Consider the following 56,688-nt stretch of genomic DNA (forward strand, 5'->3'; position numbering starts at 1 on the left):
CTAATGGTGAAAAAAGAAGTTTACAGAGCTCCGGCTGCAGCGGCGTAAGCCGACTGACAGCCGCGAGGACGTCGGAGCGGAGGAGGGCAAGGAGTTGTATGGCGCAACGGTCGTGAGACGGGATTGGGAAAACCAGTGTGCAACAGAGTGCCTTTTGAGCACGCGGCTTTGATCTGGACCTGATCTTCGAACACCATACGGGCCCGCGACATTTGTGACGTCGCATCATGAGGCCGGACATATGTCAGCACCCGACGACGCGCCAAAATCAGCTCTGAAGATATCTCTTGCGTTTGGGGCGGTTACATATGTTGCGTAATTCAGCTGACGAACGGATATCCCCTTTCCCCAGACGGATTTATCCCACGGCTTTCGTGACAGGGATGCCGAGGGCGGTGTAACCGTTCAGGATCGCAACGCGCACCTGAACCTCAGCGACCTGGCGGTCAAAGTCGCGCGCCATCAGCCGCTGGCCCAGCAGTTTCATGCAATGCATCTTCGTCTCGACGCGGCTCCGGCGGTGGTATCCGCTCCAGTTTCGCCAGAGTGCCCGGCCCAGATATCTTGACGCGCGCAGAGCGTCATTCCTGGCGATGGCACCGGCGGTGGTTGGCTTCCATAGCTGTGCATTTCTGCGTGGCGGTATCACCGCAGCCGCACCGCGCTCGGCGATGGCGTTATGACATCGGCGCGTGTCGTATGCACCGTCCGCGGTCACGCTGCCAATCTCCTGATCGTGCGGGATCTGGTTGAGCAGATGAGGTAGCATCGGTGCATCCCCGGTGTTGCTGCCCGTGATCTCGACTGCTCTGATTTCCAGCGTTTGTTCGTCAATGCCGATGTGGATCTTGCGCCAGACGCGCCGTTTGGGGCCGCCGTGCTTGCGCGCGTTCCATTCGCCTTCACCCTCGACCTTGATGCCGGTGCTGTCGATAAGCAGGTGCAGCGGGCCCTTCGCGCCTCGATATGGAATGTTGACCGCAAGTGTCTTTTGGCGTCGGCAGATGGTGCTGAAGTCAGGCACATCCCAATCGAGTCCCGTCAGCCGAAGCAGGCTTTCTACAAAGCCCGTCGTCTGACGTAGGGCCATCCCGAACAACACCTTCATTGTCAGACAGGTCTGGATGGCAGCGTCACTGAATGTCCGCGACCTGCCCCTCTTGCCGGAGGGTTCGGCATCCCATTTCATCTCGGGATCGAACCAGATCGTCAGTGATCCGCGGCGCTTCAGCGCCGCATTGTAATCAGCCCAGTTCGTCGTCTTATAGGTAGGTGATGTCGGTTTGCTCATGCAGGCCAGCTACCACACTGGATTCACGACATGAATCCCCGCTGAATTTGTGCAACATAGCCCTGTTGGCTCATAAACGCAAGAAGCTGAACACGTGTCAGTTTCTTGCGAAAAATAACTGCTCCGTTTGCGCAAGCCCCGTGAAGTTGAAATACGCGCTTTGCAAGGTCTATGCCGATTATGCTAACTTCTGACATGGATGCTCTCCCTTTGAGTGATGCTTTCTGAAACATCAAAGTGGCACATTACGATGCCGGTAGGTGGGGGCATCCACGCCATCAACAAAGCCGCAGGGCATGAGCGAGCAGACTCAATCTAACTCCGGCAATACCGACTGGCTCGACAAGCATTGCTTGATCGACAGGTATCGCCTGTTCGTCTTGGCCTACATCGAGACGCACAACGGCACCGAAGCGGCCAGACGCGCAGGGTACAAGCAGCCAGAGGTCCAAGCGGCCCGAATGTTAAAGAATGATAAGGTTCGTGCAGCCATCGAAGAAGGGCGCGCACAGGTCGGGGAAAAGGCCATGCTCGCCGATCAGGACGTGGCAAAGCACTGGCTGCCAATGGCGCTGGCTGCCCCCCGCGAGCAATGAAGCTGAAAGCCCAAAAAGCCGTTAACGCCAAACTGAATAAGTTATTGGCCGAGCAGATGATGGATGTGTCCACGCTCAGAAAGATGTTGGGAAAAAACTTGTGATGACCGGAGCGCGACGTAAAGCTGCGAGCTGGGCCATGATTGAGAAGCGATACGATCTAAAACGGGCCTGCGCCCTGCCGCGTTTATCGACGTGCGTCGATGCGGCCTGCGGACACCGAGCTGCGAGGGAGACTGAAGGAATTGTCGTCTGAACGAGCAGGTTTGGTTATCGTCGATTGCACATCTTGCGTAAACGCGAGGGTTGGGATGTGAACTGGAAGAAGCTGTATCCGATCTATCGCGAAGAATTCAGAGATGCATTCCACCTCAGCCACCGTAAACCCAAATTGTTATCTTATTAATTGCTTTGTTTGAGGAAACTGAGACTAGACGAATGCAGCCTAGCGCGGCCAGCTTGGGGGGCTGCGTTTGCGGCCCCTTTTTATTTTCCCTATCTTTCAATACCTTAACGGTCAAAGTTGGTACGGGTGAGAGGACTTGAACCTCCACGCCTTGCGGCGCCAGAACCTAAATCTGGTGCGTCTACCATTCCGCCACACCCGCACGTTCGCGTTGATTAGCAAAGCTTGCAGCAATAGGCGAGAGCAAAAAACTACAGACATTAACACTATGTTGCCATATGCTGGGTTTAACCTGAGGCAGGTTTATAAAAGAGAGACGCCCATGAAACCGAATACGGTCGGGCGCGTTGGCGGGCAGGATCCGCAGGCGGGCCAGTTTTCACCCTATGCCGTTCTGGATACAGGACTAGTGCATGGCGCAATTCTACTTACCCTGGACGGCGAAATTCCTGTCGAATTTCTGAGTGTTGGCGACAAGCTGATCACCAGGGACTGTGGTATTTCCAAAGTAAAACACATCCAGAGATCGCAACGCTCGGTGCATATGATCGCGCTGGCAGCGGGCTCTTTGGGCCATACAAGGCCTGAGCGTGACGCTCTGCTGGCAGGGGATCAGATGGTGCTGATCCGCGACTGGCGTGCACGCGCTTTATTCAGTTCCGAACGTGCATTGGTGGCGGCACGCACGCTGGTGGACGGTGAATTTATCACCGACCGTGGCATGGTGGACACAACGCTTTACCAGATTTTCTGCGACGGGCCGCATATTCTCTATGCGGACGGGCTTGAACTGGGCACTGCTGATGCCGCCCGTGCCCGCGGCGCGGTTCTGCACGCCGCCTGAAGGTTTAAACGCCGAGTTGCCGAAAGATTTTTGGCAACTCGTCTGGCATATCTTCCGCGATTAACCCTGCGCCAAAACTGCGGGCGCATTCCACATGCAGCCATGTGGCAGTTTTTGCGGCCACAATGGCAGGCATGCGGCGCGCCATCAGCCCTGCGATGAAACCTGCCAGCACATCGCCTGCTCCGGCAGTTGCCAACCATGGCACAGCGCGATCACCTGTGGCCGTGTGGAGATAGAGACCGCCGGACGGGTCGCCAATCACCGTGTCCGGCCCTTTGAAAACCACGACACATCCGGCCCTTTGCGCCGCTTCTCGTGTGGCATCGGCTTTGGAATACGCAGGGCCTTTGAGCGGCATCTTGTCCATTTTGGCTGTAAGATCGGGGAACAACCGCCGAAACTCGCCGCCATGCGGGGTCAGCACACAGTTGGAATGTAGGCGCGAAAACAGTGCTTTATCCTGCGCAAGGGCTGTCAGCGCATCCGCGTCCAGAACAGTACCCCGTTTTGAGTAGTCCGCCAGCAGCACAGCCAGCAACGTGGCGGCCCGTTCTACCCCTGCCCCTGGCCCCAGACATATCACATTGCGGCGCTGATCTTTGAGGGAATCGGTCAGTGCCTGCGCATCGTCGATTACTGTGAGCATTACCGCATTCAGCTGCGCCGCGTTTTCGGTCAAAGCCTCGGCTGGGCATCCGAGGGTCACCGCCCCCGCACCGATCCGCAGGGCCGCGCGGGCAGCCAAACGCGCCGCACCGCCCGCGCCACTGCCACCCGAGAGGGTCAGTACGTGCCCATGATCATACTTGTGACCTTGCGATTTCGACAGAGAGCGTGGCGCGGGCATTTCCACAAGTCGTGCGGCGGAGGCTGGCGGGTCCGTCGGTGCCAGCCCCAGATCGGCCAGCACAATCTGGCCGCAATTTTCCGGCCCTTCCCCCAAATAGCAGCCGATCTTCCTGCGATGAAAGCACACCGTCAGGTCCGCCGGCAGTAAGGCCGCCTTGCCCTCAACCTCCCAAATATGGCCGCTATCCGTACATAACCCGCTGGGCACATCTACCGCGACCCGCAACACCGCAGCGCCGCCCAAGCGCCACACCTGCGCGAGGGGTACCAACTCCGGCGCCAATCGCGACAGGCCAGTCCCGAAAAGCGCGTCTATTACAACGTCCGGCAGCCCTGCGTCGCTCTCAAATTCTGACCGCAGCAATGCAAGCCCTGCATCGGAGATATTAGGGAAACCCATGGCCTGTATCCGCGCCGTGCCGAAGCGATCGAAATTAGCGCGCGCATCAGTTGGCAGTTGATCCGCATCGCCGTAAAAATACGCCTGCACCCTCCACCCCTGCGCCTCCAACAAGCGTGCAATAACGAACCCGTCACCACCGTTATTGCCGGGCCCGCAAAGCACGACTGCGCGGCACCTGCCCGCTGCCAGTTCAGGTCGCGCAGTTAAAATGGCGTCGATCATCCCCTCGCCTGCGCGCTCCATCAACGCCAAACCTGTTGTCTCTCCAGCAGCAATTGCGCGGCCTTCAATGCTGCGCATCTGTCCAGCGGTCAGCAGTTCGCACATCATGGGCCTCCAAAGTTTTCAAAATGCATAATTTATAAGCGACGCGCACAGATAACGAGCGATTGCCTTGTTTCTCATCACATCTGCACTCCAGATTAACCGGCACCCGTGGACCCTGCACGGGCAAAATGAAATGACCCTGTGCAAGCGAAACGCGATCAGGAGGGCCCCCGATGAAAAAGATCGAAGCGATCATCAAACCGTTCAAGCTGGACGAGGTAAAAGAAGCTCTTCAGGAAGTCGGCGTTCAAGGTTTGAGCGTCATCGAAGTTAAGGGCTTTGGCCGTCAGAAAGGCCACACAGAGCTTTACCGTGGCGCCGAATATGTCGTTGATTTCCTGCCCAAAGTCAAAGTTGAAGTTGTGCTGGACGACGATCAGGTCGATGCCGCCATCGAGGCGATAATCGGGGCCGCGAAGACCGAAAAAATCGGGGACGGCAAGATTTTTGTCAGCCCCGTCGAACAGACAATCCGCATCCGCACCGGCGAATCCGGCTCGGACGCGCTTTGATCCCTAAATCCTGAACAACTCTCTATTCCGACGAAAAAAGGACCGAAGCATGACTGCTCACAAGGACTTTCTAAAGAAAATCAAAGACGAAGACATCGAATATGTCGACGTTCGTTTCACCGATACACGCGGCACGTTGCAGCACGTCACCGTAATCAGCGATCTGGTCGATGAAGACTTCCTCGAAGAGGGCTTCATGTTTGACGGCTCCTCCATCGCAGGCTGGAAATCCATCGAAGCCTCCGACATGAAGCTGATGCTTGATGTGGACAGTGCGTATATCGACCCCTTCTACGCCGAAAAAACCATCTGCGTGCATTGCTCCATCGTCGAGCCTGACACCGGCGAAAGCTATGACCGTGACCCCCGCGGCACGGCAGAAAAGGCCGAGGCCTATCTGAAAGCCTCCGGTATCGGCGATGTCGCCTACATGGGCCCCGAGGCCGAATTCTTCCTGTTCGACAACGTCAAGTTTTCCAACACAATCAACAAAGTATCCTACGAAGTTGATGCGTCTGACGCCTCCTGGAATTCAGATACTGATTATGAAATGGGCAACATGGGCCACCGCCCCGGTCTCAAGGGCGGCTACTTCCCTGTGAACCCGATCGACGAAGCCCAAGACCTGCGCGCCGAGATGCTTTCCACCATGAAGCGTCTGGGAATGAAGGTCGACAAGCACCACCACGAAGTGGCGTCCTGCCAGCACGAACTTGGCCTGATCTTCGGCACGCTGACCAAGCAGGCCGACGAGATGCAAAAGTACAAATATGTGATCCACAACGTGGCCCACGCGTACGGCAAATCCGCGACCTTCATGCCCAAGCCGATCTACGGCGACAACGGCTCCGGCATGCACGTGAACATGTCGATCTGGAAAGACGGAAAGCCCCTGTTCGCTGGCGACAAATACGCCGATCTCAGCCAGGAAGCGTTGTGGTTCATCGGTGGTATTCTGGTCCACGCAAAATCGCTCAACGCCTTCACCAACCCGACCACAAACAGCTACAAGCGATTGATCCCGGGTTTCGAAGCGCCGGTTCTGCGCGCCTATTCGGCCCGCAACCGTTCGGGCTGCGTTCGTATCCCATGGACAGAAAGCCCAAAGGCAAAGCGCGTCGAGGCCCGTTTCCCCGACCCTGCGGCAAACCCCTACCTGTGCTTCTCGGCGTTGCTGATGGCCGGCCTTGACGGCATCAAAAACAAGATTGATCCGGGCGAAGCCATGGACAAGAACCTCTATGACCTTCCTGCAGAAGAGCTGGCCGGTATCCCAACCGTCTGTGGCTCGCTGCGCGAAGCGATGGAGGAGCTGCAAGCCGATATGGATTATCTGCTGGCCGGTGACGTCTTCACCCGCGACCAGATCGAAGGCTACATCGAACTGAAAATGTCCGAAGTGCACAAGTATGAGCACACGCCGCATCCGGTCGAATTCGGCATGTACTACAGCTGCTGATTACGACAGCGAGAAACCAACCAGAAGGCGTCCTCATGGGGGCGCCTTTTTTCATGGGAGCGTCCAACAAAGGCGGGAGATAACGAAATGATCTCAATCCTGCCGCAATTCGACCCGATTTCGACGCGACAAAGTGTGAGGCGCTGCCGCCACCGGAGTTGTAACGATGTCAAACGAACAAATTTTCGCTGAACGCCTCACCCGCATCAATCACACCGCCAAAAAGGTGGCCCGCGCGCAGAAGCCCGTTCGCACCCGCAGCTTTGCCAGCGTGCTGGTAATCCCGATGATGCTGACGTGTTTCATGGCGGGTGGCATTGTTTTCGCATGGGAGTTGCTGGAGCGCCCGACCGGGAATCCGATCGAGTTTGCCAATAATCTGACCGCAAAAGTGATGTCGAACTAAGCGCCAGACTGCCGAGCGCAAAAAATTACGGCCGTCCCTACCCTTTCCTTGCCCCCTCCCCAGCACTATCCTTCTGACAAAGTAATATGTCAGAGGTATATCATGCATCCACTTAAATCCGCCCTCGCGACCCTCGTCGCCGCTGCTGCATTCGCAGCCCCCGTTGCCGCCGCTACCTGCGGCAATAGCGCTGGTGGCTTCGAAGGCTGGAAGAAAGCTTTCGCCGCCGAGGCACAGGCAGCAGGCGTCGGCCAACGCGGATTGCAGGCGCTTGCCAATGCGCAATATGCATCCGGCACCATATCTGCCGACCGCAATCAGAAATCATTCAAATACTCGTTGGATAAGTTCATGCAGGTCCGCGGCGCCGATACAATCGTCGCCCAAGGCCGCAAGCGCAAAGCCCGCGACGCCGGGTTCTACCAATCTCTCGAATCGCGCTACGGCGTACCGGCAGGCGTACTTCTGGCAATCCACGGCATGGAAACCGGCTTTGGCGGGTTTATGGGTGACAGCCGCGTGGTCTCGGCGATCACAACACTCGCCTATGATTGCCGCCGCTCCGACTTTTTCGTCCCGCACGCAGTCGGCGCTTTGGTGCTTGTGGACCGTGGTGCCATCACGGCCGATACCAGAGGCGCAAAACACGGCGAGCTCGGCCACACCCAGTTTCTGCCCGGTAACGCGCTGCAATACGGTGTAGACGGCTCGGGTGACGGACGGGTTGATTTCTACAACCAATCCGACGCTCTGGCGTCTACCGCCAACTTCCTGCGCCAGAAAGGCTGGCAGCCCGGCGGCGGCTATCAGGAAGGCCAAGCCAACTTCAACGTGATCCGCCAATGGAATGCCGCTGGCGTTTACCAGAAAGCAATTGCAATCATGGCCTCGCGCATCGACGGCTAACCAACTCAGCGCGCCGTCCTGAGCGGCGCGCGGCACTATCCGCGCCCACGAACGCGCCAGTTTGCTGCCAAGAGGCAGCCTCGGCTTCATTTGGCCAAGTAAACACAAATACATCACCATCCCCAGCCACCATTGTCTCGCCCCTTGCACGGCCCACCCGCACCCCCTATTTGCTTTGCACAAGGGTCAGGCCCCTGCCGTCCGCAATTGGTGAAGCCCTGATATCGAAGGCATCCCCGTCTCACGCGGAGATTTGGGCAATGCGGACCCCCTGATGCTTACCCGCGGTTGCAGGAGTGTTTGATATGACCCCCAATTCCCTACCGTTTCCGTCCCGTGACGTGCTGAAATCCCAAGCCAAACGGCTGCGCAGTGATCTCGCCGCGCGCGGGCAAATACTCAGCCATGCCCAAGCGCTTGAAACCATCGCCCATCAATGGGGCGCACGCGACTGGAACACTTTGTCAGCCCAAGCCGGCCAATCGGCCTCCGGCTGGCATCCCGGACAGCGTGTCACAGGCCGCTATCTCGGCCATAGCTTTGCAGGTGCAGTCAAAGCGGCGCGTCAAGCGTCCAGCGGTTTCTGGACGCTTACCGTGCGTTTTGACGAGCCTGTCGATGTGGTCACCTCACCGCTGTTCAGTTCTTTGCGCAGGCAGGTGGATACCACGATCAACGCCGAGGGCGTCTCGCCCAATAAAACCTCTGACGGTCAGCCCCATATGGTGTTGAAACCCGCCTGAGGACATAAGCCAACCCAAGCCGCCGCGCTTTGCCCTCTGACGAGGCCCAAGCGCGGCGCAACGGATTAACTGCGCACCACCCAAGTGTGAATGCTAAACACCACCGCGTCGCTCTGTGGCATCCGCACAATGCATTGCCGTTCCGAGCGCACATATTCCGGCAATCCGGTCGCGGCAATCCGCACCGGCTGGTGCAGTTCAGCATTGCCATAGGCAAGCTTGTTGAACCGCCACAGCGGTCGACCCACCTGCACCCCGTCAAATAACCGTTGCACCCGCCGCGCCAGATCCCCGTCATACTCCGCCACCGGCACATGGATATCTGTCAGCGGCCTGCCGACCTTATCCGACAATTTCCAACTGGCCGGAAAGCATAGCACCGCAGCGGTCAGTACATGTTGGTCGCCCTGTTTTTGCAAAATGCAAATGTCTTCCTGCACCAGATGACCCAGTGTCCAAAGCGGGCGGTCATAGTCAATCGTCACCTCTCGCCCGTCCGGGCACACAATCTGCCCAGCGCCCAGCTTAAACCCCAATTCCGGCAGAAACGCCAAAGTAGCGCCCAGCACTTCGCGCGCGGCACCAAGCGCCGCGGGCGCACACCAGAGCACATCGGGCTCGTGGCTTTCCAGCAACGCAATACGCCGCGCCATTTGGCCCGCATAGGCCTCATCGACGCGCAGCCAATCCTCAGCCTCGCACGGGGCAACCCCCGGCAACGCCGGTGCGCCGCCCATTTCAGCGGGCAAACTATTCTGCAAAATCTCGGTCATCTTTCGTCTGATACGACAGAGTTTTCGGTCTGTCCTGCAAAAAACGACGCTTTTACGTCGGTTACAGCGCGGTGCGCGGCGCAGCTTCTTCCGATGCTGAAGCCAGCCGCAACCCAAAGGTGCCCCATGAACCAGCACTACCGCGATGCCCGCAAGATCGATCCCAGCGCCGGACCCACGCTGCCCGACGGCTCCCCCAACAACAATGATCGGGTCGAGATTGGCCCCACCGCCCTTGCTTACGGTGAATGGCAGGCCGCTGGCCTCACCCCGCCCGATTTGCCCAGCATGCGGCGCTTCCGCTGGGAGCGGCTGACCCAAGCGCTGGTTACGCGCGACTACGGTGGCATCCTGCTCTTCGACCCGCTCAACATCCGTTACGCCACTGACAGTACCAACATGCAACTCTGGAACACCCACAACCCGTTCCGCGCCGTGTTGCTCTGTGCCGATGGCTATATGGTGATCTGGGACTATAAAAACGCCATGTTCCTTAGCAGCTTTAACCCATTGGTGCGCGAGCAACGCACCGGTGCCGATCTGTTCTACTTCGGGCGCGGCGACAAGATCGACGCCCCGGCCGATACCTTTGCCAGTGAGGTCCGCGCCGTGCTGGCCGAACACGCTGGCACAAACACGCGGCTGGCGGTCGACAAGATCATGCTGCACGGTCTGCGCGCTCTCGAAGCACAGGGGCTACAGATCATGGACGGCGAGGAGGTCACCGAGAAGACCCGCGCAATTAAAGGCCCCGACGAAATCCTCGCGATGCGCTGCGCTTCCCATGCCTGTGAGACCGCCGTACAGGCAATGGAGAATTTCGCCCGTCGCGAGGTGCCGCAGGGCACCACCAGCGAAGATGACATCTGGGCCGTGATGCATGCCGAAAACATCCGTCGCGGTGGTGAGTGGATCGAGACGCGCCTGCTGTCTTCAGGTCCGCGCACCAACCCGTGGTTTCAAGAATGCGGTCCGCGCATCATGCAAAATAACGAAATCCTCGCCTTTGATACCGACCTGATCGGCAGCTACGGCATCTGCATCGACATCAGCCGGACATGGTGGATCGGCGATGAGAAACCCCGCGCTGATATGATCTATGCCATGCAGCACGGGGTCGAGCATATCATGACCAACAAGCAGCTGCTGCGCCCCGGCGTCACCATCCCTGAATTGAGCGCCGGCACCCATGTGCTCGACGCGCAGTTCCAGAAGCAGAAATATGGCTGCCTGATGCACGGCGTGGGTCTGTGCGACGAATGGCCGATGGTCGCCTACCCTGACCGTGCCGTTGCGGGGGCGTATGACTATCCGCTTGAACCCGGGATGGTGCTCTGCGTCGAGGCGCTGGTCTCCCCCGAAGGAGGCGATTTTTCGATCAAGCTCGAAGATCAGGTCCTCATCACCGAAGACGGTTTTGAAGACCTGACGAGCTATCCGTTTGATCCAGCTTTGATGGGCGCCTGACCCTATTGGCCCAGCGCCTGCGCGAGATCATCGCGCAGGTCGCCCGCGTCTTCGATCCCGACCGATACACGCAACAAACCTTCGGGGATGCCGGTATGCGGCTCGATGGTGTGGCGATGTTCGACAAGGCTCTCTACCCCGCCCAGCGATGTGGCGCGGTGGAACAGTTGTAACCGCCCCGCAACCCGCAGCGCCTCGGCCCCGCCGCCCCGCACCACGAAGGACAACAGGCTGCCATAGCCACCGCTCATCTGTCGCGCGGCTACCGCATGGCCGGGGTGGGAGGGCAGACCGGGGTAAAGCACCGTCTCAACACGCGGGTGATCAAGCAGATATTCCGCCAGTGCCATCGCGTTGTTCGACATCTCCCGCATTCTCAAGGGCAGCGTGCGCATCCCGCGTGTCAGCAACCACGCCTCCATCGGCCCCAAGACCGCGCCTGCGCTGTCACGGTCATCGCGGATCATCTGCCAAATGCGGCTGTCGATATCGCGCACCGCCAGCGATCCGGCCAGCACATCGGAATGCCCGTTAATGCCCTTGGTCGCCGAATGCATCACGATATCCGCGCCCAGCGCCAATGGCTGGCTTAACACCGGGCTGGCCGCCGTACTATCAACCGCAAGCACTGCGCCTACCGCATGGGCAGCCTCGGCGGCGGCCGACACATCGACAATCCGCAGCCACGGGTTGGAAGGCGTCTCTACCCAGACCAAGACCGGACGATGCGCCTCACAGGCCGCAGCGAGCGCGGCGCTGTCCGACGCCTCAACCTCATGCAGTGAAATCTCGCGACGGGTGCAGAAATCGCGGATCCACTTGGTCGTTCCCCAATAGATCTGGCTCTGCACCAGAACCGAGGCCCCGTTCGGCACTGTGCGAAACAAGGCAGCAATCGCCGCCATGCCCGAGGGAAACAGCGCCGTGTCGCCTGCCCCCTCCAATTGTGACAACACGCGCTCGGCCACCCTGACATTTTCGTTGTGCGAGCGCAGATAGACGTTGTTACCATTCACCAACTGGTAGTCCGCATCACGCATATAGGTGGTGGCAAATTGCACCGGCGGTACGACCCCGCCGCTGGCCTGATCGACAGCACCGGCGGCCTGCGCCGCTATGGTGGCAGGGTGCAAACGGTCGGTCGGGGTCTTGGTCATGATGCGGGCTTTCCTGAAAACATAAGCTGTTGCGCCTTGTGGTACACGTCGTCTGATCGACTGGCAAACCCTCTCGGCATAGGTTTCAGATCGCAGCCGCTCGCGTCACGCCTGCGTGACAGTGCTGACACGATCCTTGCAGATACCCCGCGCGCAGGCCACCTTGCACCAGCGGCGATGAGGAACCACAGATGACCAGCGAGAATATCACCTTTTCCGGCCATGACGGCAGCACGCTAGCGGCGCGCCTTGATATGCCGGACGGCCCGCATCTCGCCACCGCCCTCTTCGCGCATTGCTTTACCTGCGGCAAAGATGTCCATGCCGCCCGCCGCATCGCCGCGCGCCTTGCGGCAATGGGATTTGCCGTGCTGCGCTTCGATTTCACCGGCCTAGGCAGTTCTGAGGGCGCATTCGCCAATACGTCCTTCACCTCCAACGTTGATGACCTCTTTGCCGCCTGCCGCTATCTTGATGACCGCGGCATGCCGCCGAGCTTGATGGTAGGCCACTCGCTTGGCGGGGCGGCTGTGCTCAAGGCCGCCAGCCAGATGCCACAGATCAAAGCCGTCGCCACGCTCGGTGCGCCCTTTGACCCCGGCCATGTTACCCACAACTTCGCCGATGCTTTGCCCGAGATACGCAAGAACGGCGAAGCCGAGGTCAGCTTGGGCGGCCGCCCGTTCCGCATCAGCAAAAGGTTTGTCGATGACATCTCGGCCGTCTCCCTTGGAGCCTCAATCGCCAAATTGGGAGCCGCCTTACTGGTGATGCACGCGCCGCTGGATGCAGTCGTGAGCATCGACAACGCCAGCCGGATCTTTCTGGCCGCCAAACACCCCCGCAGCTTTGTCACACTCGACGATGCCGACCACCTGATCACCCGCGCCAAAGACGCCGAATACGCCGCAGAGGTGATCGCCGCTTGGGCGGGGCGTTACCTGTCCCTCAGGCCCCCCGCGCCACCGCCCGGCGCGCCCGAGGGCATTGTTCGGGTTGCCGAAGCCGATCCCGACGGGTTCTTGCAAGATGTAAACGCAGGGCCACACCACCACGCGCTGGCGGATGAACCGCTCGCCTATGGCGGCACCAACCGCGGGATGAGCCCTTACGGCTTTCTGTCCGCAGGGTTGGGCGCCTGCACCTCGATGACCATCCGCATGTACGCGCGGCGCAAAGGCTGGCCGCTGGAACACGTGAGCGTCGATGTCTGCCACGACAAGGTCCATGCCCAGGACGCAAGCACCGGATCAGGCGACAAGATCGACACATGGCGCCGCCGCATCCGGCTCACGGGCCCGCTGGACGCAGACCAGCGCCAGCGCCTGCTTGAGATCGCCGACAAATGCCCCGTTCACCGCACGTTAGAGCGTACCTCCCAAGTGCTCACCGAACTCCTCCCCTGACCCAGATACTCACGTCAGTTGGCCCCCTAAACTCGGGGGGACGCCCGCAGGACGGGGGGCAGCGCCCCCTCAATCCTGCCGGTTTTCACTAGCCCCTCACTTCTACGCACACCCGCCTGCTCCCCTTTGACTTGTCCTGAACCGTCCTACAGTCTATTGCGCCCCTGATCCCTGCCCCCAAGACAGCAAAAGGTGCGCCGCCCATGATCCCCCGCTATTCCCGCCCCGAGATGGTTGCCATTTGGTCGCCCGAGACCAAGTTCAAAATCTGGTACGAGATCGAAGCCCATGCCTGCGAAGCAATGGCCGATCTGGGTGTCATCCCCCGCGCCAATGCCGATGCCGTCTGGAAAGCCAAGGACGTCACCTTTGACGTGGCCCGCATTGATGAGATCGAAGCCGTCACTAAACACGACGTCATTGCCTTCTTGACCCATCTTGCCGAACACATAGGCAGCGACGAAGCCCGCTTTGTGCACCAAGGCATGACTTCCTCGGATGTGCTCGACACCTGCTTTAACGTGCAGCTCACCCGTGCCGCCGATATCCTGATCGCCGATACCGAAGGTCTGCTCGCCGCGCTAAAACGCCGTGCGCTGGAGCATAAAGACACCATTCGCATCGGTCGCAGCCACGGCATCCATGCCGAGCCGACCACCATGGGCCTGACCTTCGCGCGTTTCTACGCCGAGATGGACCGCAACCTTGCCCGCCTACGTGTGGCCCGCGATGAGATTGCCACTGGTGCGATCTCGGGCGCTGTCGGCACCTTCGCCAATATCGATCCGGCGGTCGAAGAGCATGTCTGCGCTAAGCTTGGCCTCAAGCCCGAGCCGATCAGCACGCAGGTGATCCCGCGCGACCGTCACGCGGCGTTCTTTGCAGCCCTTGGTGTGGTCTCCTCCTCCATCGAAAACATCGCGATCGAAGTCCGCCACATGCAGCGCACCGAAGTGCTGGAGGCCGAAGAGTTCTTCTCTGCCGGTCAAAAGGGCTCCTCCGCGATGCCGCACAAACGCAACCCGGTGCTGACCGAAAACCTTACCGGCCTTGCGCGTCTGGTGCGGATGGCCGTTGTGCCGGCTTTGGAAAACGTCGCCCTGTGGCACGAGCGCGATATTTCGCACTCCTCGGTCGAGCGTAACATTGGCCCTGACACTACCATCACGCTCGATTTTGCCCTGTCGCGCCTGACCGGCGTGATCGACAAGCTGGTGATTTACCCCGAGAACATGCTCGCCAATATGAACAAGTTCCGCGGCTTGGTCATGTCCCAGCGCGTGCTGCTGGCCCTAACCCAAGCTGGCGTCAGCCGTGAGGATTCCTACAAGCTCGTTCAGCGCAATGCGATGAAGGTCTGGGAAGAGGGCAAGGATTTCAAAACTGAGCTTTTGGGCGATGCAGATGTGCTCGAGGCACTCAGCGCCGAAGAAATCGAAGAGAAATTCGACCTTGGCTATCATACCAAACATGTCGACACGATCTTCAAGCGGGTTTTCGGCGACTGATCTGTCGCCCAGATACACCGGCCATACGCCGCGCAGCCCCCATACTGCGCGGCGTTTTCTTTTGGTGAAATCCGCGTTTCGCGGTACAGTAAGGCACCCACAATGACGGAGCTTCCAGATGACTTACAAGGTTCTCGCCGCTTCCTTCGCATTGGTGCTCGCCCCCGCTCTTGGCATCGCTGCAGGGTGCGATCACGACAAGCAAACATTCTCCTGCGCGCAAGGATCAAGCTTTGATCCGGTCAGCGGCACCTGCACGACAGACGTCACGATCTGACCCTGCGCACGATGAAGTGAACGGCAAAAGGCTCGGCACTCTTTACCGGTGACCGCGGCGTGCTAGGTTTATGACAGGCGCGTCAGGTTTCGCGCGCCGACTGAGCTTAACCCGTTTTGTCGGAGTTCCCTGATCATGCGTTTTCTAGCCCTTGCCGCCCTCAGCCTTGCCCTGCCCGCCGGCCTGTTCGCCGCAGGGGCCAACGAGGAGACTGCACCGCCCAAACCAAAATGCGAAGACGGGCAGGTTTATGACAAGAAAACCAAAACATGTGTGGATGCGAAAGACAGCCGCCTTGATGACGACGCGCGTTATGAAACGGTGCGCCAGCTGGCCCATGCCGGACGCTACAGCGATGCGCAGACCGTTCTGGCCGAGATGGAGGCCACCGACGACCGCACTCTGACCTATCTGGGCTTCACCACCCGCAAACTGGGCGATGTAGCGGGCGGCATGGCGTTTTATGAACGCGCTCTCGCCGCCAATCCTGCCAATACTCTGGCGCATTCTTATATGGGCCAAGCATTGGTCGAGCAGGGCCAGATCAGTGCCGCACTTCAGCACTTACGCGCCATTCGTGCGGCGGGCGGCTCAGGCACATGGGCCGAAGCCTCGCTCCGCACCGCGATTGCCACGGGTCAGACCTTTACCTACTGATCCTGTCCGTTCGCCACACCAAATAACCTCAGGCAGGCCGCGCATGGTTGTTGACCACAGCGCGGCGGGCTATGTCAGGGGCTAGATTTCCCTGATCCCGCAAGGCCCATGTCAGAACCAGCCCCCCGCGACACTTTCAATATCCGCCTGCGCCGCTTGAGCCATTATGTGACCAATGCGGTGATCGTCGGGATCATCCGCACTGGCCTCGCCTTGCCCTACGCGGCGCGGATCCGGTCGGTCGGCTGGGTGGTGCAGCATGTCATCGGCCCCGTGGCCGGATACCGCAAGCGGGCGCTCGACAATCTGGCGCTGGTGCGCCCTGATCTGACGCCGCAGGCCCGTGCGCAGATCGCCAGCGCCTGCCTCAACAATGTCGGCCGGACCTTCATCGAAAATTACTCGGCCGATGATTTTCCCCGCCGCATGGCTCGAAACGTCCCGCGCGGCGCGGGTGTGGAGCCGCTGCGCGCTGCCACCGACAACGGCCAAGCCGTGATCCTCGTCACCGGACATTTCGGCAATTACGAAGCGACGCGGGCAGCCCTTGTGGCACAGGGCTACAATATCGGTGGTCTCTACCGTGATATGAAGAACCCCTATTTCAACGCCCATTACGTGAAGACGATGGAAGCTTTTGGCGGACCGGTTTTTCCGCAAGGGCGGCGCGGCACGGCGGGGTTTGTGCGGCATTTGAAAGACGGCGGCTTGTTGGTGCTGCTGTTTGATCAGCACGTCCAGAAAGCCCCGATACTTGATTTCATGGGCCAGCCTGCCCGCACCGCCGTTTCGGCGGCAGAACTGGCGCTGCGATATAACGCCTTGCTCATCCCGTTCTATGGCCTTCGCCAGCCCGACGGGCTGAGCTTTGATACTGTGCTCGAAGCGCCAGTGCCGCATAGCGATCCCGAGACCATGACCCTAGCCCTCAACGACAGCCTGTCAGCCCGCGTACGGGACAATCCTGAACAATGGTTTTGGGTGCATCGCCGCTGGCGCAGTCACGAAAGCTAGGGCCTGCTCGACCAAGCGAATTGTCTAGCGGTTTCTACTTCAGCCGCGCGGCGGCCATGATCGGCCCAACTTCGTGTTTCTGCACGATCACCACCACAGGTCTGGGCCCCGTCACAGTGGTTTGCATCACCCAAGGCGCCTGCCCGTCCCATGTGCCCAACACATGCCAGTCATCAACGATATTCACGTTTTTCATGATCTTGCCGCTGTTCTCGCCGCGCATGATCTCGGTGTTTTTCATCGGCGCATACCGCATCAGATGCACGGTCATCAGCCCTGCCACCACATCCAGCGGCGAAACCGCAATGTGCAGATCGTCGCCCTCGCGCTTGAGCTTCACCGCAACCTTCGGCGCAGCCTTGGCATGCTCCGCGATTGCTTTGCTCAGCGCCATCGGCTTGGCCCCGACGATATCGGTCTGGCCCATCACAATCATCTCGGGCGTATAGATGGACCGGCGCTGGCCTTCGGCAGCATAGGCCCGCTGGCGTGCGGCATAGGCCGGATTGCCAAAGGGGTCCTTCCAGCCGATGTAATCCCAATAATCCACATGCAAGGCCAAGGCGATCACATCAGAGCGTTCTGCCAGCTCCACCATCATATCATCCGCAGGCGGACAGGACGAGCACCCCTGCGAGGTGTAAAGCTCCACCACAACCGGATTGTCTTGCGCCGACGCAGGCTGACCGATGCTTACGCCTGCCAGTCCAAGGGCAGTGACAAAAGTGGCGGCTAAAACATGTTTCATCTGATTCCGATACGCGGTCTGCGGGGTTGCTACGAGTCTAACGGTACCCGACTGAAATAACCAATCAAGGTTTCTTGAGAGCTTCGCAGCCTACCCCCTTCAATTTCGGTACACAACGGTATACAATAATCGTGAAAAGCCGTCGATACCTGTTGATCGCATCCGACCAATGCGGCATTGAGACGGCAGAACGCCACCCACCACTTCACGCGCAAGGGAGCCACCATGACCATCACAGTTGGCCACGATACCAGCAAGACCCGCAAAACCATCGATGTAAACGGCACATCTGTCGCCTATTACTCGATCCCCGCGGCCCAAGAGGCCGGTCTGGGTGATTTCTCCCGCCTGCCCGCCGCCTTGAAAGTGGTGCTGGAAAACATGCTGCGCTTTGAGGATGGCAAGACCGTCACTGTCGATGACATCAAAGCCTTCGCCGATTGGGCGCTCAACAACGGCAAAAGCCCGCGCGAGATTGCCTATCGCCCTGCCCGCGTGCTGATGCAGGATTTCACCGGCGTCCCTGCGGTGGTCGACCTTGCCGCCATGCGCGACGGCATTGTGGCCCTTGGTGGCGACCCTGAAAAGATTAACCCTCTGGCACCTGTCGATCTGGTTATTGACCACTCGGTGATGATCGATGAATTCGGCACGCCACGCGCCTTCCAGATGAACGTTGACCGCGAATACGAGCGCAACATCGAGCGTTACACCTTCCTCAAGTGGGGCCAGAAAGCGTTCAACAACTTCCGCGTTGTGCCCCCCGGCACCGGCATTTGCCATCAGGTAAACCTTGAGTATCTGAGCCAGACCGTCTGGTCCGACAAAGACCAGAATGGTGAAGAAGTTGCTTATCCCGACACGCTTGTCGGCACCGACAGCCACACCACCATGGTCAACGGCGCTGCTGTTCTGGGTTGGGGCGTGGGTGGTATCGAAGCCGAAGCCGCAATGCTGGGCCAACCGATTTCCATGCTGATCCCCGAGGTTGTCGGCTTTGAGCTGACAGGCCGGATGATGGAAGGCACCACCGGTACCGATCTGGTGCTGAAAGTGGTTGAGTTGCTGCGCGCCAAGGGCGTTGTCAGCAAGTTTGTCGAGTTCTTCGGCGAAGGTCTTGATCACCTGCCGCTGGCGGACCGCGCGACCATCGCCAACATGGCCCCCGAATACGGTGCCACCTGTGGCTTCTTCCCGATCGACAACGAGACTCTGCGCTATCTGACCAACACAGGCCGCGACAAAGACCGCGTCGCACTTGTGGAAGCCTATGCCAAGGCCAACGGCATGTGGCGCGATGCGGATTACGCTCCGATCTACACCGATACCCTGAGCCTTGATATGGGCACCATCGTGCCTGCGATCTCCGGCCCCAAGCGGCCACAGGATTACATCGCACTCGATACCGCGCATACCGAGTTTTCCAAATATGTCAAAGGCCTGCGCGAAGGTGTTGATGCCAGTGCCAATCAGGAAATCCGCTGGGAAGGCGAAGGCGGCCAGCCCGAGCCTGTCGACATTCCGGGCGACGAAGGCCATCACAATCGTGGCTATGTATCGACCGATGATGGCCATTACCAGTTGCACGACGGCTCGATCGTAATCGCTTCGATCACCTCCTGCACCAACACATCTAACCCTTACGTAATGATCGGCGCCGGCCTCGTGGCACGCAAAGCCCGCGCCTTGGGTCTGACCCGCAAGCCTTGGGTCAAAACCTCGCTGGCCCCCGGCTCTCAGGTCGTGTCGCACTATCTGGAGGCCGCTGGCCTGCAAGAAGACCTCGACGCCATCGGGTTCAACCTTGTCGGTTACGGGTGCACCACCTGTATCGGCAACTCCGGCCCGCTGGAGCCCGCAATCTCAAAGGCGATCAACGACTATGATTTGATCGGCACGAGCGTTCTGTCGGGCAACCGTAACTTCGAAGGCCGGATCAGCCCCGATGTGCGTGCAAACTACCTCGCCTCGCCACCGCTCGTGGTGGCCTATGCGCTGGTCGGTGACATGAACCACGACCTGACGGGCGAACCGCTTGGTCAGGACCAGAACGGCAAAGACGTCTACCTCAAGGACATCTGGCCCACGACCAAAGAGATCGCCGATCTGGTTGAACAGACCGTGACCCGCGATGCCTTCCAGACCAAATATGCCGACGTCTTCAAAGGCGATGACAAATGGCAGGCCGTGGAAACCACCGACAGCCAGACCTACGACTGGCCGCCACAGTCCACCTATGTGCAAAACCCGCCCTACTTCCAAGGCATGAGCAAAGAGCCGGGCGTGATCACCAACATCGAAGGCGCCAAGGTTCTGGCGCTCTTGGGTGACATGATCACGACCGACCACATCTCGCCTGCCGGATCTTTCAAGGAAAGCACCCCAGCGGGCCAGTATCTGGTCGAGCGTCAGGTGCCGGTGCGCGAGTTCAACTCCTATGGCTCGCGTCGCGGCAACCACGAAGTTATGATGCGCGGCACCTTTGCCAACATCCGCATCAAGAACGAGATGCTGGACGGCGTCGAAGGCGGCTATACCAAAGGCCCCGATGGCAACCAGACCTCGATCTTCGAGGCGGCGATGGCCCATCAGGAAGCCGGCACGCCGCTGGTGATCTTCGGTGGTGAGCAATACGGCGCAGGCTCCTCGCGCGACTGGGCGGCCAAAGGCACAGCGCTGCTGGGCGTCAAAGCCGTGATCGCCGAGAGCTTCGAGCGTATTCACCGCTCCAACCTCGTTGGCATGGGCGTGATCCCGTTCGAGTTCACCAACGGCGATACCCGCAAAACGCTGGGTCTGACAGGCGAAGAAACCGTCTCGATCAGCGGTCTGGACTCCATTCGCCCGCTGCAGGAAGTGCCTTGCACGATCACGATGGCTGATGGTGCGGTGAAAGAAATCACCGTCAAGTGCCGGATCGATACCGCGATCGAGATTGAATACATCGAACACGGCGGCGTGTTGCATTACGTGCTGCGCGATCTGGCCAAATCTGCCTGATCCGCACCAGCGAAACCAAGCAAGACCAACGAGACCGGGGAACCAAATTCCCCGGTCTTTGTTATTCAGCATGAAAGCCTTGCCAACCCGCCGCCACCCGTTCGCCCCTGCGTCGCTTGAGACGGCCCATATTGGCAGCCCACATACGGCTGGATCTTCCGCGTGATCGACGTCGTCCTCGCCCTCTGCGGGATTATCATCCTCAGTGTCGTCACCCTCGACTTTCTCTACACCGCAATTGGTGCCGCCCCCTTCTCGCCCGTGTCAGACCGCGTAGCACATCTGGCATGGCGCCTGCTCCGCTACGGCGTGCCAGAAAGCAAAATCAAACACCGCCTCTCCGGCCCCTTCGTGATGACTGCCATCGCTGTTTCGTGGATTGTGTTGGTTTCGGTCGGCTGGACCCTGCTGTTCCAGCTCTCCCCCTCAGCGGTGCTGATTACGGATACCGAAACGCCCGCCAACTTCGTGCAGGACTTCGCCTTTGTCGGGCATCTGCTCTCCACGCTCGGCGGCGGCCCGTTCGAGACGGAAAGCCCGCTATGGCTGGTGCTCTCGGTGGTGGCAGGGGTAAACGGTATGGTGATCCTGACCCTGTCGGTCAGCTTCGTGCTCTCCACCACGATGACGGTCTCAAGCGGGCGCGCGCTCTTGCTCAAGGCCGCGATGTTCGGCCCTGACGATCCCGAACTGCGCGCGAATGTGCTGCCCGCACTTGCCGATCTGGTGGCTAATCTGAACTCAATGCAATTCGCGCTGTACTACAGTGCCGTCCATCCCAACCAACGCCTGCCTGCAGGTCTTGTAAGACTGGCCGAACAATTACGCAGCCACCCCGACAACATGCGCCGCCTGCGCATCGCCCTGTCGCCACTCCCCGGCTTTGAGGGGGATACAATGACACAGGCAACCGATGCCGCCTTCATCGACCACCTGAAAAACTGGAGCCACGGCTACACACTCTAGCGCCGCAGCCAATTTCATTTGGCAAAATAAACTCAAATCCCGCAGTCAGCAGTGGGTTACTTCCGTGCCTTTTCAAGCGCTGGCAAGAACCGCTGCTCATAATCGCTGCCGACCAAGGGCCCTGCAAAGCGAAACAACACCGTCCCGTCACGCCCGACAATGAAGGTCTCCGGCGGCGCCGTGACACCCCAGTCAATTGCCGTACGCCCCTGCGGATCAAAGCCAACCCCGACAAAAGGGTTCGCCGAATCGCGCAGATACTTAGTGGCGGCGGACTCGGTGTCTTTGAAGTTCACCCCGACAATCGGCACGCCCTGGGCCTGGAGTTCCAGCAGTTTCGGATGCTCCGCACGGCACGGCGGGCACCAGCTGGCCCAGAAATTCACCAGCGTTACTTCCCCCGAGGTCAGCTCGTCAGGTGCCACAGCCGGAAACCCTGCCAAGGCTTTCTCGGGCAAAGCCGGGGCCTGCTGCCCCACCAAGGTGGAGGGCAAGCCATCAGGGTTTTCGCGAAACATCCCGATGGCGGCCAGCGCCACAAATCCCGCGAAAATCAACGGCGGCGCAAGCATTAAGGGTTTAAACCGCATCAACTGTGCCTTTCGTTTCTGCCTCGGCCCGTGCCAGTGCAGCACGCGCCGCACGGCCACGGCGCAGGGTCAGCAGCACCAGCCCCGCCAAAATCACCAATGACACAGCATAGGCCGATAGAACCTCGACCGCATATTTACCCAATTCCGGCACTTAACTCTCCCTGCCTGCCCGCGCCAGCAACGCCGAGGCGCGCCGCAGCCGGATTTCCGTGCCCGTCCGGTAGAGCACCAACGCCAGAAACAGCAGGCCAAACCCCACCATACTCACCACCAGCGGATAAAAGAACACATCGGCCACCGACCGCCCGCCCGTCGCAACCGGCACCGACGTGCCTTGATGCAGCCCTTGATTCCAGAACTTCACCGCATAGCGCGACAGCACTGCAAAGACCGACCCGACAAGGCACAAAACCGATGTAAGGTCTGCCGCTGTGTCAGGATCCTCAACGGCTTCCCAAAGCGCGATGTACCCAAGATAAAACAAAAACAAGATCAGGAAAGAAGTCAGCCGCGGGTCCCAGACCCACCACGTGCCCCACATGGGCTGGCCCCAGATCGCACCGGTTATCAGCGCGATCAGGGTCATCACCACCCCGACGGGCGCTGCCGCCTTGGCCGCCAGCGCGCTGACATGATGGCGACGGATCAACCAGATCAACGACGCCACCAGCATCATGAACCATGCATTGATCGCCATCAGCGCCGCAGGCACGTGCAGATAGATGATCTTGACCGTCGCCCCCTGCCGCGCATCATCAGGGGTCGCAAAGAACCCCCAGAGCAGCCCCACAGCCACGCAAAGCACAGCCGCAGTCCAGATCACCGGTTGCACCCGCGTACTCAGGGCCAAAAACTTGACCGGATTTGCATATTGCCAGATCGACATACCCGTTATCTACCGCCCTCGTTAACAAGCCTCAATGCACAATAAGGTCCCATATCAGCGCAGGCCCATGCGTAACACTGCCGCACTGGCAAAGGGCATCAACGCCACCGTGGCCAGTGTGATCCCCGTCAGCATTGCCAGTGGCGTTGTCGCCTCCATCCCCATGGCCCCGCGCCGCGCGGTTTCAGCCCCGAAAATGAGCGTCGGCACATAGAGCGGCAGCACCAGCAGCGACAACAGCAATCCGCCGCGCTTGATCCCTACCGTAAGCGCCGCACCAAAAGTGCCGATCACCGATAGCGCTGGTGTGCCTGCCAGCAGCGAGGCCGTGAGCCAGCCAAAGCCCGCCAGCGGCAGGTTCAGCAGCACCCCCAAGACTGGCGCAGCCAGCACCAAGGGCAATCCGGTGGTCAGCCAATGTGCCAGCGCTTTAACACTCAGCGCGCCCTCTAGCGGGATCGGCGCGCCGACCAGCAAATCCAATGTGCCGTCCTCAAAGTCCAGCGCCAGCAAGCGATCCAGCGACAGCAGGCAGGCAAGCAGCGCCCCCAGCCAAAGCACCCCTGGTGCAATGGCGGCCAGAAGGCTGCTTTCGGGCCCCACACTGAACGGCACCAGCACCACCACAATCAGAAAAAACGCCAGCGCGAGGCCAAAGCCGCCGCCTGCGCGAAATGCCAATCGTAAATCTCGTGCCAACAGCGCCGTCATAGAAATGCCTCGTCACTTGCGCCAGCCAGCAAGGTTGAGGCGGCGCGAAAGCTGGCGATGTCGAGTGTAGCGGCCTTAAAGCCGAGATCAATATGGGTCGCAATCACAGCCGAGCCGCCCGCTGCCAGATGGGTTTGCAGGGCGGCAGCGAATTGCGCGACGGCAGCGGTATCCAGCGACACTGTGGGCTCGTCCAGCACCCAAACGGGTCGTCCGGTGACCAAGAGCCGCGCCAGTCCCAGACGGCGCTTTTGGCCCGCAGATAGCGTTCCCGCCATCCGCTCCGCCAAGGGCCGCAACGCATAGGCATCCAAGGCGGCGTCGGTCTCCCGCGTGCCAAATATCTCGGCCCAGAACTGTAGATTTTCGGTGACACTGAGCATCGCCTTTAGCCCGTCGGCATGGGCGGCGTAGGCGATCCGCTCCCCTGCGCCGCTGATCTGGCCTGACAGAGCGGGCTGCAATCCTGCAAGCGTGCGTAACAGGGTGGTCTTGCCCGCCCCATTGGGGCCACGCAACACCAGCGCCCGCCCCGCGGGCAATACAAAATGCACCCCAGCCAGCACCGGCACACCGCCCCGCGCAATCGTTAAATTATCAACCCGCAATTCCATGCAACAGCCGTAGCGCAATGCCGCGAGGCGCAAAAGCGTTCATTGCACCCCAAAGCGGGGGCGCTCAGACCGGCAGTACCGCCAAGGCGATGCGCCGTCCCTCGCTCAGCAGCACATTGTAGGTCCGGCAGGCAGCGGGAGAGGACATCGTCTCAACACCGATCTCGCAAGTTTCAAGCTGGTCCCGGAAGTCTTCGGGGATATGGGCGATCTCGGCACCAGTGCCAACGAAGAGCACATCAATCCGGCCCTGCAACCCCATCAGGACTTCGGTGTCAGAAAATCCACCCCAGTTTTGCACCCCGTCCGGCCCTGCGATCACCGCGCCCTGCACCACGGTGCCGCCGATGCGGAAAAAACCCGGCCCGTAGCCTTCGACAGGTTTGGCATCGGTAAAAACCACTTCATTCAGGCGCATGATAACTTATCCTTTCCAGACCGGCAGCCCGACAATAGCCGAAGCCGCGATAACGATATAGGCCACGAGCCGGAAAACCTGCTCGGCCTGCGGATCAAAAAGCCGTGCGCCGATTACGTTGGCGATGATGTTGGGAATGGCAGCCAGGAGCCCCAACAGCGCCACTGGCCAAACCATCAGCCCCCCCAGCCAGAGCACAGGCAGCAGCATCAGATCGATCGCCAGCAGATAGAGCAGGAAGTTGGCCCGCATCACTGCCACCGGCAGCATACTCGCCATATAGAGCATGATCACCGGTGGGCCGGGCATGCCGGCAAATCCGGTCATGAAACCGCCCAAGCCCCCCGTGGCCACCTTAATCTGTGTGGTCAGCGGCCCGCGATAGCGCCAGCCGGAGGCCGTGAGCAGCAGCAGCGTCGCAACAGCCCCCGAGATCACCCAACCAAAGGCGGCGGGGTCCATCAGGCTCAAACACCACACACCAAGCGGCATCATCACCGCAGCCCCGACCAGCAACACCGCCACATCACGCGGCGCACCATCGCGCCAAGCGGCGGGAAGATTTGGCAAGGGGCCGAGCAATTCGGCGAATATCAGAAAAATCAGCGCTTCAATCGGGCTGAGAACCGAGGAAGCGACGGGCATGATGATCATCGCAGATCCAAAACCCGCGAAACCGCGCACCAGCCCCGCAATGAAGACAGTCGCAAATAGCCAGATCAGGCCCTCGTTCTGGAGGGCCTGAACCAGTGCGTCAGGCATCAATATTGGCGTACTGGTTGCCCGCGTTTGCATCGGGCTTGGACCAGTCACGCTTGACGCCAAGATAAAGCACGATGTTTTTCGCGACGAAGACCGAGGAGTAGGTCCCGACGACCACGCCCCATGTGATGGCAAAAACAAAGCCACGGATCACATCACCGCCAAGGATCAATAGGGCGATCAGCGCCAGCAAAGTGGTGCCCGAGGTCATTACCGTCCGGCTCAGAGTCTCATTGACGCTGAGGTTCATCACTTCGCGCAGCGGGCGCTTTTTGTACTTGCGCAGGTTCTCCCGCAGACGGTCAAAAATCACCACCGTATCGTTGATCGAATAGCCGATGATGGTCAGGATCGCCGCTATCACCGGCAGATCAAACCGGATCTGCAGGGCCGAGAAGATACCGATGGTCAGCACCACGTCGTGAAACAGCGCAGCCACAGCGCCGACCGAGAACTGCCATTCGAACCGCAGCCAGATGTAGATCAGGATCGCCCCAAGCGAAGCTGCCACCGCCAGAAACGCGGTCTGGATCAGCTCGCCCGACACTTTCGGGCCGACCGACTCCACGGAGGTGAACTTTATCTCAGGTGCGACCGTTTTCAGGGCTTCCTGAATAGTAGAAATGGTTTCGGGCGTGGCGGCTTCTTCGCCTTCCTGCGCCTGAACGCGGATCATCGCCACATGTTTGTCATCCGCCGAGGTCGGATCGAACACTTCGGAGATCGAGACATCGCCCAAGCCCAAAGGCTCCAGCGCGGCGCGGTAGGTGGCTACATCAACAGCCGTTGCGCTTTCAGTACGCACCGTGGTGCCGCCCCGAAAGTCGATGCCATAGTTGAGACCCATGGTGAACCACACCGCCAGCGACAGCACAATCGCCACGCAGGACAAGCCGAAGGTCAGCTTGGCATAGCCGAAAAAGTCGTAGTTGGTATCGTCAGGAACCAGCTTGAGACGCTTCATGATGTCTACCTTTTATACGGTGAGTTGCTTGGGGCGGCGACGTTCGAACCAGAACACCACCATCAAACGGGTCACGAAATACGCTGTGAAAACCGACGTCACGATGCCCAGTCCCAGCGTCACAGCAAAGCCGCGTACCGGACCGGAGCCCAGCATAAACAGGATCACCGCAATGATAAACGTGGTGATATTGGCGTCCAGAATAGCGCTCAGCGCCTTTTCATAGCCAAGCGATATTGCGCGTGCAGGGCCTTTGGCGGTTTTAAGTTCTTCGCGGATACGCTCAAAAATTAGCACGTTGGCATCAACGGCCATACCAACGGTCAGCACGATCCCTGCAATACCCGGCAGGGTCAGCGTGGCCCCGATCAGGCTCAGCAAGCCAAAGATCAGCCCGACGTTGATGATAAGCGCGATATTGGCGAAAAAGCCGAACAGGCCGTAGCTGGCGAACATGAACAGCAAAACAGCAGCGAAGGCGACGGTGGTGGCGATCTTGCCAGCGTCGATGCTGTCTTGGCCAAGCTCCGGCCCGATGGTGCGTTCTTCGACAAACGTCAAACCCGCAGGCAAGGCCCCTGCCCGCAGCAGAACCGCGAGATTGGTTGATTCCTCGACCGAGAAATTACCGGTGATAATCCCCGACCCGCCCGGAATATGGCTCTGGATGGTCGGCGCGCTGATGACTTCGTTGTCGAGCACGATGGCAAAGGGGGAGCCGATGTTTTCAGCCGTGTAATTGCCAAATTTGCGCGCGCCGGTGGTGTCGAACCGGAAGCTGACCGCAGGGCGGCCGTTCTGGTCAAAGCTCGGCTGCGCATCGACCAGCTCTTCTCCGGTAACCACAGGGGCCGCTTCGAGCGTGTAAAAAACGCCGCTCTCGTCGGTCGAAGGCAACAGAAGGTTGCCGATACCGGGGTTGTCATTGCCGTTCGAGCCACGGCTGACGACGGGGTTGAAGGTCAGCTGCGCGGTGGTGCCGATGATCGCCTTCAACTCGGTCGCCGAGCCGATTCCGGGCACCTGAATGAGAATGCGGTCAGTGCCTTGCCGTTGGATCGTCGGCTCGCGGGTGCCGACCTCGTCGATCCGGCGGCGGATGATCTCAAGGCTTTGCTGCATCGTGCGCTCGTCGGTCGCCTGCATTTCGGCATCCGAGAGCGTGATCGTGATCAGCCCGTCATCGCCCGACACCACAATATCGTTAGAGCCTGCGCCGCTCAGCGTGGTGACCTGACGCGCAAGACCGCGCACGGTCTCCATCGCTTCGGCCATTTTGGTCGGATCGTTCAAACGGACCCGCAACTCGCCCGCAGGCGATTCCTGCCGCCGCACCGGCGTCAGACTGCGCAGGGCATCGCGAACTTCTGGCCAAGTGGCCTCCATCCGGCTGGCATAAACGTCAGCGACATTAACTTCGGCGAGCAGATGCGCACCGCCGCGCAGATCAAGGCCAAGATTGACCAGACCCGACGGCATCCACTCGGGCCAGAGCGCAAGCTGCGTCTCAAGCTCGGGCGTGGCGCCGGATTTTTCAATCGCGGCTGCAGCGTCGTTATGCTGCTCTACGGGGCCGTAAAATGCGTTGGGCAGGGCAAGCCAAAGGCCGACCGCACAGGTAAGTGCGATCAGCAACCGCTTCCACAGAGAGATTTGAAGCATCGGTGCGCCTTCTTATGGTGCGGAGGTCAGATTAAATCGCCCAAAAGCGGCGATTATTTCGCCGGTTCGGTCTTGGACACGACTGTGGCGATGGTCGACTGAATGACGCGAACCTTCACGCCGTCGGCGATTTCGACTTCAAGCTCGCCGTCTTCCTTGACCTTGACCACCTTGCCGATGATCCCGCCCTGCGTGACCACCTGATCGCCACGGCGCAGGCCTGCAACCATTGCCTGATGTTGCTTGACCTTCTTTTGCTGGGGCCGGATCAAGAGGAAATACATGATCCCGAAGATCAGGATAAGCGGCACGAATTGCTGGATGCCTTCCATGGGGGTGGTCCTTTTTGTTGGTCGACGGGCCGGGCGGGCCTGTCGCGAATTTGGCCGGAACCTAAGCGCGGCGGGTCTTGTGTGCAAGATGGAAAGGGCGATCTGTGATTTGCAGCGGATTGGCGGCGGGCAAAGTGCGCCAGCCCTACCCCAACGCCACAGTTTGAGGCATAAGGCGGGCCAAGCGACTCAACCAGCCAAGGACCGACCCCATGCATGACATCCGCGCGATCCGCGAGACCCCCGCCGCCTTTGACGCCGCACTGGCCCGCCGGGGCGATGACGCGATCTCCGCGCAAGTGTTGAAACTGGACGGGGAACGCCGCGCCAAGATCGCCGCTGCCGAAGACGCGCAGGCCGAGCAGAACCGCGCCAGCAAGGAAGTCGGTGCCGCCAAGGCCAAGGGGGACGACGCCGAATTCGAGCGCCTTCGCGCGCTTGTCGGCGAAAAGAAAGCCGAAGTCGCCGCTCTGCAGGCCGAGGCCAAGGATCTGGACGCGCAACTGACCGACATGTTGGCGCGTATCCCCAACTCCCCCGCCGAAGATGTCCCAGACGGCAAGGACGAGAGCGAGAACGTCGAGGTGAAAGTTTGGGGCGAGAAGCCCAGCTTTGATTTCACGCCTAAAGAGCACTACGAGATTGCCGGCGTTGCGCCCAATATGGACTTTGAGACCGCCGCCAAGACCTCGGGCGCGCGGTTTGTGATGCTGCGCGGCGCGGTTGCCCGTGTGCACCGTGCTTTGGCGCAGTTCATGGTCGATACCCACGTCGATGAAAACGGCCTGACCGAGATCAACAGCCCCGTCATGGTCCGTGATGAGGCGATGTATGGCACCGACAAGCTGCCGAAATTCGGCGAAGACAGCTATCAGACCACCAATGGCTTCTGGCTGGTCCCGACCTCCGAAGTGCCGCTGACCTATTCTGTGGCAGGCGATGTGCTCGACGCCAGCGCCCTGCCGATCCGGCTGACCTCGCATACCCTGTGCTTCCGCTCCGAGGCAGGCAGCGCGGGCCGTGATACCGCAGGCATGCTGCGCCAGCACCAGTTCGAAAAGGTCGAGATGGTTTCTATTACCCACCCCGACGAGAGCGACGCCGAGCAAAAGCGGATGCTGGGCTGCGCCGAGGGTATTCTGGAACGGTTGGGCATCGCCTACCGCACGGTCATCCTGTGCACCGGCGACATGGGCTTTGGCGCGCGCCGCACCTATGACATCGAGGCTTGGGTGCCGGGGCAGAACACCTACCGCGAGATTTCGTCGGTCTCCACCACGGGTGATTTCCAAGCCCGCCGGATGAACGCCCGCTTCCGCCCTGCCGATGGCGGCAAGCCGCAGTTTGTCCATACGCTCAATGGCTCTGGCCTTGCGGTCGGGCGCTGCCTGATCGCAGTGCTGGAGAATGGCCAGCAAGCCGATGGCTCGGTCAAGCTGCCAGAGGTGCTGGCCCCCTATCTGGGCGGCAAGACAGTTCTGGGCGCGGATGGCGCGCTGGCTTAAGCCGGTAAGCGCGACTTGATCGCCTTGACACTGAAACGTTTGAAGGCCTCGCAGCAATGTGGGGCCTTTTGCTTTGAGGGCGCGCGTACTCTTGCGCACCACTTGCAGCAGATGGCCTGTTGTAAATCAAGGCTGCCCCACTAGAGTCAGAGCCGAGGCGGGCGCGACCCACTGACCTCACCAAATACGTCAACTGCCGAGAGGACCCGCCGCATGTCCACCACCCGTCGTCCTTTTGTTGCGATCTTGTGCTTCTTGCTAAGTCTAACCTTCGCTGCTTCGCCCCTGTTCGTCCCAAGCTTTGGCGGCTTTGATCCCAACCAGTTCCCTGTGCCGCAATCAAACCCGCCTGTTCAGCCCGCCGGATGGGCTTTTGCGATTTGGGGCGTCATTTACGGTTGGCTGATCTTGGGGCTGGGCTGGGGCCTGCTGCGGGCGCGCCGTGATGCGCAATGGCACGACATGCGGGTGCCACTCAGCCTGTCGCTGGCTTTGGGAACCGGATGGCTGGCCGTTGCCGTGCTGTCGCCAGTCTGGGCCGCGGTGCTGATCTGGCTGATGCTGGCCGCCGCCCTTGCGGCCCTGTTTCTCGCTCCCGTAAACGACGCCGCCTTTGCGGCTTGGCCGGTGGGGCTTTATGCTGGATGGCTCAGCGCCGCATCCTGTGTATCGCTCGGCTTGCTGGCTGCGGGCTACGGCTATCTCGACCAGATCACTGCCGCATATGTCTTTGTCGGGCTGGCGATTTTCATCGGAACCTGTGTCCAAGCCGCCATGGGGCGCGCGCCGACCTATGGCTTGGCAGTGATCTGGGCCCTAGCCGCCGTCGCTTTCGCCAATTGGGACAGTGAACGCAACATCGCCTATTTCGCAGTGACGGGAGCGGTGATCGTTCTGCTGCCCACCTTGCATGCCTTCCGCAAACGCTGAGGCAGATACCATCCTCCAAACCAAGAAAAAGGCCGGAAACTTTCAAAGCTTCCGGCCTGTTGGTCAATCCTTGCGGCGACCGTCTGTGTGTTTGCGCAGCTTTGAAGGCGGTGCTTTTTTGCGACCTTTATAGGGATTTGAATCGTTCTGACCGCGCATCCACAGGCGGATCGGCGTGCCGGGCATGTCAAAGTCGACCCGCAAGCCGTTGACAAGATAGCGGTTATAGCTCTCCGGCACCTTGTCGGGATGGCTACACATCACCACAAAACCCGGCGGACGGGTTTTTGCTTGGGTCATATAGCGCAGCTTGATCCGCTTGCCCTGTGGTGCTGGGGGCGGATGCGCCTCCATCATGCCCGCGAGCCAGCGGTTCAATTGCGCGGTGGTGACCCGGCGGTTCCACACGTCATAGGCCCGCATGATCGCGTCATGCAGCCGGTCAACGCCGCGCCCTGTTTTGGCCGAGACGGTGATCAGAGGTGCGCCGCGCAACTGCGGCAGCAAACGCTCAAAGCTTTCTTTCAGCTCTTTCAGTTTGGCCTGACGGTCGGTCTCGATGTCCCATTTGTTCACGGCCACAACGACCGCACGGCCTTCACGCTCCGCAAGGTCAGCAATGCGCAAATCCTGCTGTTCGAACGGAATTTCCGCATCGAGCAAGACCACAACGACTTCGGCAAACTTAACCGCACGCAGGCCATCCGAGACACTGAGCTTTTCGAGTTTTTCCTGAATCTTGGCTTTCTTGCGCATGCCTGCGGTATCGAAAATCCGCATTGGCACTGCCACGCCATCAGACCCGACCCAATCGGTCATCAGGGAGATCGCGTCACGGGTGATGCCCGCTTCGGGGCCGGTGAGCAGCCGGTCTTCGCCAACGATCTGGTTGATCAGCGTCGATTTACCCGCATTGGGGCGCCCGACCACAGCCACCTGCAAAGGCTTGGACCGGGTTGGCACCGGAACAGCGGTCTCGTCGCCCTCCTCGGCCTCTTCTTCGGTCAGATCGACATCGGTTTCCGGCGCATCGGTCATCGCGCGCTCAGCAAAGCCGTCCGAGATCGGCATCAGATGGGTGTAAAGATCATTGAGACCTTCGCCATGTTCGGCGGAAAGGCGGATCGGCTCGCCCAGACCCAGCGAATAGGCTTCGATCACGCCTGCATCAGCAGCAGCACCCTCGGCCTTGTTCGCGGCAAGGATCACATGCGCGGATTTTTTGCGCAAAATCTCGGCAAAGACCAGATCGGTCGGCGTCACACCGGTACGGGCGTCGATCATGAACAGACAAACATCCGCCATATCCACGGCACGTTCGGTCAGGCGGCGCATCCGGCCTTGCAAACTGTCGTCGGTGACTTCCTCAAGTCCGGCGGTGTCGATCACCGTGAACCTCAGGTCCGCAAGACGCGCGGCACCTTCGCGCAAGTCGCGCGTCACGCCGGGTTGGTCATCGACCAACGCCAGACGTTTGCCTACAAGGCGGTTAAAAAGTGTGGATTTGCCCACATTCGGGCGTCCCACAATAGCGAGTGTAAATGACATAGCAGCTCCGGGCCGATACCGTCGGCCTGTTCAATACTGCGCCTTAGACCAATTCTGCCTCAGCGGAAAGCCAGCAATTTACCCTTGGTCGAAACGACATACAGTGTACCGCCCGCAACGACAGGCGCAGTCGTTGCTCCGTCAGGGATTGGCACCTGCCCGACAAGCGCGCCGTTGGTCGGGTCAAAACTGCGCAAAACACCATCGTTAGAGGCGACAATGACCCGCCCACCGGCGATGATCGGGCCGTAATTGCCGTAGACTTCGCTTTGGCGTTTGGGCTTTTGCTTGACGAAATTCGGCAGGGGTACGCCCCAGATCCGGCTGCCGTCACTAGCGTCCAGACGCAACAATTCGTTCAGATCGCTCAGCGCGAAGACAGAATCACCTGCAGGCCAAACCGGACCGATGGCCCCGTCACGCGCCGTCCACAAGCGTTCGCCGCTATCGACATTCATTGCGCCCAAGCGGCCCGACTGGTTGCCGACAAAAACGCGGTCCCCCGAGATGACCGGTGCGCTGGTGATATCCGAAACGCTCGACATCGCGCGGCCGGGGCGGCGGCCCACGACTGACGTGCTCCAGCGCGGCACGCCGCCCTGGCGGAACAGGGCCTGGACCTCGCCCGACCCGAAGCCGAAGATCGCAAACTGGTTGCTGACCGCCGGTGCCGGTGCGCCAAGGACGTTGTTGATGCTGGTGCTGGCGCCGGTTTGCCACTCGATACGTCCATCGGACTTGCGCAGTGCCCAACCGGTGCTGTCACCAGCGGTGAGGTAGACCAGATCGCCCGCCACTGTGGGCGTGCCCGATCCGGTGGCGTCAAGCTCTTGGGTCCAGCGCACACCGCCTGTGGCGGTATCGAGTGCTGCCAGAATACCATAGCCGATCGAGACATAAAGCGTGCTGCCATCTACCGCGAGACCGCCGCCTGTACCCTCGCCCTCACGGTCGGTCGGAGGGGTCAGATCGCGGCTCCAGACGGTGCCGCCGTTGGTCGAGGTCGCGGTGACCTTGGCACCGGAATCAAGGGTATAGATCAGCCCGTTCGCCACCACCGGATCGGCGGTGATGCGCAGCTTGCGGCTGTCGCCATTGCCGATATCGGCAGACCACGCGAGTTGCGGATTGGCCCGCAGCGCCGGATGGCTGACGCGGTATTGCGGGGTGCCGATGGCATGGGTCCATGCCGCGTTGGTGACCGCCGCAGGCAGCGCAAGGGCGCGCGCTGTATTGGTCGCATTGTTGTCCACCAGCGGCTCGGCCAGTGCGGGGTCCTGAAGCACGCTGCGCACATCTTCGCGCAGGCCGGGCAGATAGGTTTGCTTCTCGGCACAGGCCGCGAGGATCAGCACCCCCGACACAAGACCTGCGGTCATGCCTCTCGACAGAATGCGCGTCTGCTTCATCATGGTGCTGCTCATCTCTTTATTGTTCCGCCCCAAAACCATTGGGCCCAAAGCCGTCAGGCCGATGCGTCAGTTGCCCGCTGTGGTCGAAGTTTCGCCCAGCGACGCGGCGGCTCCGTCCATCTCGGGTTCCCCACCCAAGGCCACAATCACCTGTAGTGCGCGTTGTTGCAAGTCCGAGGTCGCCTCGGCGTCCGACAGGATCGCCTGATAGCGGGACATTGCCGCTTCGGTGTCGCCGGTTTCGATGTCAATCAGCGCCATCTGCTCGGAGGCCAGCAACCGCAACGGGTTGCCGGGGGCAGCCATCGCCTCAAGCGCCTGACGCCGCTCGCTTGCGGGGGTTTCCTTGCCTTGCAGGGCCAGCGCCTTGAACTGGGCGAGTTGGCGGTAGATCATCGGCACTTCGGGGTTCACGGCCAAGGCATCCAAGGTCTGCACGGCGGCATCTTTGTCACCAGCTTCAACCTGCTCGGCAGCGGTCATCAGTTTCAGCACTGATTCCGATGCGGGCGTTGACGGCGTAACATTGGCGAGCGCGGTGGCACGTGCGGCGCTGTCGTCATTGCTGATCGCGGCCAGCATCGCGTCGCCCAAAGCTTCGGCAGTGGCGCGGTCTTGGGCCTTGCGATATTCTACAAAGGCCGCCCCGCCAACCAAAACCAGCACCGCGACAATCGCGATCCAGCCATAGCGGCGCAAAAATGCGTAAAAACGGTCACGACGGACCTCTTCATTCACTTCGTCGATAAAGCTGTCGGAATTGCTCAAAGAACCCGCCCCCGTGCGTAAATTTTGACCCTCTTACCGCGCAGGGCGGAGCAAGCCAAGTGCTTGCTGCAGATCATCGGCATAGGCCTTGTTTCAGCAATGCGACACAGGTGATATTATAATTATGTTCTGAACTGGTCGGTTCAGTTGACTTGCGTTAAAGAGAGGCTGCTGTCTGCGGGCGCGCTGCATCGCAGAATAAGCAGGGTGAGGGTCCAAACATGCGTCTATTCTCTATTCTGGCGGCGGTGCTCGTGACGGTCGTGCTTGGCATGTCCATTCTGGCACGCCCGCAGCTAAAGGCGCTTTTAGGTCTGTCATCCCCCGTCCCTGCTGCGGAACAAAGCGTCGGCAACACTGCTAGCGCAGCGAATGACGCTGGTGCCACGCCGGAAACGCTCGTTAAAGTCATGGTTGAACGGTTCACAGCCCAGCAGATAGACAGCGCGGTAATCGTGCGCGGCCAGACCGCCGCAACGCGGCAGGTCGATATGCGCTCGGAAACCTCCGCCGTTGTTCAATCAGAGCCATTGCGCAAAGGCACTATCATCGCAGCCGGAGACCCCTTGTGTGTGCTCGATCCCGGCATCCGCAGCGCCGCCCAAGACGAAGCCCGTGCGCGGCTGAGCGAAGCGGAATCGCGCGTACCCGAAGCGCAGGCCCGCGTCGAAGAGGCCAGCGCCGCCTTGGATGAAGCGCTGATCAACCAAAAAGCTGCCGCACGTCTGATACAAGACGGTTTCGCCACCCAAACCCGCGTCGCCGCCACCGATGCCGCCGTCGCCGCTGCCAAAGCGGGCGTCTCCTCGGCCACGGCAGGGCTGAACGCGGCGCGCTCAGGCATTCAGGCCGCAACCGCGTCGGTCGCCAGCGCTGAAAAAGAGATCGAACGTCTGACCATCAAAGCGCCCTTTGACGGGATCTTGGAGGTCGATACCGCCGAACTGGGCAGTTTGCTGCAACCGGGCGCGCTTTGCGCCACTATCTTGCAACTGGACCCGATCAAGCTGGTCGGCTTTGTGCCGGAAACCGAAGTAAACCGTGTCAGTCTGGGCGCGATGGCCGGTGCCCGTCTGGCAACTGCTGGGGAAAATCTGCACGGCAAAGTGTCGTTCATCTCCAACGCGGCCGATCCCGCCACCCGTACCTTTCGCGTCGAGATCGAGATCCCCAACCCTGACCGCGCCATCCGAGACGGGCAGACCGTTGAAATCGCGATCTCTTCCGCAGGGGTGAAGGCACACTTGATCCCCCAATCAGCGCTGACATTGAACGACGAGGGCAACCTCGGCGCGCGGCTGGTCGACGACGCCTCGGTGGTTGTCTTCGCGCCGGTGCAGGTGATGCGCGACACTGCCGAAGGGGTCTGGGTCACCGGTCTGCCAGAAACGGCGAATGTGATCGTGTTGGGCCATGAATACGTCACCGCAGGTGTGACCGTGGCCCCGACATGGCGGGAGCTGAGCCAGTGAGCGGCATCGTCACATGGGCCGCCTCGCGGGCGCGGATGGTCATGGCCTTTATCCTGCTGAGCCTCGTGGTCGGCGGCTATGCCTATTCCACCTTACCCAAAGAGGGCGAGCCCGATATCGAAATCCCCGCGCTATTTGTCTCGGTCCCGTTTCCGGGCATTTCCGCGGCTGATAGCGAAACCCTGCTGGTTAAACCGATGGAGACCGAGCTTTCGGACCTTGACGGGCTGAAAACCATGTCGGCAACGGCAGCGGAAAATTACGCCGGTGTGGCGCTAGAGTTCGAATTTGGCTGGGACAAGACCAAGATCATGGCCGATGTGCGCGACGCCATGTCGACGGCAGAAGCGAAATTCCCCGCCGGCGCGGAGAAATACAGCATCAAGGAGATTAACTTCTCCGAATTTCCGATCATCATTGTGAACCTTACCGGCCCCGTGCCGGAGCGCACGATGGCGCGGGTGGCCCGTGATCTGCAAGACGACCTTGAAGGTCTCGATGCGGTGCTGGAGGCCGGGCTTGCTGGCGACCGCGACGAGATGGTCGAGGTGCTGATCGACCCGCTGCGGCTGGAGGCCTATAACGTCACAGCGGGCGAACTGATCAACACGGTGCAAAACAACAACCTGCTGATCGCGGCAGGCGAGGTCGAAACCGCGCAAGGCACCTTTGCGGTAAAAATCCCTTCCTCGTTTTCCGAGCCGCGCGATGTGTACAACCTGCCGGTCAAAACCAATGGCGACCGCGTGGTAACGCTCGGTGATCTGGCTGAAATCAATCTGACTTTCGAAGACCGCCTTGGCACCGCGCGGTTTAACGGCGAAAAAACGCTGGCGCTACAGGTGGTTAAACGCAAAGGGTATAACCTGATCGACACCGCCTCCTTAGTAAAGCAGATCGTGGCCGAACGCTCCGCCGAATGGCCCGAAGGTCTGCGCGCCGCTGTCACTGTGGGCACCTCGAACGACCAAAGCCGGATCGTTGACAGTATGGTGCAACAGTTGCTCGGCTCGGTCTTTACCGCCGTGGCACTGGTGATGATTGTGGTGCTGGCCGCCCTTGGCATCCGCGCCGCCTTGCTGGTCGGTTTCGCGATCCCGACCTCATTCCTGTTGTGCTTCGCCTTTCTGGCGCTGATGGGCATTTCGGTGTCCAACATTGTCATGTTCGGTCTTATTCTGGCTGTCGGTATGTTGGTTGACGGGGCGATTGTGGTGGTGGAATACGCCGATGCCCGCCAGCAAGAAGGCGTGGGCCCGATGCACGCCTATGTCGAAGCAGCGCAGCGCATGTTCTGGCCGATCATCTCTTCCACCGCGACCACACTCTGCGCCTTTTTACCAATGCTGTTCTGGCCCGGCGTGCCGGGGCAGTTCATGGGCATGCTGCCCGTCACGCTGATCTTCGTGCTCTCGGCCTCGCTGGTCGTGGCGCTGGTTTATCTGCCTGTGATGGGTGGCGTGACCGGACGTCTGGAGCGTTGGATGGCCGACAAGATGCACGCCATTGCGGGGCTGCGCTGGTACCTGCATCTGGCGCTGTTTCCGCTGGCCTTTGCTATGGCGCTGCCGATGCTCTCCCTGATGGCCCCGCCTGCGCCGGGGGCCTCAGGTGCTCTCTTTGGCTGGATGGGCGCGCGTTTCGCCGCGATGGACAGCAGCCAGACCCTCTCGGTAGTGGCGACTTTCGCGACAGTCTTTGGCCTTGTGGTTTTGGGTGCCTTGGCGCTCGCGCTGGCGCTTGCTGGCGCGATGCTGGCCCTGCTGTCGGTCTTTTCGCTGGCCACCCGTGTTGGTCGCGGTGGCCGCTGGCTGACCTCGAAGCTCTTCCGCCGCGCACCGGACCGCATCCATGCCGGATACCGCCGCAACGGCTTTGGTCGCGCAATCGGCTTCATCGCGGGCAACCCGGTGATGCCTTTGGTGGTAATCGGCGTGGTTTTCGTTTTCGTCGGCACTACGATGACTTATTTTGGCAACAATTCCAAAGGCGTGGAGTTCTTTGTTGAGTCCGAGCCGGAACAGGCGATCGTCTATGTTCTGGCGCGCGGCAACCTCAGCCTCGACGAAAAAGACACCCTCTTGCAGCAAGCCGAACAGATTGTGCTGTCCCATCCCGGTGTTCAAACAGCGTTCTCGTTTGCAGGCGAAGGCGGGCTCGACAGCAACACCGGCGGCGCGCAGACGCCAAAGGATTCCATCGGCCAGATCCAGCTAGAGACCATCCCTTGGGAGGATCGCCCCAATCTGTCGAAACTCTTGTTTACCGTCCCCTTCCTCGGCATTGATATCACCCGCGAAACCCAAGATCCGGCCTTTGATGGCAACGTCATCATCGCCGAACTCACCGAGGCGCTGGAACAAATTCCCGGCATCCGCATCGAAGTGCTGGCCGCCGCAATGGGTCCTGCCTCCGCCAAGCCCGTGCACCTGCGCCTGAAATCCGACAGTTTCCCCGATCTGGTCGCCGCCACCGCGCAGGCCCGCGCGAAGTTTGAGGCGACCCCAGGCCTGACCCTCATCGAAGACACCCGCCCCCTGCCCGGTATCGATTGGCAGATCGACGTGGATGTCGCCCAGGCAGGCCGCTACGGCGCTGATGTGCTGACCGTGGGCGCCATGGTGCAGCTGGTCACCCGTGGCCTTTTGCTTGATACCATGCGCGTCGACAGTTCGGACGAAGAGATCGAAATCCGCGTTCGCTTGCCCGAGCAGGACCGCGTGCTCTCGACCCTCGATACCCTCAAAGTTCGCACCGCTGACGGCTTGATCCCGCTGTCAAATTTCATCACCCGCACCCCCGTCCCAAAACTGGCAGAGATCAACCGCGTCGATCAAAAACGCTTTCTCGATATCCGTGCCGGAGTAGCGCCTAATTTGGTCAAGCTGGTGCGCGGCGACGAAGGTGCGGCGGAAACACTCGCCACCCTGCGCCCCGCAGCCGAGGACGCCGACCTGACCGCACGCGACGGCACAGGCTACCGCGTGATTGACCGCACCGCTGAAGCCTCTGGCACCGATCTGCAAGCCGCCCTGCGCGATGGCACCCTGCGCATGGTCCCTGTCACCGCCAACGAGCGGATCGCCGAGCTGACGACATGGCTCGAAACCGCGCCGCTACCTCTGGGTACAACTTTTGGATGGACTGGCGATCAGGAAGATCAGGCCGAAAGCCAAGCCTTCCTGTCATCGGCCTTTACCGCCGCACTGGGGCTGATGTTCATCATCCTGCTGGCGCAGTTCAACTCGTTCTACAACGCCACGCTGGTCTTGCTGGCTGTAGTGCTCTCCACCACGGGTGTCCTAATCGGCATGCTGGTGATGGATCAAACCTTCTCCATCATCATGACCGGCACTGGCATCGTCGCGCTTGCAGGGATCGTGGTAAACAACAACATCATTCTGATAGATACCTATCAGGAATATGAACGTTACATGCCGCGGATCGAGGCAATCATCCGCACCGCCCAAGCCCGCATCCGCCCTGTGCTGCTCACCACCATCACTACGATGGCAGGGCTAGCACCGATGATGTTCGGCCTGAGTGTGAATTTCGCCGATGGCGGCTATACCATCGACAGCCCGACAGCGCTGTGGTGGAAGCAACTGGCCACTGCGGTGGTCTTTGGCCTCGGTATTGCCACTGTGCTCACGCTGGTCGTGACCCCGTCCATGCTCGCCATCCGCGTCTGGGCCACCACCTATATCCGCTGGGTCGCGCGGCTGTTGGCTAAATTGTCTCTGGGCCGTGCCAGCAGCGCCGCCCGCGACTGGGCGCTGATGCGCGACGCCCGCCGCCGCACCACAAACGAGATCATCTGGGACGATGGCACAGCGTCCCCGGCGACCCGCCACCTCCTCCCGCCGCATCGGGCAAAGTTGAAGGCCGCCGAGTAGGATTGCTCAAGCAGATGTGACCGTTTCCGCCGCATAGCCCCCTCGCCCCAACGCCGCATCGCTCTAGCTAAGGTTGATACTCTCAACTGAACTAGGAGCGATACTCATGATCCGCCAAACCCTGCTTGCCGCAACAGCCGTTGCCGCTCTGGCCCTCCCGGCAACTGCCGCTGAACTGATCCACAAGACCAGCCCGCATTCGGTGCCCGAAACCATTGACCGTCTCACCGCTGCGGTTGAAGCCGCAGGCGCCACAGTCTTTGCCCGCGTCGATCACGCCGAAGGGGCCACGAAGGCCGATATGGAATTGCGCCCTACTGAGCTTTTGATCTTCGGCAACCCCAAGCTTGGCACGCCGCCGATGCAAGATGCCCAAACCGCTGGCCTTGACCTGCCAATGCGGGTGCTGGCCTATGCCGATGCTGAAGGTGTGGTGCATGTCACCTATCATGACCCTGCAACGTTGGCCGAGACCCACGGATTGCCATCTGACGCGCCCTACCTCGAGAAAATCACCGGTGCGCTCGACAAGCTCACCAGCAAAGCAATCGCCGAAGACTAACCTACTTCTCTTTGACTAAAAATAATCTGGGGGAGGCTGGAGGCAAAGCCCACCGTCTTAGCCTCCCCCAACAGAAATCAGTCGTCCGTATCTTCCGCCTGCTGACGCAACCACAACTGGGCATAGCGCCCACCCGCGGCCAACAGGACATCATGGCTGCCCTGCTCGACAATTTCGCCCTTCTCTAGCACCACGATCCGGTCGGCGTCCGCGACAGTGCTCAGACGGTGCGCGATTGTCAGAACGGTCCGTCCCTGTCCGGCGCGGCGCAATGCATCCTGAATTTCATGCTCGGTCTCGGAATCCAGCGCACTGGTTGCCTCATCCAGCAACAGGATCGGCGGATTTTTCAGCAAGGTGCGGGCGATTCCGACGCGTTGCTTTTCACCGCCTGATAGCTTCAAGCCGCGCTCGCCCACTGCCGTGTCATAGCCCTGCGGCAGGCTCGTGATGAAATCATGGATCTGCGCGTCACGCGCCGCTGCTTCAACTTCGGCTTGGGTGGCCCCGTCCCGCCCGTAGGCGATGTTATAGCCGATGGTATCATTAAACAGCACCGTATCTTGCGGCACCACGCCGATGGATTTGTGCAAGCTCAACTGCGTGACATCGCGGATATCCTGCCCGTCGATCTTCAAAGCACCGCCCGCCACATCGTAAAACCGGAACAACAGCCGCCCGATGGTCGATTTACCCGATCCGGTCGAGCCGACAATCGCGACGGTTTCCCCCGGTAACGCCTCAAGGCTGATCCCTTTAAGGATCGTGCGGTCAGTGTCATAGCCAAAGGTCACGTTTTCCAGCGATACCCGCCCGCCGGTGACCTTCAAGTCAGGCGCATCCGGTTTATCGGTAATCTCGGCCGGTTGTTCGAGAAGCCCGAACATTTGCCCCATATCCACCAAAGCCTGCCGGATTTCGCGGTAGACCGTACCGAGAAAATTCAGGGGCACGGTAATCTGGATCATATAGGCGTTCACCATGACAAAATCACCGACCGTGAGGTTGCCGTTCTGCACGCCGATAGCCGCCATCACCATCACGCCGATCAAGCCTGCCGTGATGATCAAAGCTTGACCGAAGTTCAGGAATGCCAGCGAATAGTTGGTCTTGATTGCAGCCTCTTCGTAGCCTGCCATGGCCACATCATACCGCGCCGCCTCGCGCGCCTCGGCCCCGAAATACTTGACTGTTTCATAGTTCAGCAGACTGTCGATCGCCTTTTGATTGGCATCGGTGTCCTGGTCGTTCATCTGACGGCGCAGCCGTACCCGCCATTCGGTCACCGCGAAGGTAAACCAGACATAAAGCCCGATGGTGATCGCGACGACCACCAGATACCAGACATCGAACAGCACGGTCAGGATGATCCCGACCAGCAAAAGCTCGAGGATCAGCGGCCCAATCGAGAACAACAAGAAGCGCAGAAGGAAATCGACACCCTTGACTCCGCGCTCGATAATCCGGCTCAGCCCGCCGGTCTTGCGGGTGATGTGATACCGCATCGAAAGCCGGTGAATGTGGTTGAAGGTCTCCAGCGCCAGCATCCGCAACGCCCGCTGCCCGACCCGCGCGAAAACCGCATCGCGCAACTGTTGAAACCCGTTGCCCATCAGCCGCGCCATGCCGTAAGCGACGGTCAAACCTACCGCCCCCAGCGCCAGCATCGGCACGCCCTCGCCCGACAGCATATCGACAGCGCCTTTATACAGCACTGGCGTGGCCACGGTGATCAGCTTGGACACCAGCAAGGCGATCATCGCCCAGACCACCCGTTTTTTCACCCATGGCATGTCAGCGGGCCAGAGATAGGGCGCCACCTTGCGCAACACTGTCAGGCCCGACTGGCGCTCGGCTGCATCGGCAAGCTCTTCGTCTGTCAGGATTTTGGGCACTTTGTTGGGGGTCGCGGCGGCAGGAGAAGTATCAGCGGGCATAAAAAGTCCATTCCGGTTTTGCCACTACATAAGGGCTGCCCGAACGACTTGCCACCAAAACCCCGCGCCGCGGCTCCCCCAGCGGCAATTACCGTTATTTCGGCAGGTCGAAAACCTGCCCGGGGTAGATTAGATCGGGATTGCGGATCTCGCTTTGGTTGGCTTTAAAAACCCGTACATAAAGCATCCCGTCGCCGTAACGGTCCCGCGCAATCGCCCACAGCGTATGGCCTTTTTGCACGGTGATGGATTTGACCGCGCCGTCCTGACCCGCTGCTGCAGCAGCAAGGACTTCGGGGGACTCCCGCTTGAAGGGCGTCTCCACGCGACTGCTGACCGAGCCATCGGCGCTGACCTCGTCGACGCGCAGCGTATAGATCCCTTCATCCACCTCCGGCAAATCGCCCCGCCAGCGCCCCGCTTCATCGACAGGCAGGCTGACGACGGCGTTATTATTGAGGTATATGCGGATCGAGCTTGTGGCAGGCTGCGCGCGTCCGGCCAATTGGACCTCGCCCGCGTCGGAATAGCTGATCGTATCCAGTGCTACGCTCGACATCACCTCCGGTTTTGGCACGTTCAACAGCTCGACCCCCTCAGGGGTGGACTTGAGCACGGCGACTTCGGTTGATGCGGTTTCGACCGCGTCGGACGCGGCGGCGGATGCTGTATCCGGCTCGGAGGCTGAGTTTCCCTCCGCCGTTTCGGGATTCTCTGTCTCTGCGGGTGCTCCAGTCTCTGAGGAGTGCTCCGGTTCTGCGTCCTGCGCTGATGGCGTCTCGCCGCTCTGAACTGATGCGATTATTTCCGGTTGGGGCGCAGGTTGAGGCACCGCAGGATCAGCCGCACCCGCTGCCACAGTGGTGCTTGTCTCCGGCCCTTGGGCATCGGCGGTCGTCGCAGTTGAGACAGCCCCCTGCGCAGCGGTCTCGGCCTTCTCGACAACCTTCAACACGGCCTCGGCGACGGCCTGATCGACCGTCATCTCGCCCGATGGCGAAGATGGCACAGGGTCCGTCGCGGCTTCGGCTACCGTGGCAGGTGCCTCGGTCGGGGCCAACACGATCTGATCCTCCGAGAGGATCTTGCTGTTGCCCAATGATTGCAAAAGCGACAGCACATGGCCCTGCCCGTCTGGTGGCACCATCGCAAGAGCCGCAAACTTGCCGCTCCCATCCGCCGAAGTAACAGCAATGTCCCGACCATCTTGCAGCACGGTCACCGTGGCCCCGGGTGAGGCACGGCCTGCGATGACGATCAACCCATCCTCTTCGCGCCGCACCTCGTCAAAAGCAGGGGCGATAGGCGCGGCGGCCGTGAGAGGCACGGCTTCGGTAGACCTGCTCTCGGGATCAGATGCCGCCTGCGCGTCCTCAGTCGGGACAGCCGTATCAACTTCTTGGGATTGAACACTCGGCGTCGCTTCCTTGGGCTCCCCAATCGCAATTGGTCCCGCCTCCGGCGCAACGACAGGCCGCACAGCCGCACTGATCTCGGCCCCTGACGCAGGTACCGTGGTGCCACTATCGGGCGAAGTTTGCGCCGCAGTGGTCGGGGTGGATCCGCGCTGGTTCACATAAAGCAACGCCACGACAATGACAGCCGCAGCGAAACCGCCAGCCGCTAAGGCTCCTGCGGTCCCGGCTTTGCCAGACCAAATTTTGCTCATGCACGTCCATCCCTTGGTTGAGCCTTGCCAGCGCGCGGGCTAACAGGGGTCAAAAGCCGGTTTACCCTACCGCGTGCCGGCAATTCCACAACCCGAAGGATACTATTATGATCGTCAAATCCGTCTGTGTGTATTGTGGGTCACGGCCCGGCGACGACGCGGCTTATGTTAAGGATGCGACGCTACTGGGCACCGGGCTTGCAAAGGGCGGCTACCGGCTAGTGTACGGCGCGGGCGACGTCGGGCTAATGGGAAGCGTCGCACGGGCCGCTCAAGCGGCAGAGGGCAATACATTCGGCGTGATCCCAAAGCATCTGGTGGATTGGGAAGTCGGCAAGACCGACCTGACCCGCTACATCATAACCGAAACCATGCACGAGCGCAAAAAAGTGATGTTCATGAACTGTGATGCCGTGGTGGTTTTACCCGGCGGCGCGGGTTCGCTTGATGAGTTGTTCGAAGTGTTGACATGGCGCCAGTTGGGCCTGCATGAAAAACCGGTATTTCTAGTAAATACAAATCATTACTGGGCGCCTTTAATGACGTTGCTGGACCATATCGTTACTAAAGGTTTCGCGGATGAGAGCCTGCTAGGCTATCTGGAGCTTGTCCCCGATGCACAGGCAGCACTTGGAGCGCTACAAAAGACGTTTCAGTCTGTCTAAGATAGTAATCCGGCGTGATTTATGGACCACGCCGGAGGGAAAGTCAGGCCTTGCTCAATTCTTTAGCGACGATCTTTTCAATCTCGTTTAACGGATGATTGGTCAGGGTTTTTGGCACCTCGCCAATGACCTTGTTGGTCACTTCCTGATGCAGCTGCTGGCGCAACTCGCCCAAAGTGTTCGGCGGCGCGACCAGAACAATGCTGTCGAATTTACCGCTGTGCGCCTGCTTGTACAAAATATCAGCCAGATCGCTGGCAAAGCGGTCCTTGGCCAACTCGTGCCAATCGGTGTCGTCCACTGCTGACCTATGACCAGATGGGCCGTCACTTACACGACCGGGACGGTTGGCCGCCTGCTCGCGGTTCGGCGGATTGTCCTGCTCCTCGCGGCGAACAACCTCCAGAAAAGGGTCTTCACCATCAGTGCGGTTCTCCAAGAACAGAGCTTTCTCGCCGTCTGCTATCAATACCCATGTGCCATTTTTCAATGCTGTCATCTAAGTTCTCCCAGATTTCGTGTGGTCCGACGTGGCGCAACGCTGCACGCCGACGGGTCTGGGAGGTCAACGTCTCGGGTCGTCAGAGGTTCCATAAAGCAAACGCCCCGCAGAATTAACTACGGGGCGTAAGGCATTATAGAACAATATATTTACGCTAAAACACGTCACCCCGGGAGTTCACTTAGCCTACAGGCGAGTTGTAGACGTAATTGGCTGCAAGGGCGCGTTAGATCACATGCGTGACGCGACATTTTCCCAGTTTACCAGCTTGTCGAGGAAGTTGGTCAGGTAGTCGGGACGCGCATTGCGGAAATCAATGTAGTAGGAATGCTCCCACACATCGCAACCTAGCAGTGTGGTCTGGCCAAAGCACACAGGGTTCACGCCGTTCTCGGTTTTGGTGACCTTCAGGCCACCGTCGGTGTCTTTCACCAACCAAGCCCAGCCCGAACCGAACTGGCCCGCGCCTGCAGCTTTGAACTCGTCTTTGAATTTGTCGACGGAACCAAAGCTGTCGGTGATCGCTTTTTCCAGCTCGGACGGCATCGTGCTGTCGTCAGGGCTCATCATTTCCCAGAACTGGTTGTGATTCCACAGCTGGCTGATGTTGTTGAAAATGCCGTTTTGCGCCACGGCCTTGGGATCATAGGTACCTTTGATGATCTCTTCGAGGGATTTACCCTCCCACTCGGTGCCCTCAATGGCCTTGTTACCATTGGTCACATAGGCATTGTGGTGCTTATCGTGGTGATATTCCAGCGTCTCTTTGGACATGCCTTTGCCGGCCAGAGCGTCGTGGGAATAGGGAAGATCGGGAAGTTGAAAAGCCATCGGATGGGCCTCCTCATTTTCAAATTACGTCGAGGGCCACTTGAAGTGTTCAGCGCCCCTTCGTCAAGGTCAACGCGTGCAACCCTTGCTTGTTCCGACTAGTCGGCGGGCAAAAGCCGGGGGTGGCAGCAAGCCGCCCCCGACCTCGCTTATGTGTTTGCGCTCTGCCCCTCGGCCAGCGGGAAATGCCCGACCGCCGAGCCGGATTGTGCCGCAACCTTCAAAACGTCAAAGACGTATTGCGCCACCGAGCGGAAGCAGAAGATCTGGAAAGTCTCGTCGTCGGTCATCCAGAACGCAGCAGGCACCTGCGCGAGCCGTGTGCGCCGGAACATCCCAGGTTTGAAAATAGCGGGGTCGAGATCGACTGGCGAGAGTTTTGCCATAACCTCGCGCGCCAAAGGCCCGCTGACCCGGAAAACAGCGCGCCCGTCCGAGACATTGGCCGCCGTCGCAAAATTTGAACCGATGGCCTTTTCGAGCTTTTCTACGGTCTCGCCCGCTTCGGCGTAGGGGCACATGACCAACAGTTCGTCAGGCGACATCCACGCAATACCGCGATTATCTGAGCTGTTACAGCCAAGCGGCGCAGGGACATCCACGCCAGCAATCTGTGCAGCGGCTTTGCGCAGATAGGACGCATTCAGATCGCCACGTAGAGTGATCATACCCACAGGGCCGATCTCGGAAACCGCAGCGATACCAGTGGCATCCGAGGTGTTATTAAGGGCGGTGACGGGTTCAGACATTCTGCTTCTTCCCTTCTTTATCGTAAAATACCGGATCGACGATGCGGGCCTCGACAGGCGCACCTTCAAGGTTGGAGAAGGAGATCACCTCGCCCATCCGGTCCGGTCCGTTCAGCACCAGACCCATCGCAATACCCTTGTCCAAGGTTGGAGAATGATAGGTTGAGGTAACACGGCCCATCGTGTTGCGTTGACCGTTTTCGTTGGTGCCCTCGCCCACGGCATAGGCGCCGTCAGGCAGCGTGCTGCCATCGGTGGCCTCCAACCCGACCAGCTTCCAACGGGTCGGATCGGCCATGTGGGAGCGCTCTTGGGCCCGCTTGCCCAAGTAGTCTTCTTTCTTTTTTGAGATCGCCCAGTTGAGCCCAAGATCTTGGGGGATGATGGTGCCGTCGGTTTCGTCCCCGATCATGATAAAGCCCTTTTCGGCGCGCAGAATGTGCAGGCATTCCGTTCCGTAAGGCATAATGCCCAGATCGTTGCCCGCCACTGTCAGCGCGTCCCAGAACGCCTGTCCGTGGCTCGCGTCGATGGCGATTTCATAGGACAGCTCGCCGGAGAACGAGATGCGATAGACCCGCACCTTAAAGCCGCCGATTTCACCGTCTGCCCAATCCATAAAACCGAGTGCCTCGGCAGAGACATCCATACCGCCGAGCTTTTCCAGACACTTACGGGCATTGGGGCCAACAACAGCGATCTGCGCGTATTGTTCGGTGACGTTAACGGTGTGCACTTGCCAGTCCCACCATTCGGTTTGCAGCCATTCTTCCATATGCTGGTGAATGCGGTCGGCGCCGCCGGTGGTGGTGTGGCAGAGCCACGTCTGATCATCGATCCGCGCAACCACACCATCGTCGATCAAGAAGCCGTTTTCCGAGCACATAAGACCATAGCGGCATTTGCCCGGTTTCAGCGTCGACATCATGTTGGTGTACATCATGTCAAGGAACCGGCCTGCATCGGGGCCGCGCACGATGATCTTACCCAGCGTCGAGGCATCCAGCAGGCCGAGGTTCTTGCGGGTGTTGGTGACCTCGCGCATCACTGCGTCATGGGTGCTTTCCCCGCTGCGCACATAGGCATAGGGGCGGCGCCAATGGCCGACAGGTTCAAACTCGGCACCATTGGTTTCGTGCCAGTGGTGCATCGGGGTGCGGCGGATCGGCTGGAATACATTTCCGCGTGCCTCGCCGCCAATCGCCGCCATCGAGATCGGATGGTACGGCGGGCGGAACGTTGTCGTGCCGACGGCTGGAATTTCCATGTCCAAGGCACCGGCCAAGGTCGCCAGACCGTTAATATTGCTCAGTTTACCCTGATCTGTTGCCATCCCCAGGGTGGTGTAGCGCTTGGCATGTTCGACGCTGACAAAGCCTTCTTGCGCGGCGAGCCGCACGTCCGAGACTTTGACGTCGTTCTGATAGTCGAGCCAAGCTTTTTCGCGCAGCTTGGTGCCCGCCCCTTGTGGCATCATCCAGACCGGTGCCATCGGGGTTTCTTCGCGGCGCTCGGCATGGGGGGCGGTCAGGTCTTTGGGCAGCTTGAAGCCAAGGCTGGTGGCGACGCCATCAGCGGCGGCATGGGCATCGTGTAGGACATCATCCAGTGCGAACATGCCGCTGGCAGCGCCCGCAGGCGTGACGAAGCCAAGACCGTCCGCGCCCTTTGGCGGCTGGTCGACATCGGGACTAAAGCAGGCATGTGCCGTGTCCCAACGCAGCTTGCCGCCGCAATGCGACCAAAGGTGCACCACCGGAGACCAGCCGCCGGACATGGCGACAGCATCGCAGGTAATCTCTTCGAGCACCGCGCCTTCGCCCGCCTGCGAGCAGACCGCAACGCCAGTGACCCGTTTGGAACCCTGCACCGAGGCAACCGCATGACCCATCAACACCCGGATGCCGAGCGCTTTGGCCTGCGCCATCAATTCGCTGTCTTGCGGCAGCACCCGCGCGTCAAGGATGGCCGGTACATCAAGCCCGGCGTGGCGCAGGGCGATGGCGGTCAGATAGGCATTGTCGTTATTGGTCACGACCACGGTGCGATCGCCGACAGAAACGCCGAAGTTTACCGCATAGTCACGCACCGCCGAGGCGAGCATGACGCCGGGGATATCGTTGCCTGCAAAGCTGAGCGGACGCTCGATCGCGCCGGTGGCGGTGATCACATGGCTTGCACGGATGCGCCAGAGACGGTGGCGCGGGCCTGCGGCATCGGGCTGGTGGTCGGTCAGCCGCTCATAGCCCAAAACATAGCCGTGGTCGTAGACCCCTGCCCCCATGCAGCGCAGCCGCATCTGGACATTGGGCATTGCTGCGATTTCTTCCACGAGGTTTTCGACAAACTGATCGGCGGCAACACCTTCAACTGTGCCGCCATCCACAGGTGCACGTCCGCCCCAATGGTCGGTTTGTTCCATCAAAACAACCCGCGCGCCGGAGAGACCTGCGGTGCGTGCCGCCTCAAGCCCTGCGACACCGCCGCCGACGATCAGGATGTCGCAGAACGCGTGGAAATGCTCGTAGGTGTCGACATCTCGAGATTTCGGGGCTTTGCCCAAGCCTGCGGAGTGGCGGATGATCGGCTCATAGACATGCTTCCAGAAGCTGCGCGGATACATGAACATCTTGTAGTAAAAGCCTGCAGGCAGAAAGCGGCTGAGCCGCGCGTTGATCGCACCTACGTCAAATTCAAGTGACGGCCAGTGGTTCTGGCTGGCGGCCTCGAGCCCGTCAAAAAGCTCGGTCGTGGTGACGCGGGCATTGGGCTCAAACCGGCCTTCGCGGCCCAGATTAACCAGACCGTTCGGCTCTTCGGCGCCGGAGGCGACGACGCTGCGCGGGCGGTGGTATTTGAACGATCGGCCCATCAGCATCTGGTCATTGGCCAGCAGTGCCGAGGCCAGCGTATCGCCCTGATAGCCGCGCATTTGCTTGCCGTTGAAGCTGAAGCTCAGCGGTTTGGCTTTGTTCAGCAGGCGGCCACCTGTGGCAAGACGTGTGCTCATAAAAACGAACCTTGGTGCGGGCGGAGGGGGATGGCGCCTCCGGCGGGGATATTTAGGGCCAAAAAGAGAGAGATCATGCGGTCGCGGCTTTGCGGGTCCAATCGGGACGCTTGTCCTCGATCTGCGCGATCAGGTCATCAGGCGGCGTGTAAGTTTGGGCGCTGTAGCTGCCAAAGACTTCGAGGGTCATCGTGTCGCGGGCAACGTGGAACCACTTGCCGCAGCCGTAAACATGGCGCCAGCGTTCAAAATGGACGCCTTTGGGGTTATCGCGCATGAAGAGGTAGCCTTCGAAATCGGTCTCGGAGGAACCTGGGCCAAACCGTTTCAGATGGGCTTCGCCGCCTGCATGGAATTCGGTTTCTTCGGCGGTCACACCGCAGGCGTGACAGGTCAGGACCAGCATGAGGTCACTCCTGAGTGAAGGGTGGTGGGGAATGAGGCGAGTGGGAGAGGCACGGAGCGGGCGGCGCGACGCAAGACCCGCGTGGGTCTACGGTCTGCGGGGGCAACCAGCACACTCCGGCCTTCAGACACGACAAAACCCTCACCCGTGGAACGGGCAAGGGCCTTGTTTTTCAGTCGGACCGCAGGGCGTGGAGGGAGGACCGCCGTGCGGGTAGCGTTATATTGATCGGAGTTATTCTGTCGGGGTGACCGCATCAGCGGCGCCGTCAGCAGCACCTTCGACAGCTGCGCCTGCGTCACTTGCAGGGTTCTCGACAGAGATATTGACGTCATTCGTGCCGGGACCATCGACATCGGCGCCAGCAAACAAGAACCAGACCAGCGCTGCCACGACAATGACAATCGCGCCAAGCACGAATGCCATGCCGCCGTTGCCACCGGTGTTGGTGGTTGTGGTTGTGGTGGTGTGGTCTGAATGGGTGCGGTCGGTTGTGCGATCATGGTCAGACATTTTAATACTCCAGTGTATTCATTGTTTGACCGATTAACGCCGTAAGCCGCCGATATGTTCCATGACGTAGGCGTGTAATTTCGCTTTTCGCAATTCACGGCCAAACCTCGAGTGGCAGCATGCGGCGCGTTGCCCGATATGTGCAGACCAGGCAGCATCAGTGAGCAACTCCTGCCGCAACGCTTTCATCAATGAACCGGCCTTCGGCGAAGCGATTAAGCCCGAAAGCGTCCGTCAGCGGTGACTGGCCCTTGGCGATCAGCTCGGCCATCGCCCAGCCCGATCCGGGGATCGCCTTAAAGCCGCCAGTGCCCCAGCCACAGTTGACAAAGATGCCATCTACGGGAGTTTTGCTGAGGATCGGCGAGCGGTCACCAGTGACATCGACGATCCCGCCCCATTGGCGCAGCATTTTGAGGCGCGACACCATCGGGAAAGTTTCGATCAGCGCGCGGACGGTTTCTTCGATATGATGAAAGGAGCCGCGCTGGGTGTAGTTGTTATATCCATCGGTGCCACCACCGATGACCATTTCGCCCTTGTCGGACTGGGACATATAGCCGTGCACGGTATTGGCCATCACGACGACATCCATGCAGGGTTTGATCGGCTCGGACACCAGCGCCTGCAGGGCAACAGATTCAATCGGCAGCCGGAATCCAGCCATATCGGCGAGATGACCCGAGTGGCCTGCGACAACCATGCCAAGCTTGTCACAGTCGATATCGCCACGGTTGGTCGACACGCCCGTCACCCGCCCGCCCATCTGGCGGATACCAGTAACTTCGCAGCGCTGGATTACATCCATCCCCATATCGGAACAGGCGCGCGCATATCCCCACGCCACCGCATCGTGCCGCGCCGTGCCGCCACGCGCTTGCCAGAGCCCACCGAGCACCGGATAGCGCGGGCCGTCAATATTGATGATCGGCACTAACGATTTGACCTTTTCCGGCCCGATAAATTCAGTAGTCACACCTTGGAGCGCGTTGGCGTGGGCGGTACGCTTGTAGCCGCGCACCTCATGTTCGGTCTGCGCCAGCATGATTACACCGCGCGGGCTGAACATGACGTTATAGTTCAGGTCCTGGCTCATCGTCTCATAGAGGCTGCGGGATTTCTCGTAGATCGCCGCCGATGGGTCTTGCAGGTAGTTGGAGCGGATGATTGTAGTATTGCGCCCCGTGTTGCCCCCTCCGAGCCAGCCTTTCTCAAGGATCGCCACATTGGTGATGCCGAAATTCTTGCCAAGGTAATAGGCGGTGGCAAGACCGTGCCCGCCTGCCCCGATGATGATCACATCATAGCGCTTTTTCGGCTGGGCATCGCGCCAGGCGCGGGTCCATCCGGTGTGATGGCGCATTGCCTCACGGGCCACGGCAAATACGGAATATTTCTTCATGGCTCGGCACCTTCGGCATGGATTCGGTGCAGTGGCACCTGTTGGGTCTGTTCTGGCGGGATGGTTGGAAAAGAGGATACTCGCCACGGCACTCTTTAGCAATTTTGCGACATCTGCTGCAATCGGTGAAAAATGAACGGCTGGTGGGGCAATTTGGCCCCTTTTGTCGCGCAGGTGCAGCCGTTAGCTAAGACAGGTGCATTTGGGGGCGTAAACATGGTGACGTTTTGGATCATCGCAGGGGCCATGGTCCTTGCAGTGGCAGGTTTTTTGATCCGCGCGGTGGCGCAGGGCACTGCAGCGGCGCTGCCTGCACGCGGGACATCGGACCTTGGCGTTTACCGCGATCAACTGGCCGAGGTCGACCGCGATGTCGCTCGCGGCGTCGTGCCCGAGGCCGATGCGGCACAGGTGCGCAACGAAATTTCCCGCCGGATACTGGCCGCAGATGAGGCAGCGACACTTGCAGGCGGGCGCGAGTCGCGCACTGGCCGTGTGGTGCTGATCGCTTTCGTGATTGTCGCGGTCTTTGGCAGCTTGGCGCTTTACGCGCGGTTGGGGCAGCCCGGATACGGCGACCTGGCCTTGGCCGACCGGATCGCGCGGGCCGAAGAAGTGCGCAAGGAGCGGCCCTCGCAAGAGGAGGTCGAGGAGAGCATGCCCGCCTTTGCGCCGACCGCCCTGAGCGCGCAATACGTCGAGCTGCTCACCAAGCTCCGCGACACGGTTGCCGAACGCCCAGATGACCTGCAAGGCCACAAATTGCTGGCTGAAAACGAAGCGAATATTGGCAATTTCGCCGCTGCCGCCCGTGCTCAACGCGAAGTGATGCGGATTGAGGGCGCGCCTGCCAGCGCTCAGACCATGGGCGATTATGCCGAGCTCTTGATCCTCGCGGCGGGCGGCTATGTCTCCCCGCAGGCCGAAACTGCCCTGCGCGCGGTGTTGGCTTTGGACGCTGAAGACGGACGGGCGCGCTATTTTCTGGGGTTGATGATGGCGCAGACCGGGCGACCTGATGTGGCGTTCCGCCTGTGGGATGCGCTGCTGCGGCGCGGGCCCGAGGATGCACCGTGGATCGTTCCTATCCGCGCCCAGATCATGCCGCTCGCGCGGCTCGCGGGTGTTGATTACGCCCTGCCGCCCGTCAGCACCAGCCCCGCGAAAGGTCCCTCCACCGATGATATTGCGGCGGCCAGCGAGATGACCCCCGCGGACCGCCAAGAGATGATTGGCGCGATGGTGGCGGGCCTGTCCGACCGCTTGGCGACCGAAGGCGGCCCTGTCGAGGACTGGGCGCGGCTGATTACCTCGCTTGGGGTCCTGAAGGATGCAGCGCAGGCCCGCGCTGTGTTTGACAACGCGATGGCAGTCTTTGCAGGTGATGAGGGGGCGCTGGACAAAATCCGCGCCGCCGGATCGCAGGCGGGAGTGGCCGAATGATCCTCGATGACATCGAAGCCTTTAGTACCGCCCTGCCCCCGAGGCAGGCATTGATCGGGCTCGATCTGGGGGAAAAGACCATTGGCGTTGCTGTCAGTGACGGGTTTCTCTCGGTCTCCACGCCGCTCGAAACCGTGCGGCGGCGCAAGTTCGGGCTGGATGCGGCACGGCTGATCGAGATCATCACCGCACGGCGGATCGGCGGCTTGGTACTGGGCCTGCCACGCAATATGGACGGATCAGAAGGGGCCCGCTGTCAGTCGACCCGTGCCTTTGCCCGCAATTTCGAGAAACTCGCGAGCCTGCCGATCACCTTCTGGGACGAACGGCTTTCGACTGTGGCCGCCGAACGCGCCCTATTGGAGGCGGATACGACCCGTAAACGTCGCGCCGAGGTGATTGATCACGTGGCAGCGGGGTATATTCTACAAGGGGTGCTGGACCGTCTGGCTGTCTTGAGGAGAGCGCAATGACCGATGATGTGTGGAAACGCGACGAGGTTGAAAGCCCCTGTATCAAGATATGCGTCGTCCATCCGGAGGCGCGAATTTGTACTGGCTGTCTGCGGTCTATCGAAGAGATCGGGGCGTGGTCGAGGATGGGTCCGGACGAGCGCCGCGCGGTCTTGGCCGAACTGCCGGAGCGTGCCGCAGCATTTACCAAGCGTCGGGGCGGACGCGCTGCACGGCTTGGGCGTCGCTGACGACCTCAGCACCCGAAGTCCGGTCCAGCGTTTATCAGTACATCATCATGCCGGTTTCGCGCACTCCGGCGATATCGTAAAGCAGGTCAAGCGCTTCATCGTGCTCATCGGTCTGTGGTGCAAAGTTATGATTGCAGGCATAAATAGGCTGAGAGGCGAAGCTCTGCGCCTTAGGGGCGTGAAAATGGCCGTCAAAGCCGGAAGCCCGTTTGGGTCCGCGTGACCTGTCGCAAAATGCCAGATTTCCGCGTGGTCCTGTCATGATAATCATACGCCTGCCCTCCGTTAATGGCCTCACCGACCATGACGAGAGTTATCGTGTCGGAAATGGCAACAATGAGGCAGAATGTAGGTCTTAATCAGGATTGTACGATTTTAACGGTATTTTTATAGACTGACCTTACGTGAACTTGGCCCTAAATTGAATATCTGGCTGTTTCCGACGGTTTCCTCTGCGCCAAAGCTGGCATGGACATGGCCGCAAAAGAGCAAACGCGGCTGTTTTTGTTTCAGCGTTTCCAACACGGAAACAGAGCCATCGTGCGCCCCATTGGGTTGGCGGTCGACAAAACCTTTGGGCGGCGTGTGGGTGATCAGGACTGCATTGGCGGGACAGAGCGCCAGTTCGCGCGCAGCGGCGGCTTCGCTCAGCGAGAAATTCCACAGTGCCGCATTTGCGCGTGGAATTTCACCGCCCAAGCCAAAGAAGGTCACATCGCGCAGCCGGAACGACTGCCCATGCAGCACATGCACATCGCGCCAATCACGGCTGATTTCCCGCAAGTCTGTAAGCCGGTCGTGGTTACCCGCGACGACAATTACCGGACAATGTGCGGCCTTGAGCGCCGCCAAGACCGGCTCGGCCCCTTGACCCTCATTGCCCAGATCACCTGCCACGATTAAGACATCGGCAGTGCCGGTTTCTGCAACAATGCGTTGCGTCGCATTCAGATCGCCGTGTAGGTCGGAACAAGCAAGGATGCGCATCATATTTCCTCTGAGGGGTGATCGGCGGAGAGCCAGCTTTGAACGGAAAATTCAGGCCGGAAGTAGGCAATCATGCGGCCTTCTGAAGGCGCTTTTTGCCCTGCGGGCCAGACATCGACCCCGTGCAGCAGATGGCGATGCAGCAAAACAGCCTGCCCCGCTGCCGTATGGACGGGCTGCGGCGTTATGGTCTCGAAAACTAGGGCGCGCGCGGCGTGGTATGTCTCGGTCAGGTCGACCGTGGTCGGGTCGGCGTGCTGCGCGATACAGGCGCGAAAAGCGTCGCCCATAATCAGGTGGCTGCCGGGCCAAACCATCAGCGGCGACGCGGCGACATCGTTGAGCGGCAGCCCCACGATAAAGCCATGCGGTTCGCGCAGAAAGCGACGCCGTTCGGGGCCGATCTGGAGCAAGCCGTCCACATGGGCGGCAAAGCGTTTCACCCGAAAGCGGTGGTTGGCCTCGCTCTGATCAGGGTCGGCTTTGGGGTAATCAGGATAGATGATCGACAGTTGCGCGCGGTGCCACGCGTCGGGCTTTGGCACATGTTGCATCCAAGCCCCGTCCAGCGGCACGCCCGCGATGCTGCCATCGGGCGCATTCGGCAGGACATCGACGCCGATGAACCATGTCTCGCCATGCCGAAGGTTGGCGCGGCGCAGATCGGGATCAGCAGCACACTCAAGCGCTGCGTCGCGCGCCGCCGCTGCCCAGCGTGCAACAGCGGGGTCACTGGCAAAAACCTCAAACCCGCAGTGTGCGCGCGCTGTCACCATCCCAGCGCCTTGCGCAGCATGTTGAGCGCCACCAGCACCAGAAACACCGCAAATACCCGTTTAAGCGGCTTGGGGTCCATTGCATGGGCCAGTTTAACGCCCAGTGGGGCGGTGATCAGGGTCATCGCGATCACGATACCAAAAGCCACCAGATTGACCGCCCCGACCGTATAAGGCGGACGCGCGGTTTCGATATCAATAAACAAGAACCCGATCACCGAGGGCACCGCGATCAAAACACCAAAACCCGCCGCGGTGGCCACCGCACGGTGGATCGGCACGTTATAAAGGCTCATCAGAGGCACCCCGAAACTGCCGCCGCCAATGCCCATCAACACCGAC

Annotated in this window: 55 protein-coding genes, 1 tRNA gene and 2 pseudogenes (1 of these 58 only partly in view); 25 read left to right on the forward strand and 33 right to left on the reverse strand. The window is 60.2% G+C overall.

Features of this window, described 5'->3' with window-relative positions:
• Positions 1-358: 358 nt before the first annotated feature.
• The gene (locus BM174_RS16145) at positions 359-1,291 is read right to left on the reverse strand and encodes an IS5 family transposase (RefSeq protein ID WP_093924898.1); all 933 of its coding nucleotides are present in this window, start codon (positions 1,289-1,291) and stop codon (positions 359-361) included.
• Positions 1,292-1,356: 65 nt separating this feature from the next.
• Positions 1,357-1,488: pseudogene (locus BM174_RS21425) on the reverse strand (IS110 family transposase); the annotation flags it as partial.
• Between the two features lie 99 nt (positions 1,489-1,587).
• Here BM174_RS21425 and BM174_RS16150 point away from each other — a divergent pair.
• Both BM174_RS16150 and BM174_RS21430 read left to right on the forward strand, forming a co-directional pair.
• Entirely contained in the window at positions 1,588-1,887 is a 300-nt protein-coding gene (locus BM174_RS16150; protein WP_093924899.1) for a terminase small subunit, read from the forward strand.
• A pseudogene (locus BM174_RS21430) lies at positions 1,881-2,239 on the forward strand (IS3 family transposase); the annotation flags it as partial. The gene BM174_RS16150 and the pseudogene BM174_RS21430, both read left to right, overlap by 7 nt.
• Before the next feature lie 172 nt (positions 2,240-2,411).
• On the opposite strand, the gene BM174_RS16155 reads toward BM174_RS21430, so the two are convergent.
• Positions 2,412-2,495: transfer RNA gene (locus tag BM174_RS16155), tRNA-Leu, on the reverse strand.
• 120 nt (positions 2,496-2,615) lie between these two features.
• Here BM174_RS16155 and BM174_RS16160 point away from each other — a divergent pair.
• Positions 2,616-3,137: a Hint domain-containing protein gene (locus BM174_RS16160; protein WP_093924900.1), complete on the forward strand. Its 522-nt coding sequence runs from the start codon at positions 2,616-2,618 to the stop codon at positions 3,135-3,137.
• 4 nt (positions 3,138-3,141) lie between these two features.
• Here BM174_RS16160 and BM174_RS16165 read toward each other — a convergent pair whose 3' ends face one another.
• Positions 3,142-4,722, reverse strand: a complete 1,581-nt coding sequence (locus tag BM174_RS16165; RefSeq protein WP_342742073.1) for an NAD(P)H-hydrate dehydratase — start codon at positions 4,720-4,722, stop codon at positions 3,142-3,144.
• Between the two features lie 170 nt (positions 4,723-4,892).
• Between BM174_RS16165 and BM174_RS16170 the strand changes: the two genes are divergently transcribed.
• The 5 genes from BM174_RS16170 (at position 4,893) to BM174_RS16190 (ending at position 8,745) form a co-directional block, all read left to right on the forward strand.
• On the forward strand, positions 4,893-5,231 hold the full coding sequence (locus tag BM174_RS16170; protein WP_093924902.1) for a P-II family nitrogen regulator: 339 nt from the start codon (positions 4,893-4,895) through the stop codon (positions 5,229-5,231).
• Between the two features lie 49 nt (positions 5,232-5,280).
• A complete protein-coding gene (glnA, locus tag BM174_RS16175) occupies positions 5,281-6,690 on the forward strand; it encodes a type I glutamate--ammonia ligase (RefSeq protein WP_093924903.1) in 1,410 nt (469 codons plus the stop codon).
• A 166-nt stretch (positions 6,691-6,856) separates the two neighbouring features.
• Positions 6,857-7,096, forward strand: coding sequence for a hypothetical protein (locus BM174_RS16180; protein ID WP_093924904.1), 240 nt, complete (start codon positions 6,857-6,859; stop codon positions 7,094-7,096).
• Between the two features lie 102 nt (positions 7,097-7,198).
• The gene (locus BM174_RS16185) at positions 7,199-8,002 is read left to right on the forward strand and encodes a lytic murein transglycosylase (RefSeq protein ID WP_093924905.1); all 804 of its coding nucleotides are present in this window, start codon (positions 7,199-7,201) and stop codon (positions 8,000-8,002) included.
• Positions 8,003-8,307: 305 nt separating this feature from the next.
• A complete protein-coding gene (locus BM174_RS16190; protein WP_093924906.1) occupies positions 8,308-8,745 on the forward strand; it encodes a glyoxalase superfamily protein in 438 nt (145 codons plus the stop codon).
• 65 nt (positions 8,746-8,810) lie between these two features.
• Here BM174_RS16190 and BM174_RS16195 read toward each other — a convergent pair whose 3' ends face one another.
• Complete coding sequence (locus BM174_RS16195; protein ID WP_093924907.1) at positions 8,811-9,518, reverse strand: heme-dependent oxidative N-demethylase family protein; 708 nt, start codon at positions 9,516-9,518, stop codon at positions 8,811-8,813.
• Between the two features lie 126 nt (positions 9,519-9,644).
• Here BM174_RS16195 and dddP point away from each other — a divergent pair, with 126 nt between their 5' ends.
• On the forward strand, positions 9,645-10,985 hold the full coding sequence (dddP, locus tag BM174_RS16200; protein ID WP_093924908.1) for a dimethylsulfonioproprionate lyase DddP: 1,341 nt from the start codon (positions 9,645-9,647) through the stop codon (positions 10,983-10,985).
• A gap of 2 nt (positions 10,986-10,987) precedes the next feature.
• Here the strand turns inward: dddP and BM174_RS16205 are convergent, their stop codons facing one another.
• The gene (locus BM174_RS16205; RefSeq protein ID WP_093924909.1) at positions 10,988-12,142 is read right to left on the reverse strand and encodes a trans-sulfuration enzyme family protein; all 1,155 of its coding nucleotides are present in this window, start codon (positions 12,140-12,142) and stop codon (positions 10,988-10,990) included.
• Between the two features lie 191 nt (positions 12,143-12,333).
• On the opposite strand from BM174_RS16205, the gene BM174_RS16210 reads away from it, so the two are divergent.
• From BM174_RS16210 to BM174_RS16225, 5 genes are all read left to right on the forward strand, one after another.
• The gene (locus BM174_RS16210; protein WP_093924910.1) at positions 12,334-13,548 is read left to right on the forward strand and encodes a bifunctional alpha/beta hydrolase/OsmC family protein; all 1,215 of its coding nucleotides are present in this window, start codon (positions 12,334-12,336) and stop codon (positions 13,546-13,548) included.
• Between the two features lie 203 nt (positions 13,549-13,751).
• Entirely contained in the window at positions 13,752-15,056 is a 1,305-nt protein-coding gene (gene purB / locus BM174_RS16215; RefSeq protein WP_093924911.1) for an adenylosuccinate lyase, read from the forward strand.
• Between the two features lie 118 nt (positions 15,057-15,174).
• Entirely contained in the window at positions 15,175-15,333 is a 159-nt protein-coding gene (locus BM174_RS20870; protein ID WP_143092470.1) for an adenylosuccinate lyase, read from the forward strand.
• A gap of 135 nt (positions 15,334-15,468) precedes the next feature.
• Positions 15,469-15,990, forward strand: coding sequence for a tetratricopeptide repeat protein (locus BM174_RS16220; RefSeq protein ID WP_093924912.1), 522 nt, complete (start codon positions 15,469-15,471; stop codon positions 15,988-15,990).
• Positions 15,991-16,098: 108 nt separating this feature from the next.
• Positions 16,099-17,004, forward strand: coding sequence for a lysophospholipid acyltransferase family protein (locus BM174_RS16225; RefSeq protein WP_093924913.1), 906 nt, complete (start codon positions 16,099-16,101; stop codon positions 17,002-17,004).
• A 34-nt stretch (positions 17,005-17,038) separates the two neighbouring features.
• On the opposite strand, the gene BM174_RS16230 is transcribed toward BM174_RS16225, so the two are convergent.
• A complete protein-coding gene (locus tag BM174_RS16230) occupies positions 17,039-17,752 on the reverse strand; it encodes a DUF1223 domain-containing protein (RefSeq protein ID WP_093924914.1) in 714 nt (237 codons plus the stop codon).
• 225 nt (positions 17,753-17,977) lie between these two features.
• Between BM174_RS16230 and acnA the strand changes: the two genes are divergently transcribed.
• Together acnA and BM174_RS16240 are read left to right on the forward strand one after the other, a co-directional pair.
• A complete protein-coding gene (gene acnA, locus BM174_RS16235) occupies positions 17,978-20,752 on the forward strand; it encodes an aconitate hydratase AcnA (RefSeq protein WP_093924915.1) in 2,775 nt (924 codons plus the stop codon).
• Positions 20,753-20,914: 162 nt separating this feature from the next.
• Positions 20,915-21,718 (forward strand): hypothetical protein, encoded by an 804-nt coding sequence (locus tag BM174_RS16240; RefSeq protein ID WP_093924916.1) that lies wholly within the window; start codon positions 20,915-20,917, stop codon positions 21,716-21,718.
• A 56-nt stretch (positions 21,719-21,774) separates the two neighbouring features.
• Here BM174_RS16240 and BM174_RS16245 read toward each other — a convergent pair whose 3' ends face one another.
• The 10 genes from BM174_RS16245 to yajC all read right to left on the reverse strand — a co-directional run bounded on the left by BM174_RS16245 (position 21,775) and on the right by yajC (position 28,660).
• Positions 21,775-22,290, reverse strand: coding sequence for a DsbE family thiol:disulfide interchange protein (locus tag BM174_RS16245; RefSeq protein WP_093924969.1), 516 nt, complete (start codon positions 22,288-22,290; stop codon positions 21,775-21,777).
• 7 nt (positions 22,291-22,297) lie between these two features.
• Positions 22,298-22,462 carry a heme exporter protein CcmD gene (gene ccmD / locus BM174_RS16250; RefSeq protein WP_093924917.1) on the reverse strand — a complete coding sequence of 55 codons (165 nt, stop codon included), beginning with the start codon at positions 22,460-22,462 and terminating at the stop codon, positions 22,298-22,300.
• Positions 22,463-23,197: a heme ABC transporter permease gene (locus BM174_RS16255; RefSeq protein WP_093924918.1), complete on the reverse strand. Its 735-nt coding sequence runs from the start codon at positions 23,195-23,197 to the stop codon at positions 22,463-22,465. It abuts the gene before it with no gap.
• Positions 23,198-23,251: 54 nt separating this feature from the next.
• Positions 23,252-23,908, reverse strand: a complete 657-nt coding sequence (gene ccmB / locus BM174_RS16260; protein WP_093924919.1) for a heme exporter protein CcmB — start codon at positions 23,906-23,908, stop codon at positions 23,252-23,254.
• Positions 23,905-24,522 (reverse strand): heme ABC exporter ATP-binding protein CcmA, encoded by a 618-nt coding sequence (ccmA, locus tag BM174_RS16265; RefSeq protein WP_093924920.1) that lies wholly within the window; start codon positions 24,520-24,522, stop codon positions 23,905-23,907. The genes ccmB and ccmA overlap by 4 nt, the downstream gene beginning before the upstream one ends.
• Positions 24,523-24,586: 64 nt before the next feature.
• Complete coding sequence (locus BM174_RS16270) at positions 24,587-24,940, reverse strand: Mth938-like domain-containing protein (protein ID WP_093924921.1); 354 nt, start codon at positions 24,938-24,940, stop codon at positions 24,587-24,589.
• Positions 24,941-24,946: 6 nt separating this feature from the next.
• Entirely contained in the window at positions 24,947-25,702 is a 756-nt protein-coding gene (locus BM174_RS16275) for a sulfite exporter TauE/SafE family protein (RefSeq protein WP_093924922.1), read from the reverse strand.
• Positions 25,695-26,666, reverse strand: coding sequence for a protein translocase subunit SecF (gene secF, locus BM174_RS16280; protein ID WP_093924923.1), 972 nt, complete (start codon positions 26,664-26,666; stop codon positions 25,695-25,697). Before secF ends, BM174_RS16275 begins: the two co-directional genes overlap by 8 nt.
• 12 nt (positions 26,667-26,678) lie before the next feature.
• Positions 26,679-28,328, reverse strand: a complete 1,650-nt coding sequence (gene secD / locus BM174_RS16285; protein ID WP_093924924.1) for a protein translocase subunit SecD — start codon at positions 28,326-28,328, stop codon at positions 26,679-26,681.
• Positions 28,329-28,381: 53 nt separating this feature from the next.
• On the reverse strand, positions 28,382-28,660 hold the full coding sequence (yajC, locus tag BM174_RS16290) for a preprotein translocase subunit YajC (RefSeq protein WP_093924925.1): 279 nt from the start codon (positions 28,658-28,660) through the stop codon (positions 28,382-28,384).
• Positions 28,661-28,872: 212 nt separating this feature from the next.
• Here yajC and serS point away from each other — a divergent pair, with 212 nt between their 5' ends.
• Both serS and BM174_RS16300 read left to right on the forward strand, forming a co-directional pair.
• Complete coding sequence (gene serS / locus BM174_RS16295) at positions 28,873-30,165, forward strand: serine--tRNA ligase (protein ID WP_093924926.1); 1,293 nt, start codon at positions 28,873-28,875, stop codon at positions 30,163-30,165.
• Between the two features lie 213 nt (positions 30,166-30,378).
• Entirely contained in the window at positions 30,379-31,095 is a 717-nt protein-coding gene (locus BM174_RS16300) for a tryptophan-rich sensory protein (protein ID WP_093924927.1), read from the forward strand.
• A gap of 63 nt (positions 31,096-31,158) precedes the next feature.
• Here BM174_RS16300 and der read toward each other — a convergent pair whose 3' ends face one another.
• The 3 genes from der to BM174_RS16315 all read right to left on the reverse strand — a co-directional run bounded on the left by der (position 31,159) and on the right by BM174_RS16315 (position 34,823).
• Positions 31,159-32,643: a ribosome biogenesis GTPase Der gene (der, locus tag BM174_RS16305; protein ID WP_093924928.1), complete on the reverse strand. Its 1,485-nt coding sequence runs from the start codon at positions 32,641-32,643 to the stop codon at positions 31,159-31,161.
• A gap of 59 nt (positions 32,644-32,702) precedes the next feature.
• Positions 32,703-34,055 (reverse strand): PQQ-like beta-propeller repeat protein, encoded by a 1,353-nt coding sequence (locus BM174_RS16310; RefSeq protein ID WP_245766405.1) that lies wholly within the window; start codon positions 34,053-34,055, stop codon positions 32,703-32,705.
• A gap of 66 nt (positions 34,056-34,121) precedes the next feature.
• Positions 34,122-34,823 (reverse strand): hypothetical protein, encoded by a 702-nt coding sequence (locus BM174_RS16315; RefSeq protein WP_093924929.1) that lies wholly within the window; start codon positions 34,821-34,823, stop codon positions 34,122-34,124.
• A 221-nt stretch (positions 34,824-35,044) separates the two neighbouring features.
• Between BM174_RS16315 and BM174_RS16320 the strand changes: the two genes are divergently transcribed.
• From BM174_RS16320 to BM174_RS16330, 3 genes are all read left to right on the forward strand, one after another.
• Entirely contained in the window at positions 35,045-36,295 is a 1,251-nt protein-coding gene (locus tag BM174_RS16320) for an efflux RND transporter periplasmic adaptor subunit (protein WP_093924930.1), read from the forward strand.
• Positions 36,292-40,191 carry an efflux RND transporter permease subunit gene (locus BM174_RS16325; protein ID WP_093924971.1) on the forward strand — a complete coding sequence of 1,300 codons (3,900 nt, stop codon included), beginning with the start codon at positions 36,292-36,294 and terminating at the stop codon, positions 40,189-40,191. The genes BM174_RS16320 and BM174_RS16325 overlap by 4 nt, the downstream gene beginning before the upstream one ends.
• Positions 40,192-40,297: 106 nt before the next feature.
• The gene (locus BM174_RS16330; protein ID WP_093924931.1) at positions 40,298-40,753 is read left to right on the forward strand and encodes a DUF302 domain-containing protein; all 456 of its coding nucleotides are present in this window, start codon (positions 40,298-40,300) and stop codon (positions 40,751-40,753) included.
• Between the two features lie 77 nt (positions 40,754-40,830).
• Here the strand turns inward: BM174_RS16330 and BM174_RS16335 are convergent, their stop codons facing one another.
• Positions 40,831-42,690 (reverse strand): ABCB family ABC transporter ATP-binding protein/permease, encoded by a 1,860-nt coding sequence (locus BM174_RS16335; protein WP_093924932.1) that lies wholly within the window; start codon positions 42,688-42,690, stop codon positions 40,831-40,833.
• A 94-nt stretch (positions 42,691-42,784) separates the two neighbouring features.
• Positions 42,785-44,359: a LysM peptidoglycan-binding domain-containing protein gene (locus tag BM174_RS16340; RefSeq protein ID WP_093924933.1), complete on the reverse strand. Its 1,575-nt coding sequence runs from the start codon at positions 44,357-44,359 to the stop codon at positions 42,785-42,787.
• Positions 44,360-44,466: 107 nt separating this feature from the next.
• Here BM174_RS16340 and BM174_RS16345 point away from each other — a divergent pair, with 107 nt between their 5' ends.
• A complete protein-coding gene (locus tag BM174_RS16345) occupies positions 44,467-45,024 on the forward strand; it encodes an LOG family protein (RefSeq protein WP_093924934.1) in 558 nt (185 codons plus the stop codon).
• A gap of 43 nt (positions 45,025-45,067) precedes the next feature.
• Here BM174_RS16345 and BM174_RS16350 read toward each other — a convergent pair whose 3' ends face one another.
• The 7 genes from BM174_RS16350 to BM174_RS16380 all read right to left on the reverse strand — a co-directional run bounded on the left by BM174_RS16350 (position 45,068) and on the right by BM174_RS16380 (position 52,437).
• Complete coding sequence (locus tag BM174_RS16350) at positions 45,068-45,523, reverse strand: host attachment family protein (protein ID WP_093924935.1); 456 nt, start codon at positions 45,521-45,523, stop codon at positions 45,068-45,070.
• Positions 45,524-45,757: 234 nt separating this feature from the next.
• Positions 45,758-46,357: a superoxide dismutase gene (locus BM174_RS16355; protein WP_093924936.1), complete on the reverse strand. Its 600-nt coding sequence runs from the start codon at positions 46,355-46,357 to the stop codon at positions 45,758-45,760.
• Between the two features lie 149 nt (positions 46,358-46,506).
• A complete protein-coding gene (locus tag BM174_RS16360) occupies positions 46,507-47,106 on the reverse strand; it encodes a sarcosine oxidase subunit gamma (protein WP_093924937.1) in 600 nt (199 codons plus the stop codon).
• Positions 47,099-50,116, reverse strand: a complete 3,018-nt coding sequence (locus BM174_RS16365) for a sarcosine oxidase subunit alpha family protein (RefSeq protein WP_093924938.1) — start codon at positions 50,114-50,116, stop codon at positions 47,099-47,101. Before BM174_RS16365 ends, BM174_RS16360 begins: the two co-directional genes overlap by 8 nt.
• A 73-nt stretch (positions 50,117-50,189) precedes the next feature.
• Complete coding sequence (locus BM174_RS16370) at positions 50,190-50,522, reverse strand: sarcosine oxidase subunit delta (RefSeq protein WP_093924939.1); 333 nt, start codon at positions 50,520-50,522, stop codon at positions 50,190-50,192.
• 234 nt (positions 50,523-50,756) lie between these two features.
• Positions 50,757-51,035 (reverse strand): hypothetical protein, encoded by a 279-nt coding sequence (locus BM174_RS16375; RefSeq protein ID WP_093924940.1) that lies wholly within the window; start codon positions 51,033-51,035, stop codon positions 50,757-50,759.
• Between the two features lie 157 nt (positions 51,036-51,192).
• A complete protein-coding gene (locus BM174_RS16380; RefSeq protein ID WP_093924941.1) occupies positions 51,193-52,437 on the reverse strand; it encodes a sarcosine oxidase subunit beta family protein in 1,245 nt (414 codons plus the stop codon).
• Positions 52,438-52,656: 219 nt separating this feature from the next.
• On the opposite strand from BM174_RS16380, the gene ccmI reads away from it, so the two are divergent.
• From ccmI to BM174_RS16395, 3 genes are read left to right on the forward strand one after another with little or no spacing between them, the layout of a single operon-like run.
• Positions 52,657-53,880, forward strand: coding sequence for a c-type cytochrome biogenesis protein CcmI (gene ccmI, locus BM174_RS16385; protein WP_245766410.1), 1,224 nt, complete (start codon positions 52,657-52,659; stop codon positions 53,878-53,880).
• Positions 53,877-54,353, forward strand: a complete 477-nt coding sequence (gene ruvX / locus BM174_RS16390) for a Holliday junction resolvase RuvX (RefSeq protein WP_093924942.1) — start codon at positions 53,877-53,879, stop codon at positions 54,351-54,353. The genes ccmI and ruvX overlap by 4 nt, the downstream gene beginning before the upstream one ends.
• Positions 54,350-54,583: a DUF1289 domain-containing protein gene (locus tag BM174_RS16395; protein ID WP_093924943.1), complete on the forward strand. Its 234-nt coding sequence runs from the start codon at positions 54,350-54,352 to the stop codon at positions 54,581-54,583. The genes ruvX and BM174_RS16395 overlap by 4 nt, the downstream gene beginning before the upstream one ends.
• A gap of 34 nt (positions 54,584-54,617) precedes the next feature.
• Here BM174_RS16395 and BM174_RS16400 read toward each other — a convergent pair whose 3' ends face one another.
• The 4 genes from BM174_RS16400 to BM174_RS16415 all read right to left on the reverse strand — a co-directional run.
• Positions 54,618-54,845 carry a hypothetical protein gene (locus BM174_RS16400; RefSeq protein ID WP_143092471.1) on the reverse strand — a complete coding sequence of 76 codons (228 nt, stop codon included), beginning with the start codon at positions 54,843-54,845 and terminating at the stop codon, positions 54,618-54,620.
• 125 nt (positions 54,846-54,970) lie between these two features.
• Complete coding sequence (locus BM174_RS16405; RefSeq protein WP_093924945.1) at positions 54,971-55,573, reverse strand: metallophosphoesterase family protein; 603 nt, start codon at positions 55,571-55,573, stop codon at positions 54,971-54,973.
• A complete protein-coding gene (locus BM174_RS16410; protein WP_093924946.1) occupies positions 55,570-56,346 on the reverse strand; it encodes a hypothetical protein in 777 nt (258 codons plus the stop codon). Before BM174_RS16410 ends, BM174_RS16405 begins: the two co-directional genes overlap by 4 nt.
• Positions 56,340-56,688: the 3' end of a sulfite exporter TauE/SafE family protein gene (locus tag BM174_RS16415; RefSeq protein WP_093924947.1), read on the reverse strand. Its footprint extends 476 nt past the window's final position; only the last 349 of its 825 coding nucleotides appear in the window; the start codon falls outside the window, past its right edge — the gene reads right to left on this strand; it ends in the stop codon at positions 56,340-56,342. The genes BM174_RS16410 and BM174_RS16415 overlap by 7 nt, the downstream gene beginning before the upstream one ends.

It is taken from the genome of Sulfitobacter brevis (assembly GCF_900112755.1).
In the GTDB taxonomy this organism is placed as follows: domain Bacteria; phylum Pseudomonadota; class Alphaproteobacteria; order Rhodobacterales; family Rhodobacteraceae; genus Sulfitobacter; species Sulfitobacter brevis.

Coding starts and splice junctions, on each gene's coding strand:
- BM174_RS16405 (WP_093924945.1), bottom strand. CDS start 55,573: ATGATGCGCATCCTTGCTTGTTCCGACCTACACGGCGATCTGAATGCG.
- BM174_RS16320 (WP_093924930.1), top strand. CDS start 35,045: ATGCGTCTATTCTCTATTCTGGCGGCGGTGCTCGTGACGGTCGTGCTT.
- BM174_RS16270 (WP_093924921.1), bottom strand. CDS start 24,940: ATGCGCCTGAATGAAGTGGTTTTTACCGATGCCAAACCTGTCGAAGGC.
- BM174_RS16165 (WP_342742073.1), bottom strand. CDS start 4,722: ATGATGTGCGAACTGCTGACCGCTGGACAGATGCGCAGCATTGAAGGC.
- BM174_RS16205 (WP_093924909.1), bottom strand. CDS start 12,142: ATGACCAAGACCCCGACCGACCGTTTGCACCCTGCCACCATAGCGGCG.
- BM174_RS16195 (WP_093924907.1), bottom strand. CDS start 9,518: ATGACCGAGATTTTGCAGAATAGTTTGCCCGCTGAAATGGGCGGCGCA.
- BM174_RS16210 (WP_093924910.1), top strand. CDS start 12,334: ATGACCAGCGAGAATATCACCTTTTCCGGCCATGACGGCAGCACGCTA.
- BM174_RS16185 (WP_093924905.1), top strand. CDS start 7,199: ATGCATCCACTTAAATCCGCCCTCGCGACCCTCGTCGCCGCTGCTGCA.
- BM174_RS16380 (WP_093924941.1), bottom strand. CDS start 52,437: ATGAAGAAATATTCCGTATTTGCCGTGGCCCGTGAGGCAATGCGCCAT.
- serS (WP_093924926.1), top strand. CDS start 28,873: ATGCATGACATCCGCGCGATCCGCGAGACCCCCGCCGCCTTTGACGCC.
- BM174_RS16345 (WP_093924934.1), top strand. CDS start 44,467: ATGATCGTCAAATCCGTCTGTGTGTATTGTGGGTCACGGCCCGGCGAC.
- glnA (WP_093924903.1), top strand. CDS start 5,281: ATGACTGCTCACAAGGACTTTCTAAAGAAAATCAAAGACGAAGACATC.
- BM174_RS16230 (WP_093924914.1), bottom strand. CDS start 17,752: ATGAAACATGTTTTAGCCGCCACTTTTGTCACTGCCCTTGGACTGGCA.
- BM174_RS16145 (WP_093924898.1), bottom strand. CDS start 1,291: ATGAGCAAACCGACATCACCTACCTATAAGACGACGAACTGGGCTGAT.
- BM174_RS16360 (WP_093924937.1), bottom strand. CDS start 47,106: ATGTCTGAACCCGTCACCGCCCTTAATAACACCTCGGATGCCACTGGT.
- secD (WP_093924924.1), bottom strand. CDS start 28,328: ATGCTTCAAATCTCTCTGTGGAAGCGGTTGCTGATCGCACTTACCTGT.
- BM174_RS16225 (WP_093924913.1), top strand. CDS start 16,099: ATGTCAGAACCAGCCCCCCGCGACACTTTCAATATCCGCCTGCGCCGC.
- BM174_RS16395 (WP_093924943.1), top strand. CDS start 54,350: ATGACCGATGATGTGTGGAAACGCGACGAGGTTGAAAGCCCCTGTATC.
- BM174_RS16150 (WP_093924899.1), top strand. CDS start 1,588: ATGAGCGAGCAGACTCAATCTAACTCCGGCAATACCGACTGGCTCGAC.
- BM174_RS16255 (WP_093924918.1), bottom strand. CDS start 23,197: ATGTCGATCTGGCAATATGCAAATCCGGTCAAGTTTTTGGCCCTGAGT.
- BM174_RS16310 (WP_245766405.1), bottom strand. CDS start 34,055: ATGATGAAGCAGACGCGCATTCTGTCGAGAGGCATGACCGCAGGTCTT.
- dddP (WP_093924908.1), top strand. CDS start 9,645: ATGAACCAGCACTACCGCGATGCCCGCAAGATCGATCCCAGCGCCGGA.
- BM174_RS16375 (WP_093924940.1), bottom strand. CDS start 51,035: ATGTCTGACCATGATCGCACAACCGACCGCACCCATTCAGACCACACC.
- BM174_RS16350 (WP_093924935.1), bottom strand. CDS start 45,523: ATGACAGCATTGAAAAATGGCACATGGGTATTGATAGCAGACGGCGAG.
- BM174_RS16355 (WP_093924936.1), bottom strand. CDS start 46,357: ATGGCTTTTCAACTTCCCGATCTTCCCTATTCCCACGACGCTCTGGCC.
- der (WP_093924928.1), bottom strand. CDS start 32,643: ATGTCATTTACACTCGCTATTGTGGGACGCCCGAATGTGGGCAAATCC.
- BM174_RS16330 (WP_093924931.1), top strand. CDS start 40,298: ATGATCCGCCAAACCCTGCTTGCCGCAACAGCCGTTGCCGCTCTGGCC.
- BM174_RS16190 (WP_093924906.1), top strand. CDS start 8,308: ATGACCCCCAATTCCCTACCGTTTCCGTCCCGTGACGTGCTGAAATCC.
- BM174_RS16370 (WP_093924939.1), bottom strand. CDS start 50,522: ATGCTGGTCCTGACCTGTCACGCCTGCGGTGTGACCGCCGAAGAAACC.
- ccmB (WP_093924919.1), bottom strand. CDS start 23,908: ATGACGGCGCTGTTGGCACGAGATTTACGATTGGCATTTCGCGCAGGC.
- BM174_RS16335 (WP_093924932.1), bottom strand. CDS start 42,690: ATGCCCGCTGATACTTCTCCTGCCGCCGCGACCCCCAACAAAGTGCCC.
- ccmA (WP_093924920.1), bottom strand. CDS start 24,522: ATGGAATTGCGGGTTGATAATTTAACGATTGCGCGGGGCGGTGTGCCG.
- ruvX (WP_093924942.1), top strand. CDS start 53,877: ATGATCCTCGATGACATCGAAGCCTTTAGTACCGCCCTGCCCCCGAGG.
- BM174_RS16180 (WP_093924904.1), top strand. CDS start 6,857: ATGTCAAACGAACAAATTTTCGCTGAACGCCTCACCCGCATCAATCAC.
- BM174_RS16245 (WP_093924969.1), bottom strand. CDS start 22,290: ATGCTTGCGCCGCCGTTGATTTTCGCGGGATTTGTGGCGCTGGCCGCC.
- BM174_RS16410 (WP_093924946.1), bottom strand. CDS start 56,346: ATGGTGACAGCGCGCGCACACTGCGGGTTTGAGGTTTTTGCCAGTGAC.
- yajC (WP_093924925.1), bottom strand. CDS start 28,660: ATGGAAGGCATCCAGCAATTCGTGCCGCTTATCCTGATCTTCGGGATC.
- BM174_RS16365 (WP_093924938.1), bottom strand. CDS start 50,116: ATGAGCACACGTCTTGCCACAGGTGGCCGCCTGCTGAACAAAGCCAAA.
- purB (WP_093924911.1), top strand. CDS start 13,752: ATGATCCCCCGCTATTCCCGCCCCGAGATGGTTGCCATTTGGTCGCCC.
- BM174_RS16220 (WP_093924912.1), top strand. CDS start 15,469: ATGCGTTTTCTAGCCCTTGCCGCCCTCAGCCTTGCCCTGCCCGCCGGC.
- secF (WP_093924923.1), bottom strand. CDS start 26,666: ATGAAGCGTCTCAAGCTGGTTCCTGACGATACCAACTACGACTTTTTC.
- BM174_RS16160 (WP_093924900.1), top strand. CDS start 2,616: ATGAAACCGAATACGGTCGGGCGCGTTGGCGGGCAGGATCCGCAGGCG.
- BM174_RS20870 (WP_143092470.1), top strand. CDS start 15,175: ATGACTTACAAGGTTCTCGCCGCTTCCTTCGCATTGGTGCTCGCCCCC.
- acnA (WP_093924915.1), top strand. CDS start 17,978: ATGACCATCACAGTTGGCCACGATACCAGCAAGACCCGCAAAACCATC.
- BM174_RS16170 (WP_093924902.1), top strand. CDS start 4,893: ATGAAAAAGATCGAAGCGATCATCAAACCGTTCAAGCTGGACGAGGTA.
- BM174_RS16300 (WP_093924927.1), top strand. CDS start 30,379: ATGTCCACCACCCGTCGTCCTTTTGTTGCGATCTTGTGCTTCTTGCTA.
- BM174_RS16275 (WP_093924922.1), bottom strand. CDS start 25,702: ATGCCTGACGCACTGGTTCAGGCCCTCCAGAACGAGGGCCTGATCTGG.
- BM174_RS16340 (WP_093924933.1), bottom strand. CDS start 44,359: ATGAGCAAAATTTGGTCTGGCAAAGCCGGGACCGCAGGAGCCTTAGCG.
- BM174_RS16400 (WP_143092471.1), bottom strand. CDS start 54,845: ATGACAGGACCACGCGGAAATCTGGCATTTTGCGACAGGTCACGCGGA.